This window comes from Lysinibacillus sp. BSL11 (genome assembly GCF_052928325.1).
Genome location: NZ_JAVGCX010000014.1, coordinates 113631 through 162157 on the forward strand (window position 1 = coordinate 113631; position 48527 = coordinate 162157).

The window sequence follows — 48527 nt, forward strand, 5'->3', positions numbered from 1 at the left end:
TTCTTAATGAAATTGATAAAAATAGCCTTCTACATCTCTTCTAGCAATTCCTTTTTTCTCCGCCATCTCTGCAATAGAAAGACTTTTCCCCCACTCTTGGTCGTATTCCTGCACTGTCATGCCCCAAAATTTACTTATAGCTTCATAATCATATTTGACATGGTATACAAGAATACCTTCCTTATTTTCTTCAGCATATACGGTTGTAAAAAATAAGAAAACTACGATAAATAAAAGCATATACACTTTATTGCCATTTTTCATTTTGGAACCCCCATACTTTTTGAGGTTAATGTTTGTGGTTCTCGTCATTACTATATGAATGAAAACGTGGAAGTCATGAAGCTTTTATGCCAAGGAATGCTGTAATACCAGGTCTTGTCGTTAGTTATGTAATACAAAATGGAGCATGATACTATTCACGCAAATTTTCAATTCTACGTTCTTATCCATCGATAACGCTTGTCTAAAACCAATTAAGTCCTTTTCCTCTACATGAATCATTTTCGCGACACTATCCGTGGAAAACATGTATTCCTTGATGAGATCATTCAAAAGCAATGCGGCTCTTTCCCTTGCATCAAAGCCTTCAAAGCCAGCACATAACATAGCTATTTTTCGTTCAATCTTATCCAGCTGCTCCGTCGTAATGCTTCCCTTGTTATTCAATAAACTATCTAGCTCCTTCATTGGTAAATCAAATATTTTTGCAAGTTGCTGATGATTGAAACTAAATTTTTCAGCCACTTCTTGAATTTGCTGTTTCAGATAATCGTATCGGGAAATATTCGTGACAAAAGATACTTCTGCCCTATCCTTCCATTTTTTCACAGTCATAACCCTCTTTTCACAATTAATTATTCAAAATGAAACTATATTAAAAATCAGGACGCCATAAAAGTGGCAGTATTAATAAAAAAAACGGAAATCATAATGAAAGTGGTAGTGCTTTTAGGGGATAAAGACTTAATAACCCTCCCTAGAATTTTAGCCAACGAATTCAAAAGAAAAAACCAACTTTATGATAAAAAGCTGGTCTAGTCATTCAATCATTTATTGTGCCTTGCTGTTTTTCATCTTCATATAGAGCCAGAAAAGATTGGCTATTTCTTCAGCTTCATATTTATAAATTGTTTCAGCAAAAGAAGCACGAAATGGCTGTAACATGATCTCTAAAACACTCATGCGGGGTGTTTCTCTCTTCATTTCATCCAAAAGCAAGCTAGAAAGTTCGAGTGATTTTTGTGGAAGTTCGATTGTCGAGATTTTTTTACAAAATTTCTCTAATTTCTCTTGTATTTGTTCACTGGTGATGGACTTATAGGCTAAATCCTTTTCTAACAAAAACATTTCCTGTGGTTCTAATAAAATTTCTCCACTCTTAATCATTTCTGGGAGAAAACTTTCTACATATTTCAATGACCGAGTAACCACTTTTTTTAGATCTATCGTCATATTAGTAGCCAAATTCCAATAAAAAGATAAATATTGGAATGTGCCAAAAAAGACGACCGCACACTCATAATAATAGTGCTTTCCTTCTTCTCCATAAATATCATAGAATCTGTTTTTTAACCAGGTAATTTCATGAAAGCGATGTTCCGCAAGAATTTCTTGCAACTCTTCATCATGCAAAAAGGAGATTTCTCGAAATAAAGGCATTAAATTATATTTTTCTTTAATTTTTAATGTGGCGATTAATTGTTCAATTAAAACGTCAACATCATCTTTTTTCTTACCAACTAAAATTTCCTCTTTTAAAACATTTCGTTCTTGGCGATTTTGCTCTAATACGGCTTTCAGGCATTCGTTTTTAGATGAAAAATAATTATAAAATGTACCTTTCGAAATATTTGCCTTATCTAAAATATCCTGAACCGATGTATGCTGATACCCTTTTTCAGTAAATAATTGTAATGTTGATTCGATAACGATTTGTTTACGATCTTTCATACATTTCTCCAATCTCTAAACACAATAACGAACTGACTACAATTATACTAGGAAAACTAGATTTCTTAAACTATGTAAATTTGATGCAAGAGTCCTCATTCTGTAGTGCCAGTCCAAATCGGTTAGGTTTTTCTAAAATGTATGGATAGTAAAAAGCCTTCTGCACAGACTACTTTTCAGGAGGTGATATTTAATGGCGAATAATAACAACAACCAAAATTTCAACTCAAAAATTCCTAATGCAGCTCCAAACGCAATGAATTCAATGAATGTTGAATTCGGGAATGAGACTGATGTTAATCAAATCAGACAGCAAATTCAACAAGCTGAGGCTAAAAAGCAACAGGCTTCTGGTTCTATGAACGCAATGAAATCAATGAATGTTGAATTTGGGAATGAAACTGATGTTAATCAAATCAGACAACAAATTCAACAAGCTGAAGCTAAAAAGCAACAGGCTTCTGGTTCTATGAACGCAATGAAGTCAACGAACGTTGAATTTGGGAATGAAACTGATGTTAACCAAATCAGACAACAAATTCAACAAGCTGAAGCTAACAAAAAATTTGCTTCTGGTAAATTTGCAAACGAAAATAATTCAAAATAGCTTTCATTCAACATCCGCAGCCGGCATCCTTGCCGGTTTTTTGTTTCTCGGAAAATTTTAGTTGATTTCTTCAAGATAAAATTCTCGCTTTAGATGTTGATTCAAGTAAACCGAATTTACATACATCTACAATGATTCGATTGAAGTTATATCAATTTGTTTTTTTAAAAAAATTTTTTGCTTCTTCTATTTGCTCCTTTGGTAGCGTCCGCAGTAATTCTTCTTCTAACCATGCTATTGTTTTGCTTCTTAAATAATTACGCATGTGTTCTTCCGCTTCCAGCATGACACTATTGATCGTACAGTTCGTTTGACTTGAACAAGATTCACACTTTTGTTTTTTATTTTGATAAGCAAAATTCGCTTTAATATTCTTACACTGAAATATCGGCTCCTCACCTTCAACAGCTCGCACAACATCCCAAAATGTAATATCCTCAGGCTTTCTATTGAGTCGATAACCCCCTTTTACGCCAGATACCGAGCTAACGATGCCTTCCTTGGACAATTTCCCTAAAACTTTTGAAAGATAGGTCTCCGATAATCCTTGAAATTCTGATAAATCCTTTATTCCTATACTTTCATTTTTTGGTACATCAATTAAATAAACAAGACTGTGTAGGGCATATTCAACCATCACACTATATTTCATTATTCCACCCTCTTAAAACATTTTGCTTACCATGATAGTAACACATTTTAGCCATACATAAATGAATCAGTTTGACAAACGAAAATGAAAAGCGTATATTGTAGACAAATTTAATCAACGATTAAACTAATCGGCGATTAGTAACAACTTTATTTAACTGGAGGATTTTTATGCGTAAACTACTTGTGGTAAATGCACACCCTGAAGTGGAATCCAAGACATCTTTGAGCCTTCAAGTATTGGACCATTTTCTAGGGACATACAAAGAAAATAAACAGAATGATGAAGTAATTGAGCAAATTAATCTATATGAAGATGTTGTTCCGATGATAGATAAAGTTGTTTTAAGTGGCTGGGAACATTCTCGAAATGGAGATCCTTTGACACACGGAGAAAATGAAGTTTTGAAACGCATGAATGAAATTTTAGTTCAATTTAAAAGTGCAAATAAATACCTAATCGTGATGCCTTTGCATAATTTTAATATTCCTTCAAAGCTAAAGGATTATATGGATAACATTCTAATTGCGCGAGAAACATTCAAATATACGGAAAATGGTTCTGTGGGCTTATTAAATGATGGAAGGAGCATGATACTCATACAGGCAAGTGGTTCAATCTATACAAATGACGATTGGTATACCGAAGTGGAGTATTCTTACAAATACCTTAAATCAATGTTTGCCTTTCTTGGAATAGAAGATTTTAAAATTCTTCGTGTCCAAGGATCAGCCTTATTGAATACAGAAGATGTCTTGCAAAATGCACTTTATCAAGCGGATCAATTATCAGTTGAATTAGCTAATAAATAATGGAGGAAATCACAATGACACAACGTATGAATTATTATGAAGTTGCACCAGATGCTATGAAGATAATGATGGAAATGGAAAAATACACTAAAAAAAGTAGTATTGAGAGAAAGCTTCGTGAGCTCATTAAAATTAGAGCTTCTCAAATTAATGGTTGTGCCTATTGCATCAACATGCACACTGCTGATGCTAAGAAAATGGGAGAGACTGAACAGCGTTTATACTGCATTAGCGCTTGGAGAGAATGTACTTTTTATTCAGATGCTGAAAAAGTAGCATTAGAATTAACGGAACAAATTACGCTTATTCCAGATAAACGCGTTCCTGATGAATTATATGAACGTGTTCGCAAGCATTTTGATGAAAAGGCTTATGTCGATTTAGTTATCTTGATTAATCAAATTAACAGTTGGAATCGAATTTCTATTGCTATGGGCAATGTTGCGGAATAATAAATGGCTGCCTTAACAGGTAGCTATTTTTCTTATAGTAGTTTGATATTAATTGGAGTCGTACTTTCATTTGTCAGTCCCCCCTATCTCCCTTTAACAAAATGTAACTTTAGGAAATAAAAAAATTTCCCGGGTAAGCGCAAGAAAAGACAAATTCAACCCCACATTCCTCCATCAAGCGACTGATTTCTTCATTTTCCTTGCCTTTTGAAAATACTGGCAGAAGGCATTTTGGGATAGTTTCCCTGTTCAATAATTATTTCCTGTTGAGTAGAACCATCTTGAATACCTTCAATACCAAATAATCCGTGATATTCCCATCATCTCAAAATTTCGGGGTACATGCTTTCCCTTACCTCTCAGTATTGTGTTTTCACACAAACTCCTTACAATAGTCTTTTCTTTAAATATTAAAAAGCCACACCTTGTTAGATGTGACTCTCTGAATTAATTACTTGACGTAGTAAACTCTACAGGAAATATCTCAAGTGAGAATATACGCTTACAGGGAGGTACATTAATTTTAAGTCCTGAATTGCAGAAATGTTACTAGCTGAAATACCAATGCATATCAAATAAATATCCCAGATGGAGTTACTACTGTACAAAAAACTCAGACAAAAATGGTTGGAGTTTTATTGTGTATGTGAATCCTTTAATTTCATTACTTTCACTTGAACAAAACAAAAATGTACATCAAATGCCATAAGCTAAATACTATTATTTTATGTCAACAATTATTCTCGCTACTCTATATTCACCTTCTATCTCTATCGCCATATTGCTATCAATATCATTCGTAATTTCCACTTCCCTTATTTTATATATATTTGTTCCGATATTTAGTCTGTAACCCTCTTCGTGTTTTGTAGGTAAATCTGTTGTTTGTTCTTTTATTTCTCCGATTTTTTCTTCTATTTCATCATTTGGGATAGGTTCATTAGTAACAATATAATTATGACCATTCCAATTAAATACAGGGAAAGAAATATTGTCTTGATTTCTTTCATTGCACCCTGTTAACAGAAGAAAAGTAACTAAAAATAATAAAATTGGTCTTTTTATCATATTTGTTCCTCCATCAAAAAAGATGATGGTATTAACCACATTTCTTTTGAATCTTTTTATTTTTTAGTATTTTCATATTACCCTATCTACACCAAAAACAGCTGACGATTCCATCTACTATAATCTGCATGAATATGATAACCAGCAGAAGCAGATTGGGCTGCACTTACTGATTCAAAGCCATATGATACACTTACTCCAAATGAAACAGCTTTTGTTACACTAAAATAGTATCACTATTTACAACCCTTTCACCGAATCAATATATGTTAGGGCTATCATTTATCATTCAAACCTGTTAAATGAAAGAAACATTGAATATTACCCCTATCCCAAATATTGGGTTTATGATAACATATATCTGAATCTTTTAACTTTGGAAAATATGAAAGGAAGTGTAATAACCAGAGATGAAAAAGATATTGAAACCTTTGATTAGTGGTATTGTCATTGGTGCCCTCTCTCTAACTATAAATATAGATAAAAATGTATTAGCTAATGATATTGCAAATACATGTAAGTATGATTCGGCATCGAAGGTCAACCCTGATTATTCAACAATGAACTGTTTGTTAACCGAAACAGCACTGAGTTATAATGTTCCTCCTGAAATTGTGAAGGCAATAGCGGAAGGTGAAAGTGGAAATTGGCGTCATTTCGATATGAATGGTAAAGCGATTGTGACAGCTGATAATGGAATTGGCATTATGCAAATTACAAATCAAGCTGGCTACAATCAAGATAGACTAAAAAGCGATATTGTCTATAATATTCGAGCTGGTGTTGAGACTCTGGATGATATGTTTAAGCGGAAGGATTTGCCTAGCATCAACGGAGGGGAAAAAGATGTATTAGAACATTGGTACTTCGCTATCATGGCTTATAACGGTACTAAGCCAGTAAATAGTCCTTTTGTCCAAGCGACTGGTAAAAGAAATGTAAATGCCTATCAAGAAAGAATTCTCCAAATTATTGAGAAATTAGAATTAATAGACTTAACAGAGCTGCCTTTTAAACGCGAACATTTTCAATATGACTCTAACAGCAGGGAAAATATTAAATTTTCAGCGATGAACTATGATTTTGATTTACCATTAACAAAATCAAAGTACTTTTTTAAAACAAATCAAAAAGTTAGTGCAACAACTAATGTAACAGTTAGAACAAGACCTACTACGGATAGTCCTTCTATGGGTACTTTACGTAAAGGCGAAATTGTTACCATTACGGGCCCTTTTGAATATGAAGCAGTATCAACGAAGAAAAACCATTTTGTTTGGTATCCTGTGAAAAGAAATGATGGGACAGAGGGTTATGTAGCATCAAGTTATTTAAACTACTCAGCTTCAACGCCAACACCTACAACTCCAGTAGGTAGTATAAATATATCAAAGTTCGCTGATTACAAGGCAGACCAGTACTGGGCAGAGGATTTTCAATGGGCAGTCAACAAAGGTCTTATCAGCGGTTATCAAAACGTATACAACCCTGCCACAAAGAAATACGAAAACTTACTGAAACCAAACACAAATTTAACAGAAAATCAGATGTTATCTGTACTTTTCCGTTACTTTAAGTCAGATGAATTAGCTTCAACAAAACCTAGTTCTTCATGGAGTGCAGATGTAAACTATCAACTAGCGAGTAAGTATGCTCTACCAACGCTTGGTGGTAATTCAGCATCTAAACAGGTATATGCAGTCAAAGATATCACACGTGGTAATTTTGCTCGTATCCTAGCATCTATGCATTATGGAAAAACAGTATCTCAGCCAGAAGCCATCCATTTTCTACGTGAATTCGACTTAACAACTACTAAAACGGATGCAGAGTTTAAACCAAATGATTCTCTCACAAGAGCGCACGCAGTGGCATTCTTCCACCGTTATGAGCAAATATTCAATAAATAAATTGCTATATAAGTGAAAAGGTGACTATAAAAGTCACCTTTCTTTTATATGGTTGTCTAAATGGTGCTATAAAGCCCTATGTGGATTACGGGAGAGGCTGTGAAAGCATAACAAAGGGACTTGCATATAGGGTAATCAATCATAAACACAATTCCTATTCATATCGAAGGAAAGTACCCGTTAGCTTATGGATATTGTTTCACATACTCCATGAAAGCCGTCCTTTTTATAGAGAAACGGCTCTTTAGAATTATTTATTTCTTCAAACGATTTAATTTCTCAGAAACATTAAATCTTCTCATTTCATCTTCTCATTACTATGATGGATCAATAATTTTTCTACTTGAGTCTTTAGTGCTTGGTTGGCATAGCGAAGCACGACATCATTGCCAGCAGTTGCTATTTGTACATCACTAAAATATTCATCTACATTAGTCCATCCTATGACCCGTATCTTTTGCTAAACCAACTGTCTTTTGAGATCGAAATACTCTTGGCGTAAATCTTTTAAAAGGGCATCCATTTGGGGAAGAAATACAACTTTAATTTTTTAAATTGTTCCGTTTTTTGATAATCAATCTGTACGGACTTCACTGCTAGTTCAATTAGTAAGTATTGGTGTAACAACTGTTGTTGATCAGGTTTAATCATAATAATCAGCTTCTAATTGAGCTGACTGTATGTTTTGAATAGGAATTCGTTTTGTTTTAAGTAGTGTATCAAGTATGAGTTCATAAGTATTAAAATTATCTTTCATTACTGGAGACGCAGCTTGCACCACCTACCTGGTTGACTAAAATTGCCGACAACTGCGATTGGATCTTTCAGTATATCCAACCCCTCTAACATAGCGGTACAGCTGGCATCGAAGCTTTTCATATCGATACAAATGATTGGTCGATTTGGCATATTCTCGTAGTTTATATAACGCCACGCTCCTTGTAAAAAACTGGAACACCAGCAAGAACACTACTTATTAAAAATGTACGCTTTGTTTGTCTCATGAAACAGAATGCTTGAAATGAATCACCAACGATTTTAAAAATTTTTACTCGCCTTTTTGTTACAGACCCAATTTTAGATACATACATCATGTTTACTAATTGATTACGCTGCATAGCTTTAATCAGTTGCTCTCTCATCACAGTTCCTCCTAATATGTGAAATGTTCCTCATTTATAATCTATAAAAGAACACTTGTTTGTATACGAATCGGAGCAAACATTCGTATTTTGACAAGATAAAATTTCTGGAAATAGAAAATGCCCAGGCTCAAAAATAAATGAGTTCCTGGGCTATTTTCTCAAAATGCGATTTGTTTTAAGAACTTATGTAGCTCTATAAATAGATGTTTGCATCTTCTGTGGGAATAACAAATTACAGAATTGTTGCACAGTTAAAAAATATTAAAATCATAAGATATATAAGTACCATCCTTGAAATGTGCATGAACGACAGCTGTTCCACGCTTAAGTGGTTTAAGCGAGTTATTAGGAGTTAAAGTAACTACATCAAAACCCGAAATAATTTCTATATTATCAGCACCAAAAGTATACATTTGAGCTATTGATAAAGTTTTGTAAAATGAACCCCCAAATTTATCATTTGGTAAATTACAATTTGGACTTGCAGCAGATGCTTGTTGTGTAGTTGTTAATGGTAACGCAAACGCTGATAAAGCTAATGCAGAAGCTAAAACTATTTTTTTAATTTTTTTCATATATAATCACCTTTCTTTATTTGTAATTAACATAAATTGCTATAGCAAAATACCCTCGAGTAACTATTATCCTACCATTCCTGAAAATAATAATTCAATTGAATAATTACGCCATTTTTTGGCGTTCACTCCGTCATTTTTTGGCGGTGCTCAATTAATTATTTTGAAAGTACGCCAAATCACGCCACTTATACTGTCATTATTTGGCGCATTTTTTATTATTTTATATAACAAAAGTAACATTTTTAGTTAAATTCACACTAAAATCCTTGACACCTTCATTTAGTTCATTTCTTATAATCCTCTAATAATTTTCGCAGAATTGTCACTTTTATTACTATGTATTAAAACCAGCTCGACTAAATAGCTTTGCTGATCTTATAGTTTTTAGTATGCTCGTTGCGCAATGATGATCTTCAATCCTTCAAAATTATCACTTGTCATAGTACCTGAATCAAATTTATCAAGCAACGACTTATCGATTTCCCCTTTATCTACAGTCTGTTTGATGTAGTCGCGTACTGCATTTTCAGTTGCTGGATTTGTAAATCTCAATGTTTTATCATCATCTTCTTTAGGTATAGCCCAATTTTAGAATCTCAAAGTGTGGAGCATCAAAATTTCCTGCCTGCCAGTAACCACCCCATTCAATACCTAGTAAGAAGCAACATTCAGAAATTAAATTGAGTAAGCAAAGTGGTAACATCGAGGAAAAGTTAAAAAAATACAGATAAGTAAAAGAACCATGCTATTGAATTACGTAATACTCCGATATAACTGTAAAGGAGATATGTACAATTACAGGAATTAGTCAGGCGGCATTTTATCTTAGGCTAAAGGAAATGGAAAAAGATAATGTATAACAAGTTTAATGTGTTTAATTATTTTGCAACCGATTTACCTCCTCATTCGACTTTATTGTGTAACGGAGAGGAGAAGCAAAATGGATATAGCAAAATTAGTAAAAAAAGCAAAAAAGGGTGATGATGAATCATTTGAACAACTGATAGGTTCTGTTCGACAAAAGCTGTACCGAACAGCCTATGCGTATGTTAGAAATGAACAAGATGCTCTTGATGTCTATCAAGAAACTATTTATACAGCTTATATTTCAATAAAGACATTAAAAAACCCTGAAAGTTTTTCAAGTTGGATTACAAAAATTCTAGTTTTTAAATCGATTGATTTTATTCGGAAAGAATCCCACCATTTTACTACAGATAATGAGGAAATCTTTACTGAATTAATCGCTTCTGAAAATGTTGATTTTATTATGCATTCGATGGATTTATCAGAAGCCTTTAAATTCTTAAATCCAACTGTTAAGACCATTATTTTGTTGAGGTACTATCATGATCTGTCTATCAAGGAAATATCCACCATAATGAATTATCCAGAAGGAACCGTGAAATCACACTTAAATAGAGCGAAAAAAGAGCTAAGACCCATTTTAAAGGAGGGCTATCTTTATGAATAAAGGCAAATTCAATCAATCTATCAACAACATAAATGTACCTATTGAAAAGCTAATGGCAAGGGAGAAGACGGCTATCTTTCAAGGCAAGAAAAAAAGAAAAGTAAGAACCTCAAAACGGTCAATATTGGTTGCGTGTGGGTTATGTATTACTTTGCTTGGTTCTGGATTTGTTTCAACAGGCATGGCAGAAGCATTATCAAATATCCCCCTAATTGGTCCAATTTATAAGGACTTTAGAGACATTGCCTCAGATAAAATTGAACACGATCAACTTACGACAATAATTGATAAACAAGATAGTAAAAATGGCTTAACAATGACTGTAAAAGAAGCAGCTTATGATGGTAGCCGGTTAATCGTAACATTAGTTTACACAGGAGAAAAAGAACTTTCGATGAAAGAAGAAGTTGTTGGCTTTAATTATATAACAATTAATGGACAACCAGTTAAACCAGCGATTAGTTCAACAGGGCAAGTTGACATAAACTCGAAAACAATAATAGAACATCATCAATTTACTTTTTCTAATTATAATGAATATGGAGATAAAATTGAGATTGCGGTGCATGGCGAAGATTTATTTGGCTATGAGGGCAAGTTGAGGGTGGCTTTCCCACTTGAAAAAATTAAAGGTGATGTATTTGAGTTTTATCCAGAAGTTACAACTGAAACTGTCGATGAAGTTTATACATTAACGGCCGACAAAGTAACATTTTCACCTCTATCAACAAGAATAGACCTAACAATTGATTATCCTACTGAAATGGATGAAAACGATAGTTGGCCATGGTTTGATTTCTCTGTAGTCGATGATAATGGTCATGTATATGATAAACTGAAACTACAAGCAGGTATGGCTGGGAACTATGGTCATCATATGGTACTGACTTTGCCTCCAATGGATACGATACCAAAATCATTAACACTCAAGCCCAGTCATACAAATCGAGAAGGTTTTAGCGAAGAAATAAAGGAACTAGAATTGGTCGTTCCTTTAAATAAAAGTAAATAAGGATACAAGCTGTAGCGTGTGCAAACGCTATGGCTTTTATTCACTTGAAAAATCAATTTATTAAATGATATTAGAATAAAATATTTTTTAAAAATATTTTTAAAAAATGAGTAAAATTGTTCATTCAAAACATAATCTAACGATGAATAAAGGATTATTGAAATCGAGCAATTTGTCTCATTTAATTAAATTTATGGAGGAATAAAAGTGTATGCAAAGTTAATTAATCGGATTTTCAGTAGTTAACCCGGTGTCTAAGATGCCAGAAGATAAGCCTTTTACATACAATGGAACTACTTATGTTCCTTTACGCTATATATACTCCGTAGACGACTTATAAAGTTTATGCACATTCATTCGAAAAAGATGAGGTACACGCATCTAATCTCATGGATGAAATCATCAACTTTAGGTTCATTTGAAAAATCTAAGCAAAAAAATGAAGAATTTGGGATACATTTTGAGGTACATGCTTTTCCCTACCTCCCCCTCTCTCTATTTTGTTAAAAATCAACAACTTAATGAAATACAACAAACACTTATATATCAACGTTTTACAATAAAAAAACACCCGTATTCAATACGAGTGTTTCGGGTATTCTATGACAACCACTTAGGTGGTGTGTTTTTTTCCCAATAGATATCGCCAAGGTTGTTGTGTGCCATGAAGTTGTCCTCGACACTGTGGTAATGGAAGTTGTAGTAGTAGCCTTCCTGCGGTCTTTTTTCTGTGCGCACATGGAAGCGAATTAAATCTGTGCCAGTTTCATTGTTGATGACATTGAAAATTTTCTCACCGTAATTACCGCTTGGCCTTTCAGAGATGGTTAAAGATGCAGCAGTTTGATCATCAAGATTAGCCACTGTCATTGCAATGGCTTCCTCCATTTTCGGGAAGATGATGCTGTCGAATTCATTGCTAATTTTTGGACCAATTTTTGTGCCAAATTTTATGTACGATTGTTCTCTAGCTGCATCTACGAGTAAGGCATTATAATCAATTGCTTCCTCTTGTATTTGTAGCTGCTCGTCACTGCTATCATCATGCTCAGCAGCTAAAGCAGTGCTTGTCCCAGATGAGGGGCCGATGGATGCACGGTTCGAAGGATTTTGATCAAATGCTTCCCAAATCTCATGTGTAGGCGTTATTAAACCAAATGTTAAAAACGCAACCATGATGACTATACTTTTCTTAACCCACGTTTTCATTTATTGTCACCTACTCTTTATGTACAAATTGGTAATTCTCCTATTATTATATACGTTCTCGCCATTAAAAGGTTTCATATTTCTATAATTCATTGTACAATATTTATGAATAATGTGTCGTTTTTTTAAAGGAGGTACAAAGCATGAGCATCGCAATGGGTATTGGTCTTTTATTAATGTTAGGTTACTTATCATCTTTATGTTTCACGGACTAATTTTTATATTTTGTAATATGTACCCTACAAAGCCCTAAAAGCCTGTTATATGCAGCTTTTGGGGTTTTTCATTTTTCTTTACATTGCATAGTAACGCAAAATAATGCACAGTTGTGGCTCGTTTTGGGACTATGTTGGGGCTTGTTGGGGCTAATATAATATTAATAATTCTGGGCAGCGTGTAAGCAATTTTCAATTTTGGTATTAACTCAATTTTCCGAAAAATTTGCTAATCTAAAATTTTATAATTTCGGTGAAGTTAAGCAAATAAAGTTATTTGTATTTATTAATAAATCAAATAACCCTATTGCATGGTGCTACCATTCATAAAATGTATTGAGATACGATTTTAAAAGCTAGTATATTAAACTATGATGGTGAACCAAAAATTACTTTTCATGATTTACGTCATACCCATGCAACAATTTTATTAACAGCGACCAGAACTTAAAAGCTATTGCTCAGCGCTTAGAGAATACACCAGCAATGATTTATGAAATTTACGGCCATGTAATGAAAGAATTAGAAGAACAATCAGTGGAGGTTTTCAGTAGAAGTTTGGAATGCGGAACTGGTGTTGCTTTGAAATAAAGTTTGAGCAAAAATACTCTGAAACCCCTTATTTTACGTTAAAGTAAGAAGAATCCCTTTTGAAAAAAGATTAATCAAAAGGGATTTTTCTTTAGCAGTTTTAAGTTAGGTTGTTATAAAAAAGTTTGATATTTTCTACCTGTTTTGCTCAACAATATTGCCCGATTGGTAAATATCAAGCCTTTTACTTAGCTGATCATTAAAAACCAGCCCTCTTATGTGCCACTTTTTATATCAAAAATTATCAGTTGAATAATTAACTATTACGCATACAGTCCCATTGGTTTTCGCACCTCAGAGTGTTCAGAAAGAGCTACTTTTTTGTTAATCTTTTAACACTAATTAATAGCTACACATTTCACAAAAGCCGATGCGTGTTGGCACACTCGGCTTTATTTGTTTTCTGTATCTTATCAATCCTTCTTTTTCTAGTTCTGATAGTACTCTAAAGCTTTTACAGTTTGCTCGCGATATCCTCCACCATCATAAAAAAAGAACAATGTTCCCTCCCTGTACTCCTTTTAATACAGTATCAACAATTTTATTTACACATGGGTTTTTCCAATCTAATGTGGTGCCAAGACCACATCACTACTTTATAACCCTCTTTTACAACTGCTTTTATCATCGCATCTGTATACTGTCCCTCAACATCAGTTATATTTTAAATAAAATTACTTTCTGCCTATGCTGTTTTACAATTGGGTACTTAAATAATAACTGAGTTTCATTAATAGAAATACTCACTTATTCCATTTGTGAATATTGGAAGGGATTTAGTCACTAGCTCTTCTGCTGAAATAGGTCTTCCATTATTATTCCACGTGTATGTTGCTCCGTAGATCCCCCAACTTAGTATAGTAGATAGGGTTGCTACAAATTGTTTATCTCCAATTAAAATGGTATTTTTAGTTTCTTTTAACACAAGATCAGCTATTAGCTTCTGTAACTCTTCTTTAATTTTACTTTCTATAATTGTTCCTAAAGAATTATAACCTTTATGGCATAAGTCGCTTAACTCTTTATGGTGATCACACATAGCTAGGAAAATGTTTGCAAGGACTTCCTCATTGAATCCACTGTGATTATTAATTCTTTTTTTTAATTTGTCTGTAAAAGTATTGGTGATTGTAGAATGTAACAACTCAAATTTATCTTCAAAGTGCGCATAAAATGTAGCGCGGTTAATAGTAGCTTTTTCAGCGATATCGCGTACCGTTATTTGGTTGAAGTCTTTTTCGCTAGTTAATGAAATAAATGCGTCTACTATCAATTGTCTTGTGCGAAGTATTCTCGGATCATTTTTTTCCATATCGTTTTTCTTCTCCTTATTGGGCTACATAATGATGTTTAAAAACGACAATATTACAGAAGTGTTGTGTAAACAACTTATTAGCCATTTTGGTGGTTGTTAATACTTCTATTTCATAATATCATAACTTAAACAACCAGTGTTGCCTAAATTACAAGTGTTGTTTTTCAAACCCAAAATGGTTCTGTTTTGTTTAAATCGCAGACGGAATAAATAATACATTAATCAATTTAGGCGAGAAAACTTTAAAAATAAGGAGGTTCAAAAGATGAAAGTAGAGATTTGGTCAGATTTTGTATGCCCGTTTTGTTATATGGGCAAACATAACTTTGAAATAGGGTTAGAACAGTTTGAACATAAAGAAATAGTAGAAGTAGTATTTCGTAGTTTTCAATTAGATCCATATGCGAAAAAAAACACAGGTATGGATATCCATCAAGTTTCATCTTCCAAGCATGGTATCCCATATGAAAAAGCAAAAGAAAGGAATAATAAGTTGAAACAGCATGCGAAAAAGGTGGGGTTAGATTATCAATTAGATACAATGATTCCTACGAATTCATATGATGCACTTCGACTTTCGTATTATGCAAAAGAGAATGGGAAGATGGAGGAATATATGGATCGAATTATGAAGGCTCACTTCACGGATTCACTAGATATCGGTGACCCATCAACACTTGCCCAACTTGCAAATGAGTTAGGTCTTAATGCCAACGAAACTTTGAATGTTTTAGCAAATGATAAATATAGCGAGAAAATTGCAGCTGATAAAGCCGAAGGAATAAAAATTGGGGTTCAAGGCGTTCCCCTTTTCGTGGTGGATAACAAATATGCCATCTCAGGTGCGCAATCTAACCAAGTATTTTTAGAAACATTACAACAGGTTTGGAAAGAAGATTACGCGAATAATAAAGCTGAAGAGCAATTAGAGCCATCACTTGATAATTATTGTTCAGATGGAACATGTTCAAAATAAAGTTAAGAATAAAATCATTTTTATTTTGCTAAAGATCAAAAGGCGATCACATAAGGTAGTATTCAATAATGATAAAAATTTTTTGAAAAATTTGGAACTATGGAGGAATAAAACTATGAAAAATATTGTAATTGTTGGTGCAGGACCTGGATTAGGAATGTCTATTGCTAAAAAATTCGGACAAAATGGATTTCGTGTGGCGCTTATTGCCCGAAATGAAGAAAAGTTAAACCAACTGGTTAATGAATTAGAAGTAATAGGAGTTGAAGCAGTAGCATATCAAGCAGATATATTAAATAAAGCAGAAATTGGTTTAGCATTTGCAAAGATCAAAGAAAATTACGGATTTATTGATGTGCTTGAATATAGCCCTACTCCGAGTATCGATACAGTAGCAAATGCTTTGGAAGTAACGGAAGAAAATGCATTTTACCAATTTCAATTCAATGTTATGGGTGCAATATCAAGTATTCGAGAAGTCCTTCCAGATATGTTGGATAAACAAGAAGGTGCTTTGTTATTTACGACGGGTGCTGCCGCAATGAATCCAGTACCAATGATGGGTAATGTCGGAATTGCTGTTTCTGGCCTTCGAAATTATATATTAAATTTGAGCAATGAATTAAGGGACAAGGGTATTTATGCTGGGCATGTTTCGATTGGTATCTGGATGCAGCCAAATTCAGGAGTACAAGACAAAATCGCTGACATTTGGTATGACATGTATACCAAAAGAGATCGAGTTGAAGAATTAGTTACTGATGATTATGTGTCATAAAAGAGCCTTTAAGAATAAATTGACACGAATTTTGGTATAGAAATTAGATGCATTTTATTTAGGAACATAATACGCTCGAGGTGGTAGGAAAGGAATGAACATAACTATTTTTGGGGCAAGTGGGGCAATCGGTCATCTCCTAATGGAAATTGCATTAGACAACGGAGATCTTGTTACTGCTTATGTTAGAAATACTAAGAAGATCAAGATAAATCATTCGAATTTACGGCTTGTAAGAGGGGAACTCTCGGACACACCAGCCATTGAAACTGCAGTTGCAGAAGCTGATGTTGTAATTAGCACAATGGGGCCCCCGAATGATATATCTCGAAAGCTTAAAGGTACGCCAATTGCCGACGGACATGACCGGATTATCATAGCAATGAAGAAGTTCAACAAAAGGAGATTTATTACTCTAGCAACACCGGCCTTACAATCGAAAGATGATAAGAAAAACTTATCGACAGTTTTGCCAAGAATATTGGCAAAACTCTTCTTACCAAACGGTTATGCTGAAATGAAGAAGATGGAAAGGATTATTAAGCAATCCAACTTAGATTGGACTGTTGTAAGAATTATTAATCCTAATATAAAACACAATGGGCAACTTTATGGTTATTCGATTGGAAATCAATCGGCTAAACTGTCTGTCTCTAGAGAGAATGTAGCAAAATTTATATATTCCACTATTGGACAAGGCACGTTAATAAGAAAAATGCCCATTGTTTATAATAATTAATCTATCTTTTAACGGTAACCTCTTGCGGATATCATACCCGAAGAGGTTACTTTTTATCAAATTTTATTAATGATCCATCTTTATTTTAAATAATCGAACTTTGTTTTAAATAATCAATCTTTTTTATAACTCTACAATATGCAGCTCTTTTTTCTTTATTGAACTAACGAAGCAGTTTAATTCAAATAATCACAAATGAAACTTTAAATGGAAATTAACGACTTATTATGGAAAGAAGGATACTTATGAGGTTAAAATACTATTTCTTTTCAGTAGTAATAGTTTTTTTGTCAGGTTGCTCCAATGCTATTAACAAATCATCAGCAGATTGTTTTTTTGGATACCAATACCACATTTAGTTAACACTTCCATTTGTGAATAATTCCGTTGAATGTAGTCCTCCACAGCCGCTAACTTTAACTCTTTTGAATAGAATTTACATGAAGTCGCTTCTTGTAATCTTTCACGTCCACCTGCCTCAAATTTCATTTTCCATCTATGAAAAGTTTGATGATCTAATGAAAATCTTTCACACAATTCATTTATAGAATAGTGACCTTCTTCGAACAATTGAAGGATATGTAGTTTCAACTCGAGTGAATGTTTGCTTTGCCCCATAAAAAATACTCCCCTTAAATAAACAGATTTTATTTTTTAATCTGTCTACCTATTATATGCTATTCCGCATTTTCTTTAGACAAAGAGAAAAATGCCTAAAACTAATTTTCATAAGGTTTCAAGCACATAAGTAATGTAATAAATGGGTTGAGTGAAAATAATGGAAGAAATTCAATTTTAAATCAGATTTTAGCTATCAATATAGTTTTTTAATCCAATGAGAATTTGTATAAATAACTTGCTAAAGGGAAGACTTTTTAAAGAAAATTATGGAGGTGCGAATTACGTGTTTGAGAAAAAATTAGCACTTCATGAAACCATGGAATTTCATGAAGTCATTAACTTTATGACAACTAGTTTACTTAAATCGAAGCTGAGTCAAGGTGTGGTCTTTGATGATGATTTAAGAGCGTTATTGGACAAAAATGTAAAATTATCTACCCCGGCACTCACTGCTATGGTTAAGCTCTCCTCAAAATCGGAATTGGAATATTAGGAGGACAATTGTATGCAAGACTATTTAGATCCTATAAATTCAGTTGGGATGCCTGAACTAACTGATTCGGGGCTTGCTCTTGAGTTTTTACTTACAACCAAAACGGGTATTCGGAATCTTTCAATTGCCTTAACAGAAACAGCTTCTCCTGCTCTTCATAAAATCTTGAGAACTCAGCTGGATGTCATGGTCGATTTATATTTCGAAATTTCTGAACTGATGGTAAAAAAAGAATGGCTGAAGCCTTATGATCTTGCAGGTCAAAAAGAACTGGATATTAAATCTGCAGAAAATGCGATTAATATTGCCCAGTTGGATTTATTCCCTAAAGATATGAATCGAAAAGGAATGTTCCCTACCTCACCGAAAAAATAAACGAAAATGAGGGATTTTTTTAATGAAAGCTGTCACTTTTCAAGGTGTAAAAAATGTTGAGGTTAAAGAAGTACAAGACCCTAAAATAAAAAAAGCCGATGATATTATTGTTCGTTTAACCACAACTGCCATTTGCGGATCAGACTTGCATTTGATTCATGGTATGATTCCGAATCTTGGACAAGATTATGTCATTGGTCATGAACCAATGGGTATTGTAGAAGAAGTTGGAAAAGATGTGACGAAGGTTAAAAAGGGTGACCGGATTGTCATTCCTTTTAATATTGCATGCGGGGAATGCTGGTACTGCAATCATGATCTGGAAAGTCAATGTGATAATGCAAACGATAATGGCGAAATGGGTGCCTACTTTGGTTATTCAGACACAACAGGCGGTTTTCCAGGAGGACAGGCAGAGTTTATGCGGGTGCCCTATGCCAATTTTATCCCTTTCAAAATTCCAGAGAAATCAGAAGTACCTGATGAAAGTCTTGTTCTCCTTGCCGATGCCGCCTCTACTGCTTTTTGGAGTGTAGATAATGCTGGTGTGAAGAAAGGAGATACTGTTATTATTCTTGGCTGCGGACCTGTTGGACTGCTAGCACAAAAATTTGCTTGGTTGAAAGGAGCAGAAAGAGTAATTGCAGTTGACTACATCGGGGATCGTCTGAAACATGCAAAGAAGACAAATAACGTCGAAATCGTTAATTTTGAAGACCATGAAAATTGTGGTGAATACTTGAAAGAGATTACCAAGGGCGGTGCAGACGTTGTCATTGATTGCGTAGGGATGAGCGGAAAAATGACGCCTCTAGAATTTCTTGCAAGTGGGATAAAACTTCAAGGTGGTGCTATGGGAGCCCTTGTCACGGCCAGTCAAGCTGTACGTAAAGGAGGAACAATCCAAATTACCGGTGTATACGGCGGTCGATACAACGCCTTCCCACTCGGAGATATATTCCAACGCAATGTAGCGATTCGTACTGGACAAGCCCCAGTTGTTCATATCATGCCTCATGTCTATAACTTAATGGCTGAAGGAAAAGTGAATGTCGGTGATATCATTACACATGTTCTCCCTCTTGAAAAAGCAAAACATGCATATGAAATATTCGATACAAAGCAAGAAGGTTGCATTAAAGTGGTTTTAAAACCCTAAATAGAAGAGTTTAGGTACTTTTGTCTCTGTATTGCAAAAGTACCTTAAAGTCTTTTACCTGTATCCATTATCTTTAAAGTTTTTCTACATATTTTTGCTTTGTTGTAGAAGTTTAGATTCCCCTGTCCGTTCCCATTCTTCCACTGTCTCATATGCCTCTACTGGAGAATATCCTTTACCTACTAGAACTCCCATAAGAATAAATTCCTGAAGAATGTGTGTTGGATTTACTCCTCTTTGAACATCCTCTAATCCTTCATTTACCAAGAATTCCGTGTACCGCACCCATTCATCTGGAGTCTTGCCAGAAATAACTGTATTTCCATTACTATTATTTTTATCCTTTTCACTAGCCATTGCTACAGCTTTAGTAGGGTGAACGGTTCCAAACGGATGGTTAGGCGGAGCATAGATAGAATAAAGTTTTAGTGGGACACTACCTATATTTGTTAAATTATGCCATGTTCCAGCAGGGATAAAAATAGCAAAATCATCATGGACATTTCTTTTAAAGGTTAAATTATCTTTACTCTTGCCCATTTGAGTTACCCCTTGACCCTGCTCTATACACAAGAATTGATCCACATTAGGATGCATTTCTAATCCAATATCTTCTCCGGGATTTAGACTCATTAATGTTAGCTGTAAATGCTTTCCTGTCCATAAAGCTGTACGATACGTATTGTTTTGCTTTGACGCCTCGTTAATATTAATAACAAATGGGTTAGCTCCATAATCTTTTAACATTATTTCATTAGAAGCATGACCATAAGGGTATGTCCAGTAATTCGGGTATTCCATATAATGATGGATTGATATATTTCCATAATAAGGGATTTGGTGTGGATATCCGTTAGATTGATAATACATTTAATTCATTCCCTTCACAGATTCATCATATTATCATATGCAATTGTTTTAGAAACGTCTTTCATTAAAAATTAGTTTTATGTATATCCAAAAAAACAAGAAATTTTGTCAAAGTAGCAATGATTACTGTTAAAGAAAATTTCCCCATATATCTATTAAATTTTTTAGGTTTTTTGCATTGTTGAAGATTTTAGAATACCCTGTACTTTCTCATTCCTCGACTGTCTCATATGCTTTTTCAAGAGAATAGCCTTCTCAGCCCTCATTATATATGAATGCTTTTTAAAAGTGTTAGGCTAAAAAACAAACATATTGACTAGCTAACCGTATACTAGCTTAGAAAGAGGAATGGAGGCAATCTAATATGCAAAATGGTAGCGGTCCGATGGGAATGAATTTAACTAGTGACACTCATCTAATAGAAGACGTTTCAAGAGCAATTAATTTAGAAGTTCATGCTTATAATTTTTATCAAAGATTAATTCAATTAACTCCCAATGAACAGTTCAGACAGATTATTTTAAGAATACAGCACGATGAAATAAAGCATTATCATTGGTTCACAATGATTTTAAGGATGATGGGTGGACAAGAACCACAAATTACGTTTGGGGAAATACCAAGAGATTTTAAAGAAGGTGTCCAAAAAGCGATTCAAAATGAATTAGAGGCTTCTGCTTATTATCAGGATATTGCATCAAAAGCAACAACTCATTATGTTCAAATGCACTTTATACATGCCTCACATGATGAACAACGACATGCAACTTGGTTACAAAATATATTGATGATGGACAATATGAAAATGAATCATTCAAGTTCAGGAGAAATTCTAGAAGGTTTAAAGGTAGCTGAAAATCCCGCTTTCCCAATAGGAAGTAAAGCTATTATAAATGCTGAACATATGCCTAACATGAAAGGAGCTGAAGCTACAATCATAGGTGCTTATGATACAACTGTGTATATGGTAGATTATATTTCTACTACAGGAGAAATGGTTAAAAATCATAAGTGGTTAGTAGAAAGTGAACTATCACCAAAATAATTCGGTATTATTTTACTGATTGTACAGAAAACTTAATAATTGATAAAAAACCCTCCTCAAAAAGAAGGACTTTAATCAATTATTGAGCCAACTTTCTATACATTTCCGCACATTTGCAACAAATTTTTGCATATTCTTGGCAATATGCATATTGAAATTTTCAACAATGCTATGCACATGATTCACAAATTTCTGTACATATGTTGCAAAATTTGCTTAGTAATAGCACTATTACAAGACATTAACGCCACCGCTTGTAAACAAATCTCTGTACAATCATTTAACCTTTCCAAGCAATTAATAATCAACAACAATATTCAAAATATCTTCAATAGATAATTAGCCAAGAGTCGTAGTCCTCTTGGCTTTTATTATTTATTTTAAAAAAAATATAACTTTATCAATTGTTTGTCGTATACTCTTGGAGCTTTTTACACAAGTTAATTCACATCTTTTAGAGTCTGCCTTTATAAAAAATAGAATGCATATGGAAGAGTTAACAATGATGTTACGCGAACAAGCTATTTTCTCTGTACAAGATGTACAATATGCATTACTTGAGATAGATGGTAAACTCAGTGTTTTACCAAAAACTTCTGAACAGGTTGCGACAAAACAGGGTGTCAAAGCAGATATCTCACAAGCCTACCTACAAACATTTTGGATTTGATAGAACTTATCTCTTTTATTTATCCGTCCATAGAACTTTGTAAAAATATGCAAGTTCAGCTCCTTCAATACCCGGGGGTAGTTCCCCATTTCTGCCTCTACCAGAATATAGTTCGTTTTTAGTAGTGCCTAGCCACGCTGTTAAATAAATAGGTTTATTTTTTTCTAAAGTCATTTTTTCGTCAATTAGTAAGCTGAAAGATGAAGTTGTCATGTTATTCGAATAAAATGTTGTGGCAAGCCCAGAAGGTATACCATTTAACAGTTTTAAAGAATGGTCTTCGTCCCTACTGTCACTTATTCCAAAAGAAATAAGGCTATCATTATATTTTGTTTCGAGTTCACCCCAAGTCTTTAGTAACTCCTCTTTAAACTTCCCATTTTCAAACACTTCCACTGAAAATTGCAAATCATCATCTTCTTTCAAAGTGCCATTCAACTTGAAAAAATTAATTTGCTCTACACCTGTTTTACTGATGAGTAAGGTTTCTTTTTCACTCATGTTGTAGGGCTCAATGGTTATTTTAGTATCTGATGGGGATTTTTCCTTTTCAACTCCTGCACATCCAATTAAAAACAACAAGGTGAACATTATTAACAAGCTGTAACCTGTAAAGTACCGCATTTTCGCCCTCCCATTTACGAGTGTTTCATTAAATTATTTCAAATTATACCCATTTTTGCAATAAGCATTACTACCTTCAATGGCCCTATAGCAAATAAACAACCACTCTCTACATGAGTGTTTTAATTGAAATTAAAGTTGTCCTGTCCTAGCTTTCGCTTAGCTGAGCGTATATCGATGGTAGGTAATAGCTCGAAGAATATTTCCATCAAAAATTATATCATTTAATCTTTTTAACTCATTGAACAATAATACTTTTTCTAACAGTTACAGATGCATCATGCATTTATTTAAAAAGAACAGTATCCAAATACCTTTGCTGTTGCTTTGGCTTCTGCTTATATCTTTGATAAAGCTCCTGATGTGTAGGATAGGGTGACAAGTTTACATTAAGTTTTTATGATTAAATAAAAATAAAAACATCTTACGCATTCTGTAGGGATTCCTTTAAAAAAATAAACTAATAAGTGCTAAAATAGCAGGTCCACCTTGTTTTAATAGAATCGATTTAGAGCTTGTTAAGCTACCATACAAAGCGACAATAATTACAAAGATTAAAAAAATGGCGACCATTTCCGTTTGCTGATGTGACAAAAATAATCCATACAATAAGGCGATCGCAATCAGACCATTATAAACGCCTTGATTTTTGAAAAGAACTTGAACATTTCCATTTTCTAACGCTACTTCAGACAGATTAAATGTTCTTGCTGTTCTTTTAGAAGTAGTAGCAAACGTTTCTAAATACATAATATACAAATGCTCAGCTGCTACGACTAAGCTTAAAATAAAAGTTAATGAAGACATCCTATTCACTCCTAAAAAATCTTTAAAAAAGCAATGTCCTCACGTGTATCAAGGACATTGCTTGAAATTATTTATTAAAGCGAACAATGCGGTCTATTGGTAGGCGTGAAGAACCATATGCTGGGGCTGCCGCTTCACCAATGGCTAATAATAAAATAGGAATTTCATTTGCTGGTAATTCCATGTATTCAGCGAATTTTGCTTTATCAAACCCACCCATCGGAACGGTATCATAGCCCATTTCCTTCGCTAATAGCATGATTTGCATCGATACTAAGCCAGCATCAAAATGTACGATATTTTCTAATGTTTTTGTTGGTGCTGAACCATACATTGTCAGCGCATCTTGTGCAAGCTTATTGGCAATTGGTTCTGGCATATAGCCCAGTTCCACATTTTTTGCATAGATTTCCTCAGCATTTACATACATCTCTATATCACCAATGACAGCAATAATAGCAGAGGCTGTTTCGATTTGCTCTTGATTAAATGAAAAGAAGTTAATATTCTTCTGAATTTCCTTATCATCAATCACAAGAAAGCGCCATGGCTGCATATTACTTGAAGAAGGTGCTGAAGTAGCATCCTGCAACAGCTGCATGATTGTTTCACGCGGAATTTTAGTCTCTGCATTGTATTTACGAACAGATTTACGCATTTGCATAATTTGTTTTAATGATGTAGTTGATAACATGTAGTTTCCCTCTTTTCACAATTTAAACTGCTTTTATTGTTACATTAATATTGCCCATTGTGGCTTTTGAATATGGGCACACCGTATGTGTGACCTCTAATAATTCCTGTGCTTCCTCCACTGCTAGTCCTTCAATATGCCCTTCGATTTCCACTGCAAGCACATAGTCAAAAGAAGCTTGCTCCATTAATTTCACTGTTACTTTAATTGTTGATGCATTTTTTAGTTTCTTTTGGCGTTTAATTAAATCTAATGCACTATTAAAACAAGCACTATAGCCAGCTGCAAATAATTGTTCTGGGTTTGTCACATCGGCTAATTTGGAGCCTGGTGGTGCAATTTTTAACGATAAAGATTGATCTTCTGCATAGGATGTGCCACTACGGCCACCTTCATTAATCATTGTAGTTGCGTATAATTCTTTCATAACTGAAAACCCCTTATCTTTTGTTATTAATTAAATTGTATACAATCTAATTTCCACAAATTGAATTGTACACAATTTAATTGCGTTTGACAAGTAGGAACTTTATTTTTAATATAAATGGTAGAAGAAGAACTTTAAGAGGGGATTTTTATGCCTAATCATTTAGATAATCAGCTGTGCTTTCTTTTGTATGCAACATCAAAGGAAATCACTCGGCAATATACATTATTATTGAAGCCTTACGATCTTACTTATACAGGCTATATCACTTTATTAGCTTTAGAGGAAAACGAACAGATAACGGTGAAAGAATTGGGCCAACGTTTATTTTTAGATTCAGGAACATTAACACCGTTGTTAAAAAAATTAGAGGCAAAGAATTACATTTGTCGTGAGCGTTCTAAGGAGGACGAACGATTAATGAAAATATATTTAACTAAGGAAGGCGTAGATGTAAGAAGGAAACTACCTGAAGTGTCCCGCCAAGTGATGAAGCAATCTAATATCTCGGAGCAACAATTTGTACAACTGAAAAATGTACTTCAAGATATCGTTTACAACGACTGGAAAATAAAAGATGAAAACTAACGCATAGCTATTCCATTAATAGGATTAGTCTCCCCATCAGCAAACCTAATAAAGTAGACCTGTCAGTGCAAATAAGAAGGTTGGAGCTACATTAGCTTCAATCTTTTTTGTTTTTCTCTCCCTCATCTCTTCAAATTGTTAATAATCATGTGACTATAGTAGAGGTGTTTGGATGAAAACATGGACAAAGACTATAAACATAAATGCCCCCATTGAAAACGTTTGGAAATTACTTGATGGCTCTTTAGCTGATATGCAGAAGATTATGCCACAGGTAATTGAAAACAAGCCTGTAAAAGTAACAGAAGAAGGGGTTGGCAGTATTTATCGCCAAAAATATAAAGAAGGAAAACGTATCGAAACGTATGATGTAGAAACATTGGAATATTCGAATACACCTGATAAAAAAATATTGAAAGTAGGCTTTGTACTCGCTAATTTGTTTGAAATTACGGCTTACTATGAATTAAATAAAACAAATGAAACAGAGACTTCCTTTACTTATTCCGTAACAAATAATGCCTTAAAATGGTTCGTCAAATTATTTTTATTGTTTGCATCGGACAAAGTAGTCCTACAATTTTTAGAACGGGTCAAAACAGTTGCTGAAGCGCAAGACTAGCACCTAAAAAATAAACCGTAGAACTCCCCTTGAGGTGAGCTTCTACGGTTTATTTATTACTAAAAGTCTGAACCTGTAATTTCTTTTAACTTACCGTTTTCTTTAATCTTTTTAAGGCCTTCATTTAACTTATCTAAAAGCTCTTTGTTCCCCTTTTGAACCATGAAACCATAGTATTCTTTTTCGAAGGAATCATCTTTAATTACTTTGATTTTGTCATTTGGATGTGCCTTGATATATTCATAAACAACTGAATTATCTCCAATCGCCGCTTCTACGTTGCCATTTAGCATCTCTTGAATAGCAATTGGTTGATTTTCGAAAGCAAAAATGTTGGGACTAGATTCACCCTGTAGCTTCTTGGCAGCCATATGACCAGTAGCATTAATTTGTACAGAAATCTTTTTATCTTTTAATTCATCCAATGATTGGATCTTTGAATCTTCTTTCACCACGATTAATAATTGAGATTCGTAGTACGGCTCAGTAAAATCAAATGTTTCCTTACGCTCGTCCGTAATGGTAATCCCTGCACCACCAATATCTGTTTCACCATTTTTAATTGTTTGGAATACAGGCTCCCATCCAATACTTTCCCACTTCACTTCAAAATCCATTTCATCCGCGATTGCTTGTAGCACATCCACATCAATCCCTACAATATTCCCTTTATCATCAAGAGATACGATAGGTGCAAATGTAGCCTCAGTACCTACCTTATAAACTTTTTTACTATCTCCATCACCTGATGATGTATTGTCTTTCGAGCCGCAACCCGCTAAAACTAGCGTGAAAGCTGCCATAATTGTAAGCAACACCATTAAATTTCTTTTCATAGCCCATCCCCCTAGTATGATATTTTTTCCATAATGCGTATTATTTTTCGCAATTCGGAAATGTAAGACTATTACGTAAATTATAGTGACAATATTCTCTTTAGACAATACTTTTTTGTATAAAAATAATCATTTCTTTATAAATAGTATTATTCAATCTCGTTTTTAGGATAAAAAGGAATAAATAGTTAACCAGAAGCTATACAAAAAAAAGAATCTCCCTTAGGAAATTCTTTTTTTGAACATCTAATCTTTATCGTATTGGATGTTCAAAATTCCAATTTGTATAAATGGCAGCAGCCTGAACTGGGTGCGAGGAGGTATCTTCTGTATAGCCGCCAATTAAATTACCTACTCTAAAAGTAGGCTCAAATAGCTGTTCCTCCTTAGGTGGTGCTGTCGGTCCATCTATTCCTATTTTGGTTTTATCTGTCACGACTACTTCCATACCGTTATCCAATGTAAAGCTCAGCCCATCTTCTCCAACTTCCGTAATTGTCCCTTCGATATTTACTAGCGCACTTGCCGCAGGAGCTGAATGGTCCGCAACAATTCTCTCCGTCAAATCAATTGGTGTATCATGATTTATATTTACCATAGCAAGGACAGCAATCACTGCACAGGCTACTAAGCTCCCAACACTAATTCTTACTTTTTTCATAAAGGACCTCTTTTCATATTTCATCATATCTTCCTGCATCTTACGCTTAAATTCCTCAGAAGCATGAATCTGCTTCATCACATTCTTATAAGCATTCATCATACTTTGCTCCCCTCTTCTAGAATCGTTTTCAGCTTCATTCGTGCCCTTCTGAGCTTTGAGCCTACTGTATTTACGTTGATCTCTAATAAATCAGCAATTTCTGCCGTTGTATAGCCCTCGTAATAATGTAAATAAACAATGACTCTCTCTTCTGAAGGAAGCTCAAAAATTTCAGTAAGAACCATCTGCTCCTCTTTTGCAATAAAGGCCATTTCGTCTGTAATGGGTACCGTCTTCTTCACACGTGAGGACTTAAAATAATCCTTGCACTTATTAAATGTCACCTTTATGAGCCAAGCCTTTAAATGTGCTTCATGAGCAAAGGGCTTGTTCTGCCTCATCAGTGTCATATAAACCTCCTGCACAATGTCCTCCGCCTCAGCCATATTTTTGGTCTGTTGCACAGCAATTCGTATGAGGGTGTCACTATATGTTTGAACAATTTCTTGCACACTTAAGCCAGCAAACTTTATCATATTTTTCACCTAACCTCCTTCATGACATAATACGATTCAACTTTATCTATTCGTGCAACAGATACACTTTAGCTACATTTTAATAAAAAGAAGAAACCATTCATGAGACATACAAATGTATCTCCCTAATAAATTACTGAATAATAGCCATGCAAAAACCCGCAAACCGTAGATGATTTGCGGGTCCCTCTCTTCATTGCCAAGCTCGATTGTTCCATTGCTTGAAAAATTCGTCCTCAGCCAAAATAGCTTCATAAACAGGGGTAAAGAATTGTTTCAGAATCCCTGTCATCTCGAGTGTAGAAGTTAGCTCGATTGTAAAATGATGACGATCAAATAAGTCCACAATATACGCCTGCAATCTTCGTCCTTCAATAGTTTGCGTTTGTAGCAATTGTTGTACTTCATTTATTGTTTTTTCAGTCTTTTCTAATGCGGGGTACTGGTAAATTTCGATAAATTTTTGTGCAAGCACGAATTCTGTTGGATATGTATAAACCACCGCAGCCTTATTGTCTAGCAAGCTCGGAAAAATAATAGTCTTTGGTGTTATTCGCAATCTTTCTTTAAAGGTAATCCTTACTTCTATGTATACTGTCATTTTGCCCAATGTAGCTGGTATGCTTAGTTGAATATTGTCATTCGATACGGACGATTTGATCTGCTGTGCATTCCATTCAATACCATCCGCTGGTATTGCTAGTGAGCAAATTTCATTAAAGGCCTGTTTCACTATATCGTGTTGATGAACGCTTGCTTGCGCTGTCAGCGTGACTTCTTTGGAAGGGTTCACCAAACCATTTGTTAAAGCAAATAAAAGTAGATCCCCATCTAGATAAAATTGATCTTCATAGGAGGATACAGATAGACGATAAAGCAGTCTTTCTTGGCAATAGCGTGATACTAGCTGATCCATACTGTCTTGCCGTGTAACCATTTCTTCTAATTGTGTCACGACATTCGTCGATAGTGTGTCGATATTTCCCATTGACATCCCTCACCTTTTTGATTTTTCTGATTTTTTATGCAGAATTTAGATTTTTACCAAAATTCATGCTTTTATTATCACTTATTTATGGAAGAGAGTAAACGGTAATGTATACCAAAAAGGCCTGTCATGGTTGAACATGACAGGCTTTAAAATTAGACAAGGGGCAGCCTCGCTGTTGCGAAACTACCCCTTTAGTATTTATAGGTAACATTCTCGTAAATTGTAAAAGTCTCAACCCAATCGTCTGGGGAATATTATCTTGAAACCAAATTCGTTTCATCACCGCGGTAAAATTCCACTGTGTGCCTTCTAACTTAAGCAACGCAAACCCTACCATCTTTTGCGTCCTTGCAGCCCCAAAGCATGCGCCAGTGTGAATAAGTATCTACAAAAACAAAAAGCAGAATGCCAGATTACGGAAATATGCTACCTAAAATAGCACGTTTTCTATTATAGCATCTTATACTATAAATGTAAAGCTCTATAAAAAATTACCAAGGAATCTCCTTAGAGCATTTAATCTGATAGCCCTTTTCAGCTGTCCATTGGAGAAGTGTTTGCCAAAAGTTTTCACAGGCAGCTATGATTTGCTGAGGATTCGTTAGATTGCCAGTCATGACCATTTCAGCTAATGCTTTTAACCCGTGTGGCTGATCATCCATCGCTAAAGCCTCAGGTAATACTTGTGCGGATGTTGTATAGCACTGCTTATGGTGTAATCCTACTATCATGGCACCTGTCATCGCTATTTTCATCGCTAGTATCGGCAAAAATGTGGTGGGACCCTGAACAGCTATGTTCCTTAATTTTCCCATGTATTCATACATTTCTTCTACAATGGTTTTGCAAATTGCTTCCTTAAATCGGGCATTCTCCACAGTGGCCGCTTTGTCTTTGAGTTCTAAAAAAAAGCCCGAAGGATCATAAAGTGGCTGTAAATCGAAAAACTTCCCATTTGTTAATGGCCAATCTTCCTCAACCGTTATTGCCTCTTCGATAATCACTTCTGCCTGATCGAAATTGACCTCTGCCTTCCAATCTCCTGCTGTCCATTCATAGCTATAGCTGTGATCTAATTGATGACAGATACACTTAAGCTCAATGTCGGAAAACGGGCCATCTGTTTTTCTAGCCAGCGAGCCATAAATACCAATTGCTCGAACATTTGCCCCATATTTTGCGATAACTTGTTGCGCAATCGAGTGGCCAATCTGCATGCGTTCATCACTTGTCTTTTTTCTTGGTCCAATCATTTACATCGCTCCTTTTATAATAAGATCGTTGTTATTGAACCAAGGTGGACCACGGGCTTAACGAGGAATTTTTGCTGGTGACATCATCAAAATCTCCTTTCATCACATTTCCTGCAATTTAATAGAACATACAAAATCGATATGAAACGCTTCATGGCTTACAGATTGAATGTGACCCTCATATTTCATGTCATATAGTAAAATTATTGCATTATAAGCTTTCTGTAGTTCATTCCCCATTTTGGCTAGCACTTGATGTTTAAATTGCTGCGAATAGGAAAATTCATCACAAAGTAGTTGCTTAAGTTGATTAGAAGCTGCTTCGACAAATAACGCTTCACAAAAATCCTCGTCGAAGGTTAAGCCGAAATCGTATTCAAATTGATTGTAGAACTCATCATAAAGTGCTTTAAACTCTTCCTCACAAGTACGGTGCTGATTTTCTGGTAAAAAAAGCTTTGCTAACTTTTGTGAAAAGGCTTCGTCCGTTTCATCTTCTCCCTGATAGACAGTGGCAAGATATGTATGTAACTGTTCTTCGCTTGTAAAATTACCAACCCATATGGAAACATAGCCATTCTGTTCATCATCCATGACCTCACCCCTTTCTCGAATAAATCAATGCACCGCCTGAGCCCATTATTATTAAATGCTTGCCAGATGGAGAAAATCCACCTTTAATCATGCCATCCAATCGCTGTAAATCAATAGCTGTCGCATTTTTTAAATAAGTATAATTAGTTGTATATAAATAATCGAGTACTACTGTTGCACGTGGCCACCAAGGATAAATAACTTCAACCTGCCAGCCATCTGCTGTCATATGAATCCCATCCCCAGCTTCAAAGCCGAAAATAGATATTGACCCCTGAGGTAATTGAAACGATAAACGGTCTTCACTCATTCTGTCATAGGTTTCATCCACATCTCGTTGTCGATGAAGTCGACGACCTGTTATAGGCTCAGTGACACTATAGCCAGAGCCACTAATTAGCACGATGTTTTCCTCATGATCCCAACCGCAAGCCAAAACACCATTGGCAGCAATGCTAGTTTCATACGCCCATGGAATAGGAGGTTTCGTGCAGATCAACGATTGTGCATTCGCCAGCAATTCTAGCTCAAAGGGAGTTCGCCTACCATTGTTCACCATATTATTCCACCATCCCCTTTTATTACCATATACTAAAAAAAGGCTTGTCTCAAGAACAAGCCTCTATACCTCTAACACACCATAATGAAATTTTGCAGTTATCCGTTCATGCTGCTGAAAGCCATAGGTCGCAAACCACTCTGAGCGAAAATGTGCCTTTAACACCACACGCTTTTTCGCTACACGTTTGGCTTCATGAACCCATTCATCGGTTAATGTGACATGCTCCCCTGCTAGCCGTAGTGACTGAAAATTATTGGCCTCTTCAATAATCTTCTCAAACATCGGGTCCAAATAAACCACATCAAATGCATTGTCTGGTAAGGTGTTTAAATAGCGAACAGCCTCTGACTGTATTACCTCGATGTGTCGCATACAGGCAGTTAAAGGTAGCTCGGATGTATCATAGGCTTGCATCCCCTGTCTAACAATAAACGCTACATTTGGATTCGCTTCTAGTCCGACAACACGACCTGCTTTACCCACTGTATAAGCCGCTAACATGGCATCTGCCGCTAAACCTAACGTACAATCTAACACAGAATCCCCTAGTTGAAGCTGTGCCGCTTCCAAAAAAGGCTCTGCCTCACCACGGGCAACACGCTTTAATCGAAACGCCGCAGAATTGGGGTGAAAGAAAAACGGCTCCTGCGTCCCATAGGCATAATACTCGAAGCGATTCTTCCCAGCGACCATCACATGTGCCTGCAACTCCTGCGAAATTTTGCGAACAGAGCGCTTGTTCCGTGGCTCAAACGTAGCACCTAATTCTTGACACGCAAAAGCAGCGAGCGCCATCGATACATCATCTGGTCTGCCCGCTGTCGTCACTATCGTTTTTAGTTCTCGCATGTTTGCTCTAACACGCCAGTTAAATGAGAGACAATCTGCTCCACAGCGAATCCCTCAATTTGTTCACGTGGGATAAAGTAAGCCAACTCCCCATCCTTTAAAATCGCCATAGATGGTGAGCTAGGTGGCACATCCTCAAAATAACCACGCATCGCCGCAGTCGCCTCTGGGTCCTGCCCCGCAAACACCGTCACAAGATGATCTGGCTTCACCGCTGCAATCGCCTCACGTGCCGCTGGACGAGCAAGCCCTGCCGCACAACCACAAACCGAGTTAATCACCACTAACGAAGTTCCCTTCGTCTCCGCCATAAATTCATTCACCGCATCCGCAGTCGTTAGCTCCGTAAAACCAGCCTCCACAAGCTCCTCACGCATCGGCTTCACAACCTGCTTCATATATTCATCATAAGCGTTCATGCTTTTACCCTCTTTCCTATGTATTCGCAAACCTTATTATAGCAAGGTTTCGTGTGAAAGTACAAAGACATGCTTTTCGCCTGTTTTCGTGGGTTTTCGGGGGGAATGTGACTTTTTCGTGATTTTGGTGACTTTTTTGTGTAACGGATAGTGGTTTTGCATTTTATCAAGTATTAGTTTATGGAAATATTACATATATGAAATAGAGCAATACATTGTTAAGATTTTATAGGTCTAACATTCTAAGGGGAAATTTCCAGAAGTGAAATTGAGGCGAGTTAAATGACGTTCGCATCGTTTGGATTATTATGTATACCCATTTTTTATCTTTATCATTACCTGCGTGACCAATTTATTGATTTTTTGTGCGACTAGTCCATTAGGGCTTTTTATCGGTGTTATGGCAACTGATACCGGAGAAATCCCTATAGCTTCATTCATTTTAGGATTTTTATTCATTACTGGTTTACCATTACTTTTCTTCATTTGGTCACTAAGAGATTTTCTGATTTTATGTAAAAAGTAAGAGAGACAGTAAGTAGAAACATAAAAAAGCCCATTACCAATTAAGTTAACGGGCATCTACTGTTAAGCGCTACGATGTGCAATTATAATCTTCAAACCTTCAAAATCACTATCCGTCAATGTACCAGCATCAAATTTATCTGGATGTGATTTATCGATAAGCTTTTTGTCCACTGCTTGCTTAAGGTAATCACAAGCTGTAGCTTTGAGTATTTCATTCGTAAATCGCATTGTATCATCATCCTTCACTATCGATTTAGCTGTATTGTCCTCCACAATTAATTACACTTGGTATTTGCTATAGTGGGAATAATCACTTGTCCTTCAATTTTATATTCTTTTGGCATAATCCAAGTTGGTTTAACTTCAAAATGTGGACGATCAATGTTCGCTGTCCAATCTCCACCCCATGTAATACTAAGCTTTATTGCAATAGCACCGACTCGACTTAGTGTTGTCACATCATATAAAGAGTGTGGGGGCAAACTGCGATATCCCATGCTAATCATGACTTATGGTTTCTGTCCATGGTCCAAGTAACAATCTGCCCTGCATCCTCTCAACGTTTTCTTAATTAAAATCAGTTTCAAATGCCTTAACCAGTTGTTCCCATTGTTTTACAACTGAACTCCAATTTTGCTCAGGGAAGCTGTTAGCAGTATAGTTAGACAAACTCAATGCTTCTCCAACCCTTAAAATATATTCTGTATCCGCTTTTCCCCATTTTTCTACCTCAAATAAATCACTTTTTGGCAAAGGTTCTAAAAAATTGTATATGCTCAGTAGCATCTTTTTTTCTTTATCATTCAACACACTACTTGCGAAATTATTAGTTATTACCGAATCAACTAAAAGACCTTTTACCTTATCTAGCTGAATCATTACAATTTGAGGGTCCTGAAAATCATTTTCTTTTTGATTGTTTATTGCTAAATTTAATTCATATAATTTGAGGTTTAGGTTATAAATGAAGTATTCTTGTTTCCTCGAATTATTTTCTATAAACGTCACTACAAAAAATAAATTCAATAGTAAGCTAATGGGTAACAAAATTAATAACGCTTTATAAATCTTTGTTTTATTAATTATATCAACTCCTATATCTTATTTATTTTTAAACGACTAATTGACATATATTTTTAATTAAATAAATTAATACTTTTCGGAAATGTAAATAATTACAAATTATAATAATTTCTAAGGGGTAGGCACAGCATGTGTTGTTTTTCACCGATGCAGAGAATTAACTTTTGTTCTCTGAGACGACCACTAGAAATGGAATAGAACAAATATAAAATTTCTATTCTATCTCTTTTTAGTGTGAACATAAAATTATAGCTAAAGAAACCAACCATAATAACAATAGATATGCCAAGAGTAAAATATTCGTATTGACAAAATCTATTTCAAATTTATTTATTACCCTTGTAGTTATTGATGTAAGAATTGATGAAAAGACTATCTTTATATAATTTCCCATCATTGTTTCTATTTCAAGCTTTTCAATATAATAGATTACCATAAACCACTTTCAAACGAATGAAAGTCACTAGAAAAGGACACGTCCATAGACGCATCCTTTAGCTTGTAAAATTAGTTCTATTGGAAATTAAAAGTCCATGTCATCGACCCAGTTTTATTGTTAATATCTGTGTAATCAAATGTTATCTGCGCTTCCCCAATACCATTCTTCTGCACATTTAAAGAAACATGTCCTGAGGGATTTGGACCTGTAATCGTTGCAGTAGCAATATTGTCATCATTGCTTCTCGGATTGCTGAAAATGACAGTAGAATTATTTTCTCCTGTTATGGCAACGGTCAAAATTACATTAGTTGACATGGCATAAGGTCCACCAAATGTCCCACCATCAACATATGGTGGTGAAATATTAACTCTTGGTGTATCTGGAATTGTTACCGTTACGGGTGCTGACTTGTAAGCCACTACTCTAGTGTTATTATCCACTATTTTATAGTTTACCGTTACATCACCAGCTGTAACACCTCTTATAGCCCCTGTACTTTGCTGAATTGTTGCAGCTCCTGTACCATTTGTTACAGTCCAGATGATGGATTGTCCGACTCCAGGAGGCGTAAAATTAGTTGCTGCTGAGCCCCAGCCAATAACTGAATAAGGTGCTGGCACCATGGGTATTGCAGCTACTGCTGCTTGTGGATGAACTGTCACAGTTGTCGTACCTTTTTCAATTACTACGCCATTAGCATCCATTCCTACATACGTAATAACTGAGCTACCTGCACTTATAGCTGTTACTTGGCCAGTTGTAGCATTCACTGTCGCTACACTTGTTGGTTCAGCTACAAAACTTTTGTTTGTTGCTGTTGCAGATAAGCCTGCTCCTACTGAAGCTGTTATCACTTCGTCCATTTGCAGTACTTGCGAATATGTTGGGCTTTTTGCTGTTGCCTCATCATATACAGTGAGACTCACAGAATTCATTTTACCATTACTACTAGTATACGAAATGGTTGTTGTGCCCGGTGTGTGAGCAGTAATTTCACCTGTACTAGAATGAACTGTTGCAACACTAGTATTGCTTGATGACCAGGTTATGGTGCCTGATTCGGTTGTTTCTGCTGTTCTACTAGTAGTCTCTCCCATTTGTAAAACAGATGATGACGTTCCTACGCCAGTAATCGCTGCACCATTGCTATGGGTCACTGTGAAAGTAACTGAAGCTGTTTTTAATCCATCTACCGTTGTTGCTGTTATGGTCACAGTCCCTATACCAGTCGCTATTACTTTCCCCTGCCCGTTAACAGTTGCAACGTTCAGATCTGATGAAGACCATCTCACAAGTTTATTTGTCGCATTTGCAGGTACAACCGTTACTGTTAGTGTCTTTGTTTCACCAATTTGAAGATTTTCTATTACCTCATTCAATGTAATCCCGACTACAGGAATTACACTTGGTGTTGGTGTAGGATCTGGGGTTGGGGTTGGGGTTGGCTCTGGTTTTGGCTCTGGTTTTGGCACCGGTTTTGGCTCTGGCTTTGGTTCTGGCTTTGGTTCTGGCTTTGGTTCTGGCTTTGGTTCTGGCTTTGGTTCTGGTTCTGGTGTTACTTTATCAATCTGCTTTAAAAACCGAGACGCAACAAGGGCAACTTGTTGTCTTTCAGCTATTGCTTGTGGATTGAAACGATTTAATGTATCGCCTGTCATTAGGTTTGATGCTACTGCAAAACCTACCGCATCCCTTGCCCAAGCAGAAATTTTATGTTGGTCATCAAAAGTAAGCTGCTCGCCAAGGCCAATAGATTCGCCACCTAATGCTCTAGCAAATAGAGTAGCCATTTCTTGACGTGTTAAACCTGAGCCAACCCCGAACTTCCCATCACCTGTCCCATTTATTAATCCAGCTTTAACTGCTGCTTCGATAGCTGGATAAGCATAATGAGTTGTTGGAATATCGGTAAATGTTGGAGTACTTGGAGAGTTAGTTAGATTCAAATTCAGTGCTTTCGCTAAAATTATAGCAAAATCTTGTCTTGTAATTGCTGATGTTGGTCTAAATTCACCATCTGGATAACCATTTATAATGCCTTTTTCTACTAACTCGTTGATAGCATTTTTTGCATAGGAATTCTCAATATCAGAGAAATCAACTGCAGCAAAGGTGACTGTATTTACTGAAAGAAATGAAACGACAAAACTTGATAAAAATACTATACTAATTATAATATTTTTCAAAATAACACTCCTTAGTTTAGTTTGGAATAAGTACTTTCATCTTCAATTATTAATTTTTATAGCCATTTAATGTCGTTTCTATTAACAAACGTTAATAGTACTGTTAATTATTAACAGCATGGAATTATTCTTTGTTTTTGCAGCTGACTTCTCATTTTACTTAGAGCTCTATCATCACAAATTACTTGTTAAATTGTATCCCTCCTATCAACAAACTCATCTAGTTTTAACAGGTCTTCTACAATAAATATTCTTTACCTATTACTTTTTTTCCTTCTGTAATTCAATCCATCCGTTAAATATATATTGATTGCAAAATAAACAGTAATTAACGCTTACTTTCATATTCAATATATGCCTATTCGGCAGTGGTAGATATGATAGTTTATATCCAACTGACTTAATACTGTGTTCTTGATAATATGTCTCAACGTTTTTTCAATGCTTACAGGTGCCATCATCTGGTCTGATTAAACTTGAAAATCAATTACTAAAAAAAGTAAATATACTAAATCTTTTCAAGTTCAGTACGATAACAACTATGGAACTAAAAATGTGAATGGGAAGGTGACAATTTATCATGATGACGACAAAATTTTCTAATATGCAATATTTAATGTCACGTAGATCCTCGTCTAAGTATTATGGGTTGACGCGACAAATGAACAAGGAAGTTAAAGCTACATCAAAAGAGGATCAAGAAAAAATAAATAATGTAAATAAAATTCTTGAAGAAAGTAAAACTTCTAAATTATCTACCAAACAAATTGATACGTTAAAAAGTGCTGTAAAGCAAGGTTTATTAGGATCTAGTTCTAATCATTTAAGCCCATTAGGTATGTATAACTATAAAAAAACAATCGCAAGTTCGAATTCAAACTTACATTCAACTTTAAGAGCTTATCGAAGTTCTATCTAGTATGTATTAGCAAAACACCCTTTAACCAATTAGAGGGTGTTTGTCTTGTAAGGCTGGTTTCATATCATGGTATTCAAATAACCAAAGTCGAGCATCATGTATGCTTTTAAATTCTTATCCCCTTTTAAACGTCCACTATATAAAAAGGATCACCTTCCTATCAGTGACCCTTTCAACGATTATTTAAAATTCTGTGGTTTTACCACCTTAAATGAAGCAACTTCTCCGCAGTTTTTACAAAAAGTCATTTGGAGTGGTGACCCTACCGCCATGATTGCTCCTATAGGCCTTATATTGCCCTGGCTTGTAGTACCACCCACCTGTCCAGTCGTAAATTTATCTCGACCACAAGCCTTGCACACTAATTTTTCATTCTCCATCTTATCACCTCATTATGTAATTTATGTAAATTATAGCATAAAAACCTTTAGTATGAGCGACGAGCGGTCTGCCCCATCAAATGATTAGCATTAAGTCATATTCTTATTATTCATTTTGTTAATTCTTGTAGAGTGTAAATGAAACGGTTAAAACGGAGGGAAAAACGTTTGAATTTCCTGATGAAATTCAAAAAGTAATTGTGATGGGACAAGGGGCAAATCGTGAGATAAAGAGACGGACTATTGAACATGCTGATGATATCGACAGAATAAAAAAACGCCATGCAAATTTTAACTGAATCCCATACAAATATAGGGCCATCATATAAGTTGAAAGTGATTGATGAAAATGGCTGGAAGGACTTGATCGATGTATGGTATTACGAAAATTAACAGTGGCTGCTTCCCTTAAATCAAGACAAAGCTTTGAACGGACACATAGATTGAAAATATAGATACCCCCATTAGGAACCAACCATAAACTGTTCGCTGTTTTTGGAATTCTTGAATGCCTAAAGTGAACATGAAAAGGCCTAAGAACAATATCATGAGGTAATTCAATTGGAAATCTCGTGTGACTAGTCCGTAAACTGCGAGAGATATGCCTGTGATGGAAAAAATAATTTTCAAACAATTTAACATAATTCTCCACCTCCCCTTTTAGTTTATCATACACTAAATAAAGGTTATAGCTAACTAGAAAGACATTGGCCTAACTATATTTCCATAGAAAAAGGCATATGCTCATCCGCAGATCGGCATATGCCTTTATTTTTTAAACTCTTAACGATCCACGGAAGCCTCTTGCTGCGTAGTAGGATTCTGCTCCATTGTGGTACATAAAGACCATGTCATAGCGACGATCGCAGAAGATGGCACCGCCGAGTTTGCGAATGTTGTCAGGTGTTTGTACCCAGCTTGATGTTTTTAAATCGAACTTGCCAAGCTCCTGTAGCTGGCGATATTGCTCCTCTGTTAACAGCTCAATGCCCATTTCCTTGGCAACATCCATTGCCGTATTTTCAGGCTTATGATTTTTTCTAGATTCCCATGCTTCACGGTCATAACATAAACTTCTGCGACCTTTAGGACTTTCCGCAGAACAATCATAGAAAATGAACTCATCCGTGTTTGCATCATAGCCTACTACATCTGGTTCACCACCTGTTGCCTCCATTTCGTGGAGCGACCATAGTTTCTCCCTATTAGCCTCTAGCTTAGCTTGGACATTTGCCCAATCAAGCCCTTCATGACGAGATGTATTTTTCTCGAAGCGAACTTGCAAAGTATTGATTAGTTCCTCGGTTTGCTCTTGTGATAATTCCTTCGTTGACATTGTTATCTTCCCCCTCACTTATTTAAATGACAAGCCTTCTTCTTTCAATGATGATCTCATAATCGGTAAGGAGGCTGGTCCAATACCATGCAATTTTAAGATATCCTTTTCCGTGTACATAGATAGTTTTTCCAACGTATCAATACCTGCGTGCACTAATGCATTTCTTGCAGGTGAACTTAGTTTGGAAAGGAAGCCACTGTTAGGTTTATTTTCCCGATCACAGGTAGGGCCGCTTGGACAATCTGTGCTTTTGTAAAATCGATGTCCATTTTCACAAACTTTTAATCTTTTTTCTGCCAATGTCATCCCTCCAAACCTTATGCTTTTGTCCATTTTACCATATTTCAATCTAGGGGATTGCTAGGGAAACTTAGAATGCCTCTATTTGTTGATCTGTTAAGTTTTGTGCACCGAGGTATTGAACTTTCGGTACCCCATCCATATATTTCACCACAGCATATCTTTGTATCCCTGGTTTTAGCCAAATCCGTGCTTCCTTAGGCCAACTTGCAAAATCCTGCGCAAACATTTCCTCTGATGTAATGTTTGTATCCTTTGAGAGCGAGTATTCAGTATGATTAAATTCATTATCTAAGATGGTCACATAGTATAAATCGTCTCTGACTTTATAGACATCTTGAAAATGGCGGTCAATCGCATCAAAATAAAAACCAGTTGGATAGATATAAAACTTGCCTGCTTCATAAGACATAATGGACTGGCTATCTCTGGAAGGGAAATTCATCTTCTCGATATCTAAGTCAACGCCAAATGTTTCTTTGTATTTTTCTTTGACGGAGGCCCCATCAAAAACCATTTCACTCATGTCTGAATACTCATGGTCAAGATTGGCCTTTTGAATAACATCTAACACTAAAGATTGGACGACACGTTTGTCTTGATGATGGATGCGTCTCACTGTATTAAATTCACCTAAGGCACCGATGATTTCTTCCCTTTTCTTCTTTTCTAGCAATGCTTCTTGCCCAACTATACTATTTACGCTCGGTAAGAGGGCAGCAAGGACTGTGCCAACATTGCTAGCTGGGCTAGTATAATCGAAACCATATTTTTTCTCGGAAAAATTACTAATCAGTATGGAACGTTCCTCTCCAGTATATGGGGCAAAAGCTGTGTCATATGTGGCTTGATCTGTTACTTCACCATCTAAAAAATAATCGATACCCACTGCATTGTTATTATCAATTGTATAGCCAGTAATAACTAACTCCATTGCTGAGTTAGATGGCTCCTTGGCATAAATCCATATCTTGTCCACCGTAGTGCCTTGACTTGTTTGATTGGAGAACATTTTGATGAATGTTCGACCATCCTGACCTTTGACTAAAGACACATTCATATCACAGGCTGAGCAGACCAATTGATCAACTTCACTTGAAAAAGATAGAATAGCGCTTTCGCCATTCGCATTTCCCGTCCAAACTTCTTGGATATAATTATCCTTATTTCGATGTGTATATGCAGATAATGGATAGTCTACTCCCTTCATGAAGGCATAAACCTCCTGAACCCCATCATTATCAAAATCGATTAATTCCGAATATAAAACGCCCTGATTATACTCATTTTCAGCAAATGTTTGCATATCGTATGTATAGCCTATTGTCTCAACGGCCTCAGATAATTTCTCATATAATTGACGATCTACCAACTGCTTTTCCTGTGCTAACTTAGAAGCTGCTTCTTGTTCAACGCTAGCCTCGACCCCAGTCTCCTCCTTGGATTGATTTGAACATCCGCACATCAATACCATGAGGAATAATAACAACCAACTTTTTTTCATATTAACATTCAACCTTTCAACACTATGTAATATCTATGTAAATTTTCTACATTTACTACTTTATACCAACATAAGGGTGCTGTAAGTAATAAAGTTTTGATATACCCATTTGCTAAAAATGATTTAATCCAAACTCTCTATATGGAATTGCTGAACCTTTTGTGGCTCTTTAGGGGGAAAATCTCACTTAAAATCGTAATGCTTCCCTTTATCAAAATTAAATAGTTCCGCTTTTGTAAAGTGACAATTTTAACCCTTCTAAATAAGAATAACCCCGTTCCAAGTTAGGACGGGGTTAACAGTAATATGCTTTCTTGTTTCATCAATAGCACTCGCTGAGATTGATCATTTCCTTCTAATTTTCTGCGTTTTAGCACATAGAAAGGTCTTGTAAATTCCGTTATTTATATTTATTTAAAATTTCTGCGGGAATATGACAATAATCATTTGGACATCTGGTTAATCTATCCTGATGCTCCTCTGCACTTCTGACATAGTTTGTTAGGGGCAACACTTCAACCATTATAAGCTTGTAATCATTTCTCTCTCTAAGAAATGCCCTCGCCTCTTTTAAATGCTTAGGATTTTCACTATATACGCCTGTTCTATATTTTTCGCCAACATCCTGTCCTTGTCTATTCAAACTGTAAGGATCAATGATTTCGAATAAATAGCCAATTAAATCTCGAATGGTTACAACTGTTGGATCAAACCCCGTTTTTACACATTCAGCGTATCCATCATAATCGCCCTCAAGCGTACGACTTGTTCCATTCGCTCTTCCTGCTTCTGTAAACGTAACTCCTGGTAACGTTTTTATAAAAGCTTGTACGCCCCATAAACATCCACCAGCCAAATATACTACTCCCATCATGCCCCTCCTTTTTTGTCTAAATACAGATCAATTTTATTATGAACCTATTCATAAAGAAAGGCACTCATCACATTCTTTACTAATGGATAAAAATGATTAGACCTTAGATAAATGTAACGAATCGAGTATACCAACAGAATTTTTTTACAATATGTCTGCGCTGTAGAAGTATCAATATGAAAAGATGTAACTACTTCTTAACATGTATTACTTTGTAGCCAATAAATAAGATGAAAAACCAAATTGGTGCGACATATAGGGCAACACGCATATCTGGAATAAACGCCATTAGCACAATCACCATTAATAAAAATGCAATAGCAATATACGTAGAAAGTGGGTAAAGTGGAATTTTGAATTTCAGTTTGGCTACTTCCTCTTTCGTTTTTGACTTCCTAAATTTCAATTGTGCTAATAAAATAATCATCCAGCTTGTAATAACTGCAACCGTCGCAACAGCAGAAATATAGATGAACACTTTTTCAGGTACTACATAGTTTAAGACAACCGCGATTAATAACACAGCTGAAGAAAATAAAATTCCTCGACTTGGACTACCATTTTTGCTTACTGTTCTAAAATACTCTGGACCATTTTTTTGTACTGATAAATTGTGTAGCATACGTCCTGAACCGTATAAGCCACTATTAAAGGCAGACATTGCTGCTGTAATGACAACAAAGTTAATAATGTGAGCTGCAGCAGGGATACCAACGTAATCGAAAATTTGAACGAATGGGCTACCTTCTGAGCCAACTTCGTTCCAAGGATAAATAACCATCATAACGCCTAGCGCCCCAATGTAGAAAATTAAAATACGCCAAACGATGTTGTTAATGGCTGATGGAATGGCCTTGCTAGGATTTTTTGCTTCTCCTGCAGAAATACCCACTAATTCAACCCCACCGAATGAGAACATAACTAATACGAGTGACATTAAAATACCATGAAAACCGTTTGGCATGAAGCCACCATGTGCCCATAAATTATCAAAGCCAATTGCTTCACCGTGGTTGCCGACACCAAACAAAATAATGGCTAATCCTAGAACGATCATACCGATAATTGCCACAACTTTAATCATCGCAAACCAGAATTCGAATTCTCCATATGCTTTTACATTTGCTAAGTTTACAAGCGTCATCATCACAAGTACCACAAGGGCAGTTACCCATTGTGGAATATCTGGAAACCAGTAGTTAATATATACACCGACCACTGTTAATTCTGCCATGCCCACGACAATCCACATGAACCAATATGTCCAACCAGATAAGAACCCAGCAAAGCGTCCTAAATATTTATTCGCGTACATACTGAATGAGCCTGATACAGGTTCCGCTACTGCCATTTCACCTAATGCACGCATAATGGTGAAAATAACTAACCCGCCAATTAAATAAGCTAGTAAAATAGATGGTCCCGCCATTTGAATGGTTGAACTAGAGCCATAAAATAAACCGACCCCAATGGACCCGCCAAGTGCAATTAATTGCATATGACGCGTGCTTAATTCCCGCTTTAGTTGTGAATCTTGATGATTATCTTTCATAATGCTTACTCCCCATACGTTTAGATTTTCAAATACTTGCTCAAAAAAGGAATAAAAAAAACGCCCCTTTGGATTAACCAAAAGGACGATTCAACTCGTGTTACCACCTTTAATTTATAAGCAATTCACATTACTTACCTTAAGAAGTACGGTCATTTGACGATACTCTCGCACATGATTACGGGTGCTTACCGGCGTAGCCTACTTAGAATAATCCTTTCGGTACACAGCTCCAAGATGAATTCTCAATTGTTTTACATGCACCTCTCATCGACCGGTAACTTTCTGTTCGTAAAAATAATTGATACTACTTCTTTTCATAGCCTTTGTTCTATACAAATATTTTTGAATTGTTTTTCATTTTACAGAAAAAAAATAGTTTGTCAATATAATTTTAAAAAATTCTTCATAAACCGCATAAATTACAAATGACAATAATAGCTAATTTCTAAACAGCACTATGTTCTTCAAGTAATACCCCTGTTAGTTTAAGAAAAATATGACGTTCATTTAATAAGCGAGCCTGATAACTCTGTGTTATTCTTTCCCACTAAACTCCCATATATTTAAACCCTCGGAAGCTTCTGGTGCTTCAAAAAATTTAGTAACTTCAATAAACGTCGCTTCCGTGTCAAAAGCTGCTCTTTCGGGTTGTTCATTACGCCTTTGCGCAATTTGAACCAAGCATTGCTGGTTATTTAAATTAAGGAAAATTAGTTGATGGTTTGCATTGACCTCTGACGCTATATCCAAAAACCATTTTCGCTGTTTTTGAGTATTACCTGGAAAATCCATTACTACATCCGTACCAACACTCAATATGTTTTGGACATGCTTTTTCACCATCGGCTTGAGCTGTGCTGATAATTTTAGATAGTCCTCAAATGATGTGATCTGATTGGGATAAAGAGAGGAAAGCCACTCATCCTCAGATAAAAGGACCGCATTTTTTTCTTTAGCCAATTGTTTTGATTTTGTTGATTTTCCTGCCCCCATTTTTCCACAGAAAAAGTATAGAGTCCCCACTTGTTTCATATTTTTATTCCTCCGCACTTTTTTATTACCCTTGTAAAACTATAATTTTTGCAACAAGAAAAACGGATTCTACAATCAAAATCCGTTCTTTGTCATTTCTTATAGTAACTCTAACACAATATTTGAGAATACATTAGCTGATATGTTTTTACTAAGATCCTATTCCAAGTGTTATGACATCATCAAAAGCGTTCCATCGTTAAATCAGTATTTACTGAAACAGCAGCTTTATTACCTTTAGCAGCTGAAATCATTAAAGTGGATGGTTTAGATCTTTCGGTTTCCCCTGCAATATATACATTTTTTTGAGTTGTTCTACCAACACCATCTGTTATCACTTTTCCATCTTCATCAATATCACAGCCAAGCTTCTCAGCAAACTGATTGGGGCGATAATAAGATGGGGCAACAAATCCACCCGACCTTATAATGGTTGCTCCTGTTTGAAACTCTATTTTTTGTAAGTACCCATCCTTACCGATGAGGTCTTTTATCTTCTCTGATATAACTTTGATATTGTGTTTTTGTAACTCCATTTTACCTTCTCTAGATAAGTGAGCTCCATTCGTTAAGACAACCAAATCCTGTGACCAATTATAAATTAACTTGGTCAAATGCAGTACATGCTCTTCTTTTTCTGCCAGCACCACTAATGGCTTATCCTTTTGCTCCCAGCCATCACAATACGGACAACTAAATAGACTTTTCCCATAAAACTTTCTTATACTTGGTATAGTAAATATTTCTTGAACACCGGTGGCGAGTATGATTTTTTCTGAAACAAATTCCTGACTAGTAGATGTTTTGACAGTAAATCGCTCATTACCTATACCCTTTATTATTTCAGTAACTGTAGCATTAATATAGGACACAGACGGGTAATTCTCCAACTCTTTTAACGCTATATCTTTAAACGCTTGTGGTTTTATCCCATCACGCGTAATAAATCCATGTGACGCCTGTGTCACTCTATTCCTATTTGTCCCATCATCCATTAATGCAATATTTCTCCTAGCTCTTCCTAAAGTTAAGCCAGCACTTAACCCAGAAGGACCTCCGCCTATAATGATACAATCAAGAACAGTCATTTTTACCTCCGCATTGATTTGGTTTTCTTTTGAAATTGTAATTTGCATTAGAGAACTACATTATTTCCTACATCTTGGATTTCCATTCTTTACACACTAATAACGCGGAGTTTTTGTTTATTTTATATTAAAAAAGACGCATTCCTGTTTAAAGAAATGCGCACAATTAGATAAATTTGATAATAGTTGTTCAATAACTTCTGAGTCTTTCGGGTATGTATGAATAAATTTCGAAATTACCTTGCAATTCTTCCAAGGTAATTTCTTCATCTGGGTCTTGATATTAAATATCCCCACCTGTTATTTCACATAAAAAATATTGTGTTGTTAGTTTATATTATTTGATAATTTTTAGCGCTGTTCCTTATTGCAAAATCTCGCCCGATTCTTGAACAATTTAAAACCGTTAATTTCTGTTTCAGACGTACTCATTCTGGAGGGTGTGCGGTGAACCAACCCGTTTGCGTTGCTCCTCCCGTAGTCGCCGTTTTCCAACCCAATCAACTTTGAATCTGCTTCTTCATTTTGTTGGATATTCATATTCTTTTGGTTGCCTGCAAGACTTCTTTAACATAGGCAATACTGCCCCAAAACTTTGATAATTTTTTCTTGCTTCAGTCAATGTTAAGCCATGGTTTTGGTCACTTGCCTCTACATTACTTTGAATAAACAAATCTATCTCCCAAAAACATACGGGACAAATATAAGCAAGGGCCTCGCCATTATTCGGAATTGTAATAAACTCGCAGCAAGGGCATGGTGAATTTCCAACTACTATATCAGATTCAATGTCATGTTCGCAGTTAGTTGTATCATCGTAGTTTATGCTTGGTAAGTATTGATTTGTCTTATTTTCTTCGTTTTTCATTTTTGATAGACCTCCAACAAAAATTGGTTAAAGCCTTCAAATACTCTTTACCTAAGTTCTGGAAGAACAATCTTTCACTTTTCATTTTGATAAAATACTATGATTGTAATCTCTTATTACTGAGCATTCAGTTAGCCATCAACGAAGGGCAAAATTAGCATGTCTCCATAGACAATGGAAGATGATTGAGTCCCTTCATGGAAGTTTAATTTCGTTATTTGTGAGTTAAAGGTGTTTCTGGTCTATTAGAGCAATATTTACAAGTAGGGTCACTACATTTTGATTCAGTCCAACTATTACAATTAGGACAAAAATAAGAATCAAAATCATCGTAATATACTAAATTATAGTTGCATTTAGAACATTTATCTTGTTTAATTTCACCATAAAATTCAAAATCATCTATCATCACTTTGCCATAGCCTTCTGTTATTTTCATAAATAACCTCCTTGAAACAATTTAATCGATAATTGTATAATTAATAACCATTCTAACATATATTATCCAAATATTTTTCAAATATATTACATTAATTTCCAACAATCTGTTTCGTTATTTGAATAAAAAAAACGTGCGAAAATTTTTGAATTATTGATAAAATTAAACCATTAATCTATTGGAGGACATAATGAACACGAAACAATTAAATGAGCAATTTTATGCGAATGGAGAACTTGTTGGTACTGTCAATCATTGCATCTGTGAGGATTGTATTTTTTATGCGGAGCAAATTATGAAAAATAATATGCTTATCGAGTTTTTACATAGTAATGGCCTTGATCCACGAAAAGCTAATGAAGTTTGGTGTTACATGGAGAAAGATGGGTATAAACATTACACGATTGATTTTTTTGAAGTGTACGCAGATAAGGAAGAAACGCATACTGTTGGCAACGCAAAAATCACATTTTACGTGAACATCTACGCTGAAAAAGAGCAGCTTCCATACGGATGCACAATAGATGCTATTTTTAAAATGTAGTGTAACTGAAAAAATCTCCAAAGCGTCGTTTTCGAACCTTTCGTTAAAGAATGTTCCTCAACAATCTGGCCCGTTCGTAATATGAGGTTAGCCAGTTTTTTCTGGTTGACCTTTTTCTTTTAGGTCTTATTATAACGGTAGTCGGGGTAGAACGTCTGGCCCGTGGGACTAGATCCCGTCCGCAAAACTGTTCACCCCCTACTTGTATAAACATGTTTCGAG

The 48527-nt window shown here is 35.4% G+C and carries 60 protein-coding genes, 1 pseudogene and 1 other annotated feature; of the genes and pseudogenes, 21 read left to right on the plus strand and 40 right to left on the minus strand.

Features of this window, described 5'->3' with window-relative positions; genetic code table 11:
* Positions 1–3: 3 nt before the first annotated feature.
* Together RCJ95_RS17280 and RCJ95_RS17285 are read right to left on the minus strand one after the other, a co-directional pair.
* Complete coding sequence (locus RCJ95_RS17280; RefSeq protein WP_221682372.1) at positions 4–264, minus strand: hypothetical protein; 261 nt, start codon at positions 262–264, stop codon at positions 4–6.
* Positions 265–384: 120 nt separating this feature from the next.
* A complete protein-coding gene (locus RCJ95_RS17285) occupies positions 385–831 on the minus strand; it encodes an HTH domain-containing protein (protein ID WP_446722578.1) in 447 nt (148 codons plus the stop codon).
* A gap of 69 nt (positions 832–900) precedes the next feature.
* Between RCJ95_RS17285 and RCJ95_RS17290 the strand changes: the two genes are divergently transcribed.
* Positions 901–1041, plus strand: coding sequence for a hypothetical protein (locus RCJ95_RS17290; protein WP_221682324.1), 141 nt, complete (start codon positions 901–903; stop codon positions 1039–1041).
* Between the two features lie 12 nt (positions 1042–1053).
* On the opposite strand, the gene RCJ95_RS17295 is transcribed toward RCJ95_RS17290, so the two are convergent.
* Complete coding sequence (locus tag RCJ95_RS17295; protein WP_221682325.1) at positions 1054–1953, minus strand: TetR/AcrR family transcriptional regulator; 900 nt, start codon at positions 1951–1953, stop codon at positions 1054–1056.
* Positions 1954–2146: 193 nt separating this feature from the next.
* Between RCJ95_RS17295 and RCJ95_RS17300 the strand changes: the two genes are divergently transcribed.
* A complete protein-coding gene (locus RCJ95_RS17300; RefSeq protein ID WP_221682326.1) occupies positions 2147–2560 on the plus strand; it encodes a gamma-type small acid-soluble spore protein in 414 nt (137 codons plus the stop codon).
* A 151-nt stretch (positions 2561–2711) separates the two neighbouring features.
* On the opposite strand, the gene RCJ95_RS17305 is transcribed toward RCJ95_RS17300, so the two are convergent.
* Positions 2712–3212 carry an Rrf2 family transcriptional regulator gene (locus RCJ95_RS17305; protein WP_221682327.1) on the minus strand — a complete coding sequence of 167 codons (501 nt, stop codon included), beginning with the start codon at positions 3210–3212 and terminating at the stop codon, positions 2712–2714.
* 170 nt (positions 3213–3382) lie between these two features.
* On the opposite strand from RCJ95_RS17305, the gene RCJ95_RS17310 reads away from it, so the two are divergent.
* The 3 genes and pseudogenes from RCJ95_RS17310 to RCJ95_RS17320 all read left to right on the plus strand — a co-directional run.
* Positions 3383–4024 carry an FMN-dependent NADH-azoreductase gene (locus tag RCJ95_RS17310; protein WP_446722579.1) on the plus strand — a complete coding sequence of 214 codons (642 nt, stop codon included), beginning with the start codon at positions 3383–3385 and terminating at the stop codon, positions 4022–4024.
* A gap of 14 nt (positions 4025–4038) precedes the next feature.
* Positions 4039–4476: a carboxymuconolactone decarboxylase family protein gene (locus tag RCJ95_RS17315; RefSeq protein ID WP_446722580.1), complete on the plus strand. Its 438-nt coding sequence runs from the start codon at positions 4039–4041 to the stop codon at positions 4474–4476.
* A 475-nt stretch (positions 4477–4951) separates the two neighbouring features.
* Positions 4952–5029, plus strand: a pseudogene (locus RCJ95_RS17320) (hypothetical protein); the annotation flags it as partial.
* 167 nt (positions 5030–5196) lie between these two features.
* Here RCJ95_RS17320 and RCJ95_RS17325 read toward each other — a convergent pair.
* Positions 5197–5544: a hypothetical protein gene (locus RCJ95_RS17325; RefSeq protein WP_221682330.1), complete on the minus strand. Its 348-nt coding sequence runs from the start codon at positions 5542–5544 to the stop codon at positions 5197–5199.
* Between the two features lie 410 nt (positions 5545–5954).
* On the opposite strand from RCJ95_RS17325, the gene RCJ95_RS17330 reads away from it, so the two are divergent.
* Positions 5955–7454, plus strand: coding sequence for an SH3 domain-containing protein (locus RCJ95_RS17330; RefSeq protein ID WP_274773088.1), 1500 nt, complete (start codon positions 5955–5957; stop codon positions 7452–7454).
* Between the two features lie 507 nt (positions 7455–7961).
* Here the strand turns inward: RCJ95_RS17330 and RCJ95_RS17335 are convergent.
* The 3 genes from RCJ95_RS17335 to RCJ95_RS17345 form a co-directional block, all read right to left on the minus strand.
* Entirely contained in the window at positions 7962–8105 is a 144-nt protein-coding gene (locus tag RCJ95_RS17335) for a hypothetical protein (RefSeq protein ID WP_255601650.1), read from the minus strand.
* A 269-nt stretch (positions 8106–8374) separates the two neighbouring features.
* The gene (locus RCJ95_RS17340) at positions 8375–8596 is read right to left on the minus strand and encodes a transcriptional regulator (protein ID WP_274773085.1); all 222 of its coding nucleotides are present in this window, start codon (positions 8594–8596) and stop codon (positions 8375–8377) included.
* A gap of 254 nt (positions 8597–8850) precedes the next feature.
* Entirely contained in the window at positions 8851–9174 is a 324-nt protein-coding gene (locus tag RCJ95_RS17345; RefSeq protein ID WP_221682333.1) for a hypothetical protein, read from the minus strand.
* 806 nt (positions 9175–9980) lie between these two features.
* On the opposite strand from RCJ95_RS17345, the gene RCJ95_RS17350 reads away from it, so the two are divergent.
* The 3 genes from RCJ95_RS17350 to RCJ95_RS17360 all read left to right on the plus strand — a co-directional run bounded on the left by RCJ95_RS17350 (position 9981) and on the right by RCJ95_RS17360 (position 11663).
* Positions 9981–10037, plus strand: a complete 57-nt coding sequence (locus RCJ95_RS17350) for a hypothetical protein (protein ID WP_274773467.1) — start codon at positions 9981–9983, stop codon at positions 10035–10037.
* Positions 10038–10117: 80 nt separating this feature from the next.
* Positions 10118–10651 (plus strand): sigma-70 family RNA polymerase sigma factor, encoded by a 534-nt coding sequence (locus RCJ95_RS17355; RefSeq protein WP_221682335.1) that lies wholly within the window; start codon positions 10118–10120, stop codon positions 10649–10651.
* Entirely contained in the window at positions 10644–11663 is a 1020-nt protein-coding gene (locus RCJ95_RS17360) for a DUF4179 domain-containing protein (RefSeq protein WP_221682336.1), read from the plus strand. The genes RCJ95_RS17355 and RCJ95_RS17360 overlap by 8 nt, the downstream gene beginning before the upstream one ends.
* Positions 11664–12263: 600 nt before the next feature.
* Here the strand turns inward: RCJ95_RS17360 and RCJ95_RS17365 are convergent.
* Together RCJ95_RS17365 and RCJ95_RS17370 are read right to left on the minus strand one after the other, a co-directional pair.
* Positions 12264–12872, minus strand: coding sequence for a YpjP family protein (locus tag RCJ95_RS17365; RefSeq protein WP_036080766.1), 609 nt, complete (start codon positions 12870–12872; stop codon positions 12264–12266).
* A gap of 1536 nt (positions 12873–14408) precedes the next feature.
* Entirely contained in the window at positions 14409–14990 is a 582-nt protein-coding gene (locus tag RCJ95_RS17370; RefSeq protein WP_221679834.1) for a TetR/AcrR family transcriptional regulator, read from the minus strand.
* Between the two features lie 268 nt (positions 14991–15258).
* On the opposite strand from RCJ95_RS17370, the gene RCJ95_RS17375 reads away from it, so the two are divergent.
* The 3 genes from RCJ95_RS17375 to RCJ95_RS17385 all read left to right on the plus strand — a co-directional run bounded on the left by RCJ95_RS17375 (position 15259) and on the right by RCJ95_RS17385 (position 17486).
* Positions 15259–15969, plus strand: coding sequence for a DsbA family oxidoreductase (locus tag RCJ95_RS17375; protein ID WP_446722581.1), 711 nt, complete (start codon positions 15259–15261; stop codon positions 15967–15969).
* 115 nt (positions 15970–16084) lie between these two features.
* Positions 16085–16747, plus strand: a complete 663-nt coding sequence (locus RCJ95_RS17380; protein WP_274773079.1) for an SDR family NAD(P)-dependent oxidoreductase — start codon at positions 16085–16087, stop codon at positions 16745–16747.
* A 94-nt stretch (positions 16748–16841) separates the two neighbouring features.
* Positions 16842–17486 carry an NAD(P)-dependent oxidoreductase gene (locus RCJ95_RS17385; protein ID WP_427433280.1) on the plus strand — a complete coding sequence of 215 codons (645 nt, stop codon included), beginning with the start codon at positions 16842–16844 and terminating at the stop codon, positions 17484–17486.
* Between the two features lie 309 nt (positions 17487–17795).
* On the opposite strand, the gene RCJ95_RS17390 is transcribed toward RCJ95_RS17385, so the two are convergent.
* Positions 17796–18104, minus strand: a complete 309-nt coding sequence (locus RCJ95_RS17390; RefSeq protein ID WP_257522058.1) for a helix-turn-helix domain-containing protein — start codon at positions 18102–18104, stop codon at positions 17796–17798.
* A 286-nt stretch (positions 18105–18390) separates the two neighbouring features.
* Here RCJ95_RS17390 and RCJ95_RS17395 point away from each other — a divergent pair, with 286 nt between their 5' ends.
* The 3 genes from RCJ95_RS17395 to RCJ95_RS17405 are packed head-to-tail and all read left to right on the plus strand — an operon-like array spanning position 18391 to position 20134.
* Complete coding sequence (locus tag RCJ95_RS17395; protein ID WP_446722582.1) at positions 18391–18600, plus strand: spore coat protein; 210 nt, start codon at positions 18391–18393, stop codon at positions 18598–18600.
* A gap of 12 nt (positions 18601–18612) precedes the next feature.
* The gene (locus tag RCJ95_RS17400) at positions 18613–18975 is read left to right on the plus strand and encodes a spore coat protein (protein WP_446722583.1); all 363 of its coding nucleotides are present in this window, start codon (positions 18613–18615) and stop codon (positions 18973–18975) included.
* A 22-nt stretch (positions 18976–18997) separates the two neighbouring features.
* Positions 18998–20134: a zinc-dependent alcohol dehydrogenase gene (locus RCJ95_RS17405; RefSeq protein WP_446722584.1), complete on the plus strand. Its 1137-nt coding sequence runs from the start codon at positions 18998–19000 to the stop codon at positions 20132–20134.
* Between the two features lie 84 nt (positions 20135–20218).
* Here RCJ95_RS17405 and RCJ95_RS17410 read toward each other — a convergent pair whose 3' ends face one another.
* The gene (locus tag RCJ95_RS17410) at positions 20219–21004 is read right to left on the minus strand and encodes a cupin domain-containing protein (RefSeq protein WP_221679846.1); all 786 of its coding nucleotides are present in this window, start codon (positions 21002–21004) and stop codon (positions 20219–20221) included.
* 364 nt (positions 21005–21368) lie between these two features.
* On the opposite strand from RCJ95_RS17410, the gene RCJ95_RS17415 reads away from it, so the two are divergent.
* Complete coding sequence (locus RCJ95_RS17415; protein WP_337975888.1) at positions 21369–22049, plus strand: DUF1541 domain-containing protein; 681 nt, start codon at positions 21369–21371, stop codon at positions 22047–22049.
* A 421-nt stretch (positions 22050–22470) separates the two neighbouring features.
* Complete coding sequence (locus RCJ95_RS17420) at positions 22471–22719, plus strand: YetF domain-containing protein (protein WP_370635294.1); 249 nt, start codon at positions 22471–22473, stop codon at positions 22717–22719.
* 15 nt (positions 22720–22734) lie between these two features.
* Here RCJ95_RS17420 and RCJ95_RS17425 read toward each other — a convergent pair whose 3' ends face one another.
* From RCJ95_RS17425 to RCJ95_RS17440, 4 genes are all read right to left on the minus strand, one after another.
* The gene (locus RCJ95_RS17425; protein ID WP_257522053.1) at positions 22735–23343 is read right to left on the minus strand and encodes a hypothetical protein; all 609 of its coding nucleotides are present in this window, start codon (positions 23341–23343) and stop codon (positions 22735–22737) included.
* Positions 23344–23790: 447 nt separating this feature from the next.
* Positions 23791–24150, minus strand: a complete 360-nt coding sequence (locus RCJ95_RS17430; protein WP_221679849.1) for a DUF1304 domain-containing protein — start codon at positions 24148–24150, stop codon at positions 23791–23793.
* 67 nt (positions 24151–24217) lie between these two features.
* Entirely contained in the window at positions 24218–24844 is a 627-nt protein-coding gene (locus RCJ95_RS17435; protein WP_221679850.1) for a nitroreductase family protein, read from the minus strand.
* Between the two features lie 22 nt (positions 24845–24866).
* Positions 24867–25271, minus strand: a complete 405-nt coding sequence (locus RCJ95_RS17440) for an Ohr family peroxiredoxin (protein WP_004228436.1) — start codon at positions 25269–25271, stop codon at positions 24867–24869.
* 150 nt (positions 25272–25421) lie between these two features.
* On the opposite strand from RCJ95_RS17440, the gene RCJ95_RS17445 reads away from it, so the two are divergent.
* Both RCJ95_RS17445 and RCJ95_RS17450 read left to right on the plus strand, forming a co-directional pair.
* On the plus strand, positions 25422–25859 hold the full coding sequence (locus tag RCJ95_RS17445) for a MarR family winged helix-turn-helix transcriptional regulator (protein ID WP_054549302.1): 438 nt from the start codon (positions 25422–25424) through the stop codon (positions 25857–25859).
* Positions 25860–26031: 172 nt separating this feature from the next.
* Positions 26032–26481, plus strand: coding sequence for an SRPBCC family protein (locus RCJ95_RS17450; protein WP_054549303.1), 450 nt, complete (start codon positions 26032–26034; stop codon positions 26479–26481).
* A 59-nt stretch (positions 26482–26540) separates the two neighbouring features.
* Here RCJ95_RS17450 and RCJ95_RS17455 read toward each other — a convergent pair whose 3' ends face one another.
* From RCJ95_RS17455 to RCJ95_RS17515, 13 genes are all read right to left on the minus strand, one after another.
* On the minus strand, positions 26541–27317 hold the full coding sequence (locus RCJ95_RS17455) for a basic amino acid ABC transporter substrate-binding protein (protein WP_004228443.1): 777 nt from the start codon (positions 27315–27317) through the stop codon (positions 26541–26543).
* 253 nt (positions 27318–27570) lie between these two features.
* Positions 27571–28080 (minus strand): hypothetical protein, encoded by a 510-nt coding sequence (locus RCJ95_RS17460; RefSeq protein WP_446722585.1) that lies wholly within the window; start codon positions 28078–28080, stop codon positions 27571–27573.
* Positions 28077–28556 (minus strand): RNA polymerase sigma factor, encoded by a 480-nt coding sequence (locus RCJ95_RS17465; RefSeq protein WP_004228445.1) that lies wholly within the window; start codon positions 28554–28556, stop codon positions 28077–28079. Before RCJ95_RS17465 ends, RCJ95_RS17460 begins: the two co-directional genes overlap by 4 nt.
* 193 nt (positions 28557–28749) lie before the next feature.
* Positions 28750–29544 (minus strand): nucleotidyl transferase AbiEii/AbiGii toxin family protein, encoded by a 795-nt coding sequence (locus tag RCJ95_RS17470; RefSeq protein WP_446722586.1) that lies wholly within the window; start codon positions 29542–29544, stop codon positions 28750–28752.
* A gap of 494 nt (positions 29545–30038) precedes the next feature.
* Entirely contained in the window at positions 30039–30800 is a 762-nt protein-coding gene (locus RCJ95_RS17475; RefSeq protein ID WP_312128812.1) for an ANT(4')-I family aminoglycoside nucleotidyltransferase, read from the minus strand.
* Positions 30801–30902: 102 nt separating this feature from the next.
* Positions 30903–31394, minus strand: coding sequence for an immunity 22 family protein (locus RCJ95_RS17480; RefSeq protein ID WP_312128811.1), 492 nt, complete (start codon positions 31392–31394; stop codon positions 30903–30905).
* Between the two features lie 4 nt (positions 31395–31398).
* On the minus strand, positions 31399–31953 hold the full coding sequence (locus RCJ95_RS17485; protein ID WP_446722587.1) for a hypothetical protein: 555 nt from the start codon (positions 31951–31953) through the stop codon (positions 31399–31401).
* A gap of 63 nt (positions 31954–32016) precedes the next feature.
* Entirely contained in the window at positions 32017–32805 is a 789-nt protein-coding gene (locus tag RCJ95_RS17490; protein ID WP_405026791.1) for a class I SAM-dependent methyltransferase, read from the minus strand.
* Positions 32793–33224, minus strand: coding sequence for a BrxA/BrxB family bacilliredoxin (locus tag RCJ95_RS17495; protein WP_446722588.1), 432 nt, complete (start codon positions 33222–33224; stop codon positions 32793–32795). The genes RCJ95_RS17490 and RCJ95_RS17495 overlap by 13 nt, the downstream gene beginning before the upstream one ends.
* Positions 33225–33812: 588 nt before the next feature.
* Positions 33813–34025: a hypothetical protein gene (locus tag RCJ95_RS17500; protein WP_446722589.1), complete on the minus strand. Its 213-nt coding sequence runs from the start codon at positions 34023–34025 to the stop codon at positions 33813–33815.
* Positions 34026–34027: 2 nt separating this feature from the next.
* Positions 34028–34258 carry a M15 family metallopeptidase gene (locus RCJ95_RS17505; protein ID WP_263082467.1) on the minus strand — a complete coding sequence of 77 codons (231 nt, stop codon included), beginning with the start codon at positions 34256–34258 and terminating at the stop codon, positions 34028–34030.
* 61 nt (positions 34259–34319) lie between these two features.
* Complete coding sequence (locus tag RCJ95_RS17510) at positions 34320–34778, minus strand: hypothetical protein (protein WP_257522045.1); 459 nt, start codon at positions 34776–34778, stop codon at positions 34320–34322.
* A 570-nt stretch (positions 34779–35348) separates the two neighbouring features.
* The gene (locus RCJ95_RS17515) at positions 35349–37463 is read right to left on the minus strand and encodes an Ig-like domain-containing protein (RefSeq protein ID WP_446722590.1); all 2115 of its coding nucleotides are present in this window, start codon (positions 37461–37463) and stop codon (positions 35349–35351) included.
* 661 nt (positions 37464–38124) lie between these two features.
* Between RCJ95_RS17515 and RCJ95_RS17520 the strand changes: the two genes are divergently transcribed.
* Complete coding sequence (locus RCJ95_RS17520; RefSeq protein WP_257522043.1) at positions 38125–38382, plus strand: hypothetical protein; 258 nt, start codon at positions 38125–38127, stop codon at positions 38380–38382.
* Between the two features lie 179 nt (positions 38383–38561).
* Here RCJ95_RS17520 and RCJ95_RS17525 read toward each other — a convergent pair whose 3' ends face one another.
* The 11 genes from RCJ95_RS17525 to RCJ95_RS17575 all read right to left on the minus strand — a co-directional run bounded on the left by RCJ95_RS17525 (position 38562) and on the right by RCJ95_RS17575 (position 47761).
* Positions 38562–38762, minus strand: a complete 201-nt coding sequence (locus RCJ95_RS17525; protein ID WP_004228479.1) for a hypothetical protein — start codon at positions 38760–38762, stop codon at positions 38562–38564.
* A gap of 408 nt (positions 38763–39170) precedes the next feature.
* Positions 39171–39404, minus strand: a complete 234-nt coding sequence (locus tag RCJ95_RS17530; protein WP_369355850.1) for a DUF3953 domain-containing protein — start codon at positions 39402–39404, stop codon at positions 39171–39173.
* 133 nt (positions 39405–39537) lie between these two features.
* Complete coding sequence (locus RCJ95_RS17535) at positions 39538–40098, minus strand: DUF4256 domain-containing protein (protein ID WP_369355851.1); 561 nt, start codon at positions 40096–40098, stop codon at positions 39538–39540.
* Positions 40099–40116: 18 nt separating this feature from the next.
* The gene (locus tag RCJ95_RS17540) at positions 40117–40407 is read right to left on the minus strand and encodes an RNA polymerase alpha subunit C-terminal domain-containing protein (RefSeq protein ID WP_446722591.1); all 291 of its coding nucleotides are present in this window, start codon (positions 40405–40407) and stop codon (positions 40117–40119) included.
* A 64-nt stretch (positions 40408–40471) separates the two neighbouring features.
* Positions 40472–41905: a hypothetical protein gene (locus tag RCJ95_RS17545; protein ID WP_263082466.1), complete on the minus strand. Its 1434-nt coding sequence runs from the start codon at positions 41903–41905 to the stop codon at positions 40472–40474.
* A gap of 400 nt (positions 41906–42305) precedes the next feature.
* Positions 42306–42776 (minus strand): peptide-methionine (S)-S-oxide reductase, encoded by a 471-nt coding sequence (locus RCJ95_RS17550; RefSeq protein WP_369579241.1) that lies wholly within the window; start codon positions 42774–42776, stop codon positions 42306–42308.
* Positions 42777–42969: 193 nt separating this feature from the next.
* The gene (locus RCJ95_RS17555; protein ID WP_446722592.1) at positions 42970–44331 is read right to left on the minus strand and encodes an amino acid permease; all 1362 of its coding nucleotides are present in this window, start codon (positions 44329–44331) and stop codon (positions 42970–42972) included.
* A gap of 78 nt (positions 44332–44409) precedes the next feature.
* Positions 44410–44661 (minus strand) — a binding site (T-box leader).
* A 207-nt stretch (positions 44662–44868) separates the two neighbouring features.
* On the minus strand, positions 44869–45366 hold the full coding sequence (locus RCJ95_RS17560; protein WP_221679867.1) for an AAA family ATPase: 498 nt from the start codon (positions 45364–45366) through the stop codon (positions 44869–44871).
* Positions 45367–45548: 182 nt separating this feature from the next.
* Positions 45549–46454 carry an NAD(P)/FAD-dependent oxidoreductase gene (locus RCJ95_RS17565; RefSeq protein WP_446722594.1) on the minus strand — a complete coding sequence of 302 codons (906 nt, stop codon included), beginning with the start codon at positions 46452–46454 and terminating at the stop codon, positions 45549–45551.
* A 520-nt stretch (positions 46455–46974) separates the two neighbouring features.
* Positions 46975–47322: a CPCC family cysteine-rich protein gene (locus RCJ95_RS17570; RefSeq protein WP_221679869.1), complete on the minus strand. Its 348-nt coding sequence runs from the start codon at positions 47320–47322 to the stop codon at positions 46975–46977.
* Positions 47323–47536: 214 nt separating this feature from the next.
* Entirely contained in the window at positions 47537–47761 is a 225-nt protein-coding gene (locus RCJ95_RS17575; protein ID WP_004228499.1) for a hypothetical protein, read from the minus strand.
* Positions 47762–47951: 190 nt separating this feature from the next.
* Here RCJ95_RS17575 and RCJ95_RS17580 point away from each other — a divergent pair, with 190 nt between their 5' ends.
* Complete coding sequence (locus RCJ95_RS17580) at positions 47952–48305, plus strand: hypothetical protein (protein WP_221679871.1); 354 nt, start codon at positions 47952–47954, stop codon at positions 48303–48305.
* Positions 48306–48527 lie beyond the last annotated feature (222 nt).

What these genes read in the sequence shown, in the direction of transcription:
- RCJ95_RS17575 (WP_004228499.1), bottom strand. Translation starts at nt 47,761, where the DNA reads ATGAAAATAACAGAAGGCTATGGCAAAGTGATGATAGATGATTTTGAA.
- RCJ95_RS17355 (WP_221682335.1), top strand. Translation starts at nt 10,118, where the DNA reads ATGGATATAGCAAAATTAGTAAAAAAAGCAAAAAAGGGTGATGATGAA.
- RCJ95_RS17430 (WP_221679849.1), bottom strand. Translation starts at nt 24,150, where the DNA reads ATGTCTTCATTAACTTTTATTTTAAGCTTAGTCGTAGCAGCTGAGCAT.
- RCJ95_RS17530 (WP_369355850.1), bottom strand. Translation starts at nt 39,404, where the DNA reads ATGTTAAATTGTTTGAAAATTATTTTTTCCATCACAGGCATATCTCTC.
- RCJ95_RS17360 (WP_221682336.1), top strand. Translation starts at nt 10,644, where the DNA reads ATGAATAAAGGCAAATTCAATCAATCTATCAACAACATAAATGTACCT.
- RCJ95_RS17570 (WP_221679869.1), bottom strand. Translation starts at nt 47,322, where the DNA reads ATGAAAAACGAAGAAAATAAGACAAATCAATACTTACCAAGCATAAAC.
- RCJ95_RS17435 (WP_221679850.1), bottom strand. Translation starts at nt 24,844, where the DNA reads ATGTTATCAACTACATCATTAAAACAAATTATGCAAATGCGTAAATCT.
- RCJ95_RS17305 (WP_221682327.1), bottom strand. Translation starts at nt 3,212, where the DNA reads ATGAAATATAGTGTGATGGTTGAATATGCCCTACACAGTCTTGTTTAT.
- RCJ95_RS17330 (WP_274773088.1), top strand. Translation starts at nt 5,955, where the DNA reads ATGAAAAAGATATTGAAACCTTTGATTAGTGGTATTGTCATTGGTGCC.
- RCJ95_RS17455 (WP_004228443.1), bottom strand. Translation starts at nt 27,317, where the DNA reads ATGAAAAGAAATTTAATGGTGTTGCTTACAATTATGGCAGCTTTCACG.
- RCJ95_RS17470 (WP_446722586.1), bottom strand. Translation starts at nt 29,544, where the DNA reads ATGGGAAATATCGACACACTATCGACGAATGTCGTGACACAATTAGAA.
- RCJ95_RS17560 (WP_221679867.1), bottom strand. Translation starts at nt 45,366, where the DNA reads ATGAAACAAGTGGGGACTCTATACTTTTTCTGTGGAAAAATGGGGGCA.
- RCJ95_RS17310 (WP_446722579.1), top strand. Translation starts at nt 3,383, where the DNA reads ATGCGTAAACTACTTGTGGTAAATGCACACCCTGAAGTGGAATCCAAG.
- RCJ95_RS17365 (WP_036080766.1), bottom strand. Translation starts at nt 12,872, where the DNA reads ATGAAAACGTGGGTTAAGAAAAGTATAGTCATCATGGTTGCGTTTTTA.
- RCJ95_RS17415 (WP_337975888.1), top strand. Translation starts at nt 21,369, where the DNA reads ATGCAAAATGGTAGCGGTCCGATGGGAATGAATTTAACTAGTGACACT.
- RCJ95_RS17520 (WP_257522043.1), top strand. Translation starts at nt 38,125, where the DNA reads ATGAACAAGGAAGTTAAAGCTACATCAAAAGAGGATCAAGAAAAAATA.
- RCJ95_RS17335 (WP_255601650.1), bottom strand. Translation starts at nt 8,105, where the DNA reads ATGATTAAACCTGATCAACAACAGTTGTTACACCAATACTTACTAATT.
- RCJ95_RS17545 (WP_263082466.1), bottom strand. Translation starts at nt 41,905, where the DNA reads ATGAAAAAAAGTTGGTTGTTATTATTCCTCATGGTATTGATGTGCGGA.
- RCJ95_RS17505 (WP_263082467.1), bottom strand. Translation starts at nt 34,258, where the DNA reads ATGATTAGCATGGGATATCGCAGTTTGCCCCCACACTCTTTATATGAT.
- RCJ95_RS17385 (WP_427433280.1), top strand. Translation starts at nt 16,842, where the DNA reads ATGAACATAACTATTTTTGGGGCAAGTGGGGCAATCGGTCATCTCCTA.
- RCJ95_RS17315 (WP_446722580.1), top strand. Translation starts at nt 4,039, where the DNA reads ATGACACAACGTATGAATTATTATGAAGTTGCACCAGATGCTATGAAG.
- RCJ95_RS17565 (WP_446722594.1), bottom strand. Translation starts at nt 46,454, where the DNA reads ATGACTGTTCTTGATTGTATCATTATAGGCGGAGGTCCTTCTGGGTTA.
- RCJ95_RS17485 (WP_446722587.1), bottom strand. Translation starts at nt 31,953, where the DNA reads ATGGTGAACAATGGTAGGCGAACTCCCTTTGAGCTAGAATTGCTGGCG.
- RCJ95_RS17340 (WP_274773085.1), bottom strand. Translation starts at nt 8,596, where the DNA reads ATGAGAGAGCAACTGATTAAAGCTATGCAGCGTAATCAATTAGTAAAC.
- RCJ95_RS17480 (WP_312128811.1), bottom strand. Translation starts at nt 31,394, where the DNA reads ATGGATGATGAACAGAATGGCTATGTTTCCATATGGGTTGGTAATTTT.
- RCJ95_RS17465 (WP_004228445.1), bottom strand. Translation starts at nt 28,556, where the DNA reads ATGATAAAGTTTGCTGGCTTAAGTGTGCAAGAAATTGTTCAAACATAT.
- RCJ95_RS17525 (WP_004228479.1), bottom strand. Translation starts at nt 38,762, where the DNA reads ATGGAGAATGAAAAATTAGTGTGCAAGGCTTGTGGTCGAGATAAATTT.
- RCJ95_RS17295 (WP_221682325.1), bottom strand. Translation starts at nt 1,953, where the DNA reads ATGAAAGATCGTAAACAAATCGTTATCGAATCAACATTACAATTATTT.
- RCJ95_RS17490 (WP_405026791.1), bottom strand. Translation starts at nt 32,805, where the DNA reads ATGCGAGAACTAAAAACGATAGTGACGACAGCGGGCAGACCAGATGAT.
- RCJ95_RS17555 (WP_446722592.1), bottom strand. Translation starts at nt 44,331, where the DNA reads ATGAAAGATAATCATCAAGATTCACAACTAAAGCGGGAATTAAGCACG.
- RCJ95_RS17345 (WP_221682333.1), bottom strand. Translation starts at nt 9,174, where the DNA reads ATGAAAAAAATTAAAAAAATAGTTTTAGCTTCTGCATTAGCTTTATCA.
- RCJ95_RS17540 (WP_446722591.1), bottom strand. Translation starts at nt 40,407, where the DNA reads ATGACATTGGCAGAAAAAAGATTAAAAGTTTGTGAAAATGGACATCGA.
- RCJ95_RS17495 (WP_446722588.1), bottom strand. Translation starts at nt 33,224, where the DNA reads ATGAACGCTTATGATGAATATATGAAGCAGGTTGTGAAGCCGATGCGT.
- RCJ95_RS17535 (WP_369355851.1), bottom strand. Translation starts at nt 40,098, where the DNA reads ATGTCAACGAAGGAATTATCACAAGAGCAAACCGAGGAACTAATCAAT.
- RCJ95_RS17375 (WP_446722581.1), top strand. Translation starts at nt 15,259, where the DNA reads ATGAAAGTAGAGATTTGGTCAGATTTTGTATGCCCGTTTTGTTATATG.
- RCJ95_RS17405 (WP_446722584.1), top strand. Translation starts at nt 18,998, where the DNA reads ATGAAAGCTGTCACTTTTCAAGGTGTAAAAAATGTTGAGGTTAAAGAA.
- RCJ95_RS17425 (WP_257522053.1), bottom strand. Translation starts at nt 23,343, where the DNA reads ATGCGGTACTTTACAGGTTACAGCTTGTTAATAATGTTCACCTTGTTG.
- RCJ95_RS17400 (WP_446722583.1), top strand. Translation starts at nt 18,613, where the DNA reads ATGCAAGACTATTTAGATCCTATAAATTCAGTTGGGATGCCTGAACTA.
- RCJ95_RS17390 (WP_257522058.1), bottom strand. Translation starts at nt 18,104, where the DNA reads ATGGGGCAAAGCAAACATTCACTCGAGTTGAAACTACATATCCTTCAA.
- RCJ95_RS17580 (WP_221679871.1), top strand. Translation starts at nt 47,952, where the DNA reads ATGAACACGAAACAATTAAATGAGCAATTTTATGCGAATGGAGAACTT.
- RCJ95_RS17370 (WP_221679834.1), bottom strand. Translation starts at nt 14,990, where the DNA reads ATGGAAAAAAATGATCCGAGAATACTTCGCACAAGACAATTGATAGTA.
- RCJ95_RS17280 (WP_221682372.1), bottom strand. Translation starts at nt 264, where the DNA reads ATGAAAAATGGCAATAAAGTGTATATGCTTTTATTTATCGTAGTTTTC.
- RCJ95_RS17440 (WP_004228436.1), bottom strand. Translation starts at nt 25,271, where the DNA reads ATGAAAGAATTATACGCAACTACAATGATTAATGAAGGTGGCCGTAGT.
- RCJ95_RS17550 (WP_369579241.1), bottom strand. Translation starts at nt 42,776, where the DNA reads ATGGGAGTAGTATATTTGGCTGGTGGATGTTTATGGGGCGTACAAGCT.
- RCJ95_RS17450 (WP_054549303.1), top strand. Translation starts at nt 26,032, where the DNA reads ATGAAAACATGGACAAAGACTATAAACATAAATGCCCCCATTGAAAAC.
- RCJ95_RS17445 (WP_054549302.1), top strand. Translation starts at nt 25,422, where the DNA reads ATGCCTAATCATTTAGATAATCAGCTGTGCTTTCTTTTGTATGCAACA.
- RCJ95_RS17475 (WP_312128812.1), bottom strand. Translation starts at nt 30,800, where the DNA reads ATGATTGGACCAAGAAAAAAGACAAGTGATGAACGCATGCAGATTGGC.
- RCJ95_RS17380 (WP_274773079.1), top strand. Translation starts at nt 16,085, where the DNA reads ATGAAAAATATTGTAATTGTTGGTGCAGGACCTGGATTAGGAATGTCT.
- RCJ95_RS17410 (WP_221679846.1), bottom strand. Translation starts at nt 21,004, where the DNA reads ATGTATTATCAATCTAACGGATATCCACACCAAATCCCTTATTATGGA.
- RCJ95_RS17460 (WP_446722585.1), bottom strand. Translation starts at nt 28,080, where the DNA reads ATGATGAATGCTTATAAGAATGTGATGAAGCAGATTCATGCTTCTGAG.
- RCJ95_RS17300 (WP_221682326.1), top strand. Translation starts at nt 2,147, where the DNA reads ATGGCGAATAATAACAACAACCAAAATTTCAACTCAAAAATTCCTAAT.
- RCJ95_RS17325 (WP_221682330.1), bottom strand. Translation starts at nt 5,544, where the DNA reads ATGATAAAAAGACCAATTTTATTATTTTTAGTTACTTTTCTTCTGTTA.